This window comes from Duganella flavida, from assembly GCF_009857445.1.
GTDB classification, from domain to species: domain Bacteria; phylum Pseudomonadota; class Gammaproteobacteria; order Burkholderiales; family Burkholderiaceae_D; genus Rugamonas; species Rugamonas flavida.
Genome location: NZ_WWCN01000001.1, coordinates 458163 through 514488, shown reverse-complemented (window position 1 = coordinate 514488; position 56326 = coordinate 458163). Strand labels below are relative to the sequence as shown.

The 56326-nt window shown below is 62.2% G+C and carries 53 protein-coding genes and 1 riboswitch (2 of these 54 only partly in view); of the genes, 33 read left to right on the top strand and 20 right to left on the bottom strand.

Annotated features, from left to right (window positions below):
• The 3 genes in view from mscL to GTP46_RS02190 are tightly spaced (at most 36 nt apart) and all read left to right on the top strand, a layout consistent with a single transcriptional unit that may run on beyond the window.
• Nucleotides 1-8, top strand: the 3' portion of a protein-coding gene (gene mscL, locus GTP46_RS02200; RefSeq protein ID WP_161004972.1) for a large conductance mechanosensitive channel protein MscL. 430 nt of this gene lie to the left of the window's left edge; the window shows 8 of its 438 coding nt (coding positions 431-438); the start codon falls outside the window, past its left edge; its stop codon occupies nt 6-8.
• 36 nt (nt 9-44) lie between these two features.
• Nucleotides 45-1211: a Do family serine endopeptidase gene (locus tag GTP46_RS02195; protein ID WP_161004971.1), complete on the top strand. Its 1167-nt coding sequence runs from the start codon at nt 45-47 to the stop codon at nt 1209-1211.
• A gap of 8 nt (nt 1212-1219) precedes the next feature.
• A complete protein-coding gene (locus GTP46_RS02190; protein WP_161004970.1) occupies nt 1220-1909 on the top strand; it encodes a DUF2461 domain-containing protein in 690 nt (229 codons plus the stop codon).
• Nucleotides 1910-1983: 74 nt separating this feature from the next.
• Here GTP46_RS02190 and GTP46_RS02185 read toward each other — a convergent pair whose 3' ends face one another.
• The 5 genes from GTP46_RS02185 to GTP46_RS02165 all read right to left on the bottom strand — a co-directional run bounded on the left by GTP46_RS02185 (nt 1984) and on the right by GTP46_RS02165 (nt 4869).
• On the bottom strand, nt 1984-3006 hold the full coding sequence (locus GTP46_RS02185; protein WP_161004969.1) for an NAD(P)H-dependent glycerol-3-phosphate dehydrogenase: 1023 nt from the start codon (nt 3004-3006) through the stop codon (nt 1984-1986).
• Nucleotides 3007-3046: 40 nt separating this feature from the next.
• Nucleotides 3047-3490 (bottom strand): SH3 domain-containing protein, encoded by a 444-nt coding sequence (locus tag GTP46_RS02180; protein WP_161004968.1) that lies wholly within the window; start codon nt 3488-3490, stop codon nt 3047-3049.
• A 67-nt stretch (nt 3491-3557) separates the two neighbouring features.
• Nucleotides 3558-4031 carry a protein-export chaperone SecB gene (gene secB, locus GTP46_RS02175; RefSeq protein ID WP_092280307.1) on the bottom strand — a complete coding sequence of 158 codons (474 nt, stop codon included), beginning with the start codon at nt 4029-4031 and terminating at the stop codon, nt 3558-3560.
• 160 nt (nt 4032-4191) lie between these two features.
• Entirely contained in the window at nt 4192-4452 is a 261-nt protein-coding gene (gene grxC, locus GTP46_RS02170; protein WP_161004967.1) for a glutaredoxin 3, read from the bottom strand.
• 15 nt (nt 4453-4467) lie between these two features.
• Nucleotides 4468-4869 (bottom strand): rhodanese-like domain-containing protein, encoded by a 402-nt coding sequence (locus GTP46_RS02165; protein WP_161004966.1) that lies wholly within the window; start codon nt 4867-4869, stop codon nt 4468-4470.
• Between the two features lie 100 nt (nt 4870-4969).
• On the opposite strand from GTP46_RS02165, the gene gpmA reads away from it, so the two are divergent.
• The 18 genes from gpmA (at nt 4970) to GTP46_RS02075 (ending at nt 24909) form a co-directional block, all read left to right on the top strand.
• Nucleotides 4970-5716, top strand: a complete 747-nt coding sequence (gpmA, locus tag GTP46_RS02160; protein WP_161004965.1) for a 2,3-diphosphoglycerate-dependent phosphoglycerate mutase — start codon at nt 4970-4972, stop codon at nt 5714-5716.
• Between the two features lie 46 nt (nt 5717-5762).
• Entirely contained in the window at nt 5763-7259 is a 1497-nt protein-coding gene (locus GTP46_RS02155) for a murein hydrolase activator EnvC family protein (protein ID WP_202414105.1), read from the top strand.
• 14 nt (nt 7260-7273) lie between these two features.
• The gene (locus GTP46_RS02150; protein ID WP_161004964.1) at nt 7274-8659 is read left to right on the top strand and encodes a S41 family peptidase; all 1386 of its coding nucleotides are present in this window, start codon (nt 7274-7276) and stop codon (nt 8657-8659) included.
• Nucleotides 8660-8689: 30 nt separating this feature from the next.
• Nucleotides 8690-9445: a HesA/MoeB/ThiF family protein gene (locus GTP46_RS02145; RefSeq protein WP_161004963.1), complete on the top strand. Its 756-nt coding sequence runs from the start codon at nt 8690-8692 to the stop codon at nt 9443-9445.
• Nucleotides 9446-9458: 13 nt separating this feature from the next.
• Entirely contained in the window at nt 9459-11585 is a 2127-nt protein-coding gene (locus GTP46_RS02140; RefSeq protein WP_229258761.1) for an amidohydrolase family protein, read from the top strand.
• 140 nt (nt 11586-11725) lie between these two features.
• A complete protein-coding gene (gene gspG, locus GTP46_RS02135) occupies nt 11726-12163 on the top strand; it encodes a type II secretion system major pseudopilin GspG (RefSeq protein ID WP_161004962.1) in 438 nt (145 codons plus the stop codon).
• A gap of 9 nt (nt 12164-12172) precedes the next feature.
• Nucleotides 12173-12640 carry a GspH/FimT family pseudopilin gene (locus GTP46_RS02130; protein ID WP_161004961.1) on the top strand — a complete coding sequence of 156 codons (468 nt, stop codon included), beginning with the start codon at nt 12173-12175 and terminating at the stop codon, nt 12638-12640.
• 1 nt (nt 12641) lies between these two features.
• Complete coding sequence (gene gspI, locus GTP46_RS02125) at nt 12642-13016, top strand: type II secretion system minor pseudopilin GspI (protein WP_161004960.1); 375 nt, start codon at nt 12642-12644, stop codon at nt 13014-13016.
• Nucleotides 13013-13645: a PulJ/GspJ family protein gene (locus GTP46_RS02120; protein ID WP_229258760.1), complete on the top strand. Its 633-nt coding sequence runs from the start codon at nt 13013-13015 to the stop codon at nt 13643-13645. Before gspI ends, GTP46_RS02120 begins: the two co-directional genes overlap by 4 nt.
• A complete protein-coding gene (gene gspK, locus GTP46_RS02115; RefSeq protein WP_161004959.1) occupies nt 13642-14574 on the top strand; it encodes a type II secretion system minor pseudopilin GspK in 933 nt (310 codons plus the stop codon). The genes GTP46_RS02120 and gspK overlap by 4 nt, the downstream gene beginning before the upstream one ends.
• 27 nt (nt 14575-14601) lie before the next feature.
• Nucleotides 14602-15840 (top strand): type II secretion system protein GspL, encoded by a 1239-nt coding sequence (gspL, locus tag GTP46_RS02110; protein WP_161004958.1) that lies wholly within the window; start codon nt 14602-14604, stop codon nt 15838-15840.
• Nucleotides 15837-16346, top strand: coding sequence for a type II secretion system protein M (locus GTP46_RS02105; RefSeq protein WP_161004957.1), 510 nt, complete (start codon nt 15837-15839; stop codon nt 16344-16346). Before gspL ends, GTP46_RS02105 begins: the two co-directional genes overlap by 4 nt.
• On the top strand, nt 16343-17116 hold the full coding sequence (locus GTP46_RS02100; protein WP_161004956.1) for a type II secretion system protein N: 774 nt from the start codon (nt 16343-16345) through the stop codon (nt 17114-17116). The genes GTP46_RS02105 and GTP46_RS02100 overlap by 4 nt, the downstream gene beginning before the upstream one ends.
• 14 nt (nt 17117-17130) lie before the next feature.
• Nucleotides 17131-19359 carry a type II secretion system secretin GspD gene (gspD, locus tag GTP46_RS02095; RefSeq protein WP_161004955.1) on the top strand — a complete coding sequence of 743 codons (2229 nt, stop codon included), beginning with the start codon at nt 17131-17133 and terminating at the stop codon, nt 19357-19359.
• A gap of 1 nt (nt 19360) precedes the next feature.
• A complete protein-coding gene (gspE, locus tag GTP46_RS02090) occupies nt 19361-20782 on the top strand; it encodes a type II secretion system ATPase GspE (protein ID WP_161004954.1) in 1422 nt (473 codons plus the stop codon).
• Nucleotides 20783-20785: 3 nt separating this feature from the next.
• Complete coding sequence (gspF, locus tag GTP46_RS02085; RefSeq protein ID WP_161004953.1) at nt 20786-22009, top strand: type II secretion system inner membrane protein GspF; 1224 nt, start codon at nt 20786-20788, stop codon at nt 22007-22009.
• A gap of 11 nt (nt 22010-22020) precedes the next feature.
• A complete protein-coding gene (locus tag GTP46_RS02080) occupies nt 22021-22659 on the top strand; it encodes a type II secretion system protein N (RefSeq protein ID WP_161004952.1) in 639 nt (212 codons plus the stop codon).
• 9 nt (nt 22660-22668) lie between these two features.
• Complete coding sequence (locus tag GTP46_RS02075; RefSeq protein ID WP_161004951.1) at nt 22669-24909, top strand: patatin-like phospholipase family protein; 2241 nt, start codon at nt 22669-22671, stop codon at nt 24907-24909.
• Here the strand turns inward: GTP46_RS02075 and GTP46_RS02070 are convergent.
• Nucleotides 24899-25642, bottom strand: a complete 744-nt coding sequence (locus tag GTP46_RS02070; protein WP_161004950.1) for a helix-turn-helix domain-containing protein — start codon at nt 25640-25642, stop codon at nt 24899-24901. The genes GTP46_RS02075 and GTP46_RS02070 overlap by 11 nt on opposite strands.
• Before the next feature lie 134 nt (nt 25643-25776).
• On the opposite strand from GTP46_RS02070, the gene GTP46_RS02065 reads away from it, so the two are divergent.
• The gene (locus GTP46_RS02065; protein WP_161004949.1) at nt 25777-26349 is read left to right on the top strand and encodes an outer membrane beta-barrel protein; all 573 of its coding nucleotides are present in this window, start codon (nt 25777-25779) and stop codon (nt 26347-26349) included.
• A gap of 54 nt (nt 26350-26403) precedes the next feature.
• Here GTP46_RS02065 and hslU read toward each other — a convergent pair whose 3' ends face one another.
• The 8 genes from hslU to GTP46_RS02025 all read right to left on the bottom strand — a co-directional run bounded on the left by hslU (nt 26404) and on the right by GTP46_RS02025 (nt 34149).
• Entirely contained in the window at nt 26404-27738 is a 1335-nt protein-coding gene (gene hslU / locus GTP46_RS02060; RefSeq protein WP_161004948.1) for an ATP-dependent protease ATPase subunit HslU, read from the bottom strand.
• On the bottom strand, nt 27735-28277 hold the full coding sequence (gene hslV, locus GTP46_RS02055) for an ATP-dependent protease subunit HslV (RefSeq protein WP_161004947.1): 543 nt from the start codon (nt 28275-28277) through the stop codon (nt 27735-27737). The genes hslU and hslV overlap by 4 nt, the downstream gene beginning before the upstream one ends.
• A gap of 69 nt (nt 28278-28346) precedes the next feature.
• The gene (locus GTP46_RS02050; protein WP_161004946.1) at nt 28347-29645 is read right to left on the bottom strand and encodes an STAS domain-containing protein; all 1299 of its coding nucleotides are present in this window, start codon (nt 29643-29645) and stop codon (nt 28347-28349) included.
• Between the two features lie 69 nt (nt 29646-29714).
• Nucleotides 29715-30161, bottom strand: a complete 447-nt coding sequence (dksA, locus tag GTP46_RS02045) for an RNA polymerase-binding protein DksA (RefSeq protein ID WP_161004945.1) — start codon at nt 30159-30161, stop codon at nt 29715-29717.
• Between the two features lie 69 nt (nt 30162-30230).
• The gene (locus tag GTP46_RS02040; RefSeq protein WP_161004944.1) at nt 30231-31313 is read right to left on the bottom strand and encodes a CobW family GTP-binding protein; all 1083 of its coding nucleotides are present in this window, start codon (nt 31311-31313) and stop codon (nt 30231-30233) included.
• Nucleotides 31314-31362: 49 nt separating this feature from the next.
• On the bottom strand, nt 31363-32298 hold the full coding sequence (locus GTP46_RS02035; protein ID WP_161004943.1) for a tyrosine recombinase XerC: 936 nt from the start codon (nt 32296-32298) through the stop codon (nt 31363-31365).
• 11 nt (nt 32299-32309) lie between these two features.
• Nucleotides 32310-32978 carry a DUF484 family protein gene (locus GTP46_RS02030; protein WP_161004942.1) on the bottom strand — a complete coding sequence of 223 codons (669 nt, stop codon included), beginning with the start codon at nt 32976-32978 and terminating at the stop codon, nt 32310-32312.
• A 118-nt stretch (nt 32979-33096) separates the two neighbouring features.
• The gene (locus GTP46_RS02025; protein WP_161004941.1) at nt 33097-34149 is read right to left on the bottom strand and encodes a porin; all 1053 of its coding nucleotides are present in this window, start codon (nt 34147-34149) and stop codon (nt 33097-33099) included.
• 360 nt (nt 34150-34509) lie between these two features.
• Between GTP46_RS02025 and GTP46_RS02020 the strand changes: the two genes are divergently transcribed.
• Nucleotides 34510-35931, top strand: a complete 1422-nt coding sequence (locus GTP46_RS02020; RefSeq protein WP_161004940.1) for a tetratricopeptide repeat protein — start codon at nt 34510-34512, stop codon at nt 35929-35931.
• Here the strand turns inward: GTP46_RS02020 and dapF are convergent.
• Genes dapF through GTP46_RS02005 form a run of 3 tightly spaced genes read right to left on the bottom strand, consistent with a single transcriptional unit; the run spans nt 35928 to nt 38534 of the window.
• The gene (gene dapF, locus GTP46_RS02015; protein ID WP_161004939.1) at nt 35928-36791 is read right to left on the bottom strand and encodes a diaminopimelate epimerase; all 864 of its coding nucleotides are present in this window, start codon (nt 36789-36791) and stop codon (nt 35928-35930) included. The genes GTP46_RS02020 and dapF overlap by 4 nt on opposite strands.
• Before the next feature lie 7 nt (nt 36792-36798).
• Nucleotides 36799-37677 (bottom strand): LpxL/LpxP family acyltransferase, encoded by an 879-nt coding sequence (locus GTP46_RS02010; protein ID WP_161004938.1) that lies wholly within the window; start codon nt 37675-37677, stop codon nt 36799-36801.
• Nucleotides 37674-38534 carry a lysophospholipid acyltransferase family protein gene (locus GTP46_RS02005; RefSeq protein ID WP_161004937.1) on the bottom strand — a complete coding sequence of 287 codons (861 nt, stop codon included), beginning with the start codon at nt 38532-38534 and terminating at the stop codon, nt 37674-37676. Before GTP46_RS02005 ends, GTP46_RS02010 begins: the two co-directional genes overlap by 4 nt.
• Before the next feature lie 175 nt (nt 38535-38709).
• Between GTP46_RS02005 and metK the strand changes: the two genes are divergently transcribed.
• Nucleotides 38710-39876: a methionine adenosyltransferase gene (metK, locus tag GTP46_RS02000; RefSeq protein WP_161004936.1), complete on the top strand. Its 1167-nt coding sequence runs from the start codon at nt 38710-38712 to the stop codon at nt 39874-39876.
• A gap of 125 nt (nt 39877-40001) precedes the next feature.
• Here the strand turns inward: metK and GTP46_RS01995 are convergent, their stop codons facing one another.
• A complete protein-coding gene (locus tag GTP46_RS01995) occupies nt 40002-40529 on the bottom strand; it encodes a hypothetical protein (RefSeq protein ID WP_161004935.1) in 528 nt (175 codons plus the stop codon).
• A 112-nt stretch (nt 40530-40641) separates the two neighbouring features.
• A riboswitch (S-adenosyl-L-homocysteine riboswitch) is annotated at nt 40642-40709 on the top strand.
• A gap of 28 nt (nt 40710-40737) precedes the next feature.
• Between GTP46_RS01995 and ahcY the strand changes: the two genes are divergently transcribed.
• The 3 genes from ahcY (at nt 40738) to metF (ending at nt 43427) form a co-directional block, all read left to right on the top strand.
• Nucleotides 40738-42165 carry an adenosylhomocysteinase gene (gene ahcY, locus GTP46_RS01990; protein WP_161004934.1) on the top strand — a complete coding sequence of 476 codons (1428 nt, stop codon included), beginning with the start codon at nt 40738-40740 and terminating at the stop codon, nt 42163-42165.
• 91 nt (nt 42166-42256) lie between these two features.
• Nucleotides 42257-42613, top strand: coding sequence for a phage holin family protein (locus GTP46_RS01985; protein ID WP_161004933.1), 357 nt, complete (start codon nt 42257-42259; stop codon nt 42611-42613).
• On the top strand, nt 42600-43427 hold the full coding sequence (gene metF, locus GTP46_RS01980; RefSeq protein WP_161004932.1) for a methylenetetrahydrofolate reductase [NAD(P)H]: 828 nt from the start codon (nt 42600-42602) through the stop codon (nt 43425-43427). Before GTP46_RS01985 ends, metF begins: the two co-directional genes overlap by 14 nt.
• Here metF and GTP46_RS01975 read toward each other — a convergent pair.
• A complete protein-coding gene (locus tag GTP46_RS01975; protein WP_229258759.1) occupies nt 43424-43948 on the bottom strand; it encodes a 5-formyltetrahydrofolate cyclo-ligase in 525 nt (174 codons plus the stop codon). The genes metF and GTP46_RS01975 overlap by 4 nt on opposite strands.
• A 90-nt stretch (nt 43949-44038) precedes the next feature.
• Between GTP46_RS01975 and GTP46_RS01970 the strand changes: the two genes are divergently transcribed.
• From GTP46_RS01970 to GTP46_RS01955, 4 genes are read left to right on the top strand one after another with little or no spacing between them, the layout of a single operon-like run.
• Nucleotides 44039-46006, top strand: coding sequence for a lytic transglycosylase domain-containing protein (locus tag GTP46_RS01970; RefSeq protein ID WP_161004930.1), 1968 nt, complete (start codon nt 44039-44041; stop codon nt 46004-46006).
• Nucleotides 46007-46032: 26 nt separating this feature from the next.
• On the top strand, nt 46033-46752 hold the full coding sequence (locus GTP46_RS01965; RefSeq protein ID WP_161004929.1) for a glutathione S-transferase family protein: 720 nt from the start codon (nt 46033-46035) through the stop codon (nt 46750-46752).
• A 4-nt stretch (nt 46753-46756) separates the two neighbouring features.
• A complete protein-coding gene (locus GTP46_RS01960; RefSeq protein ID WP_161004928.1) occupies nt 46757-48001 on the top strand; it encodes a multifunctional CCA addition/repair protein in 1245 nt (414 codons plus the stop codon).
• On the top strand, nt 47998-48609 hold the full coding sequence (locus tag GTP46_RS01955; RefSeq protein WP_161004927.1) for a GNAT family N-acetyltransferase: 612 nt from the start codon (nt 47998-48000) through the stop codon (nt 48607-48609). The genes GTP46_RS01960 and GTP46_RS01955 overlap by 4 nt, the downstream gene beginning before the upstream one ends.
• Nucleotides 48610-48622: 13 nt before the next feature.
• On the opposite strand, the gene GTP46_RS01950 is transcribed toward GTP46_RS01955, so the two are convergent.
• Nucleotides 48623-49144, bottom strand: coding sequence for an Lrp/AsnC family transcriptional regulator (locus tag GTP46_RS01950; RefSeq protein WP_161004926.1), 522 nt, complete (start codon nt 49142-49144; stop codon nt 48623-48625).
• A gap of 158 nt (nt 49145-49302) precedes the next feature.
• Between GTP46_RS01950 and GTP46_RS01945 the strand changes: the two genes are divergently transcribed.
• Nucleotides 49303-52878: an indolepyruvate ferredoxin oxidoreductase family protein gene (locus GTP46_RS01945; protein ID WP_161004925.1), complete on the top strand. Its 3576-nt coding sequence runs from the start codon at nt 49303-49305 to the stop codon at nt 52876-52878.
• Between the two features lie 129 nt (nt 52879-53007).
• Nucleotides 53008-56326 carry the 5' portion of a M48 family metalloprotease gene (locus GTP46_RS01940; protein ID WP_161004924.1) on the top strand. Its footprint extends 482 nt past the window's final position, so only the first 3319 of its 3801 coding nucleotides appear in the window; it begins with the start codon at nt 53008-53010; its stop codon lies off the right edge, out of view.

Here is a 56326-nt window from a genome sequence, read left to right as displayed (position 1 = left end):
AAAAATAACTCAAGGCCGCCGTCCAGGCGGCAGGCTGGACTGCGATGCGACGACTCTGGTTATTGTTTGCGCAAACGGTGACCGTCGTATTGGCACTGTATTTCGTCTACACGGCGGTGGGCCGGCGCGAGCAGCCGGCGCCGGTGCGGGTCCAGCAAATGGGCAGCACCGAGCATCCGGCCGCCATGCTGGAAGCGGCGCCGGCCAAGCAGCCGCCAGTGTCGGCCGGCGGATCGTACCGGGCGGCGGCGGCGCGCGCCATGCCGGCCGTGGTCAACATCATCACCAGCAAGAAACCCAAGCGTGGCAAGCATCCGCTGCTGCGCGATCCCTTCTTTAAAAAATTCTTCGGCGACCGCGATGAGGATAGCGACGACGAGTCCAGCCTCGGCTCGGGCGTGATTGTCTCAGGGCAGGGCTACATCCTGACCAACAATCATGTGGTGGAAGCGGCTGATGAAATCGAGGTGGTGCTGGCTGATGGCCGCAAGGCTGCCGCCAAGCTGGTCGGCACCGATCCGGAAACCGACCTGGCCGTGGTCAAAATCACGCTGGAAAAATTGCCGGTGATCGTGCTGGGCCAGGCCGAGCAGGCGCAGGTGGGTGACGTGGTACTGGCCATCGGCAATCCGTTCGGCGTGGGGCAGACGGTGACCATGGGCATCATCTCCGCGCTGGGCCGCAACAACCTGCACATCAACCATTTCGAGAACTTCATCCAGACCGACGCGGCGATTAACTTTGGCAATTCGGGCGGGGCGCTGGTGGACGCCAGCGGCAACCTGCTGGGCATCAATTCGGCGATTTATTCGCAGACCGGCGGCTCGGTCGGCATCGGCTTTGCGATTCCGGTATCGACCGCCAAATCGGTGATGGAAGCCATCATCAAATCGGGCCATGTGGTACGCGGCTGGATCGGCGTTGAGAGCCAGGAAATCACGCCCGAGCTGGCGGCCAGCTTCGGCTTGCAGCGCCAGAGCGGCGCCATCATTGCCGGCGTGGTGCGCAACGGCCCGGCCGACAAGGGCGGCATCAAGCCGGGCGACATCCTGCTGTCGGTGGACGGCAAGCCGGTGGCCGACACCAACAGCATGCTGAATCTCATCGCCCAACTCGCTCCCGGCGGAAAAGCTAAAATGACGGTCCTGCGGAAAAACCGCGAGACCACGCTGGACGTCACCGTTGGCAAACGGCCGTCCAACGCCAAATAAGGAACACCATGCACCTGCGCGACCTGACCCAATACCTGCGAGAACTCGAAGCCAACAACAACCGCCCGTGGTTCATCATGAACAAGCCGCGCTACGACATCCTGCGCGAAGAATTCCTGCAAGTAGTGACGGAGATGATTGCCGAGTTGGGCAAGTTCGATGCGCAGGTCAAGTTCAGTAATCCGAAAAAGGCCATGTTCCGCATCAACCGCGACGTGCGCTTTGCGCATGACAAGAGTCCGTACAAGACGCGCTTTTCGGCCGCGGTGGCGCCGAATGATATGCGCCGCCCGAGCAAGGCCGGCGGTCCGACTTACTACATGCAGATCGACGGCACCGGCAAGCTGCTGTTCGGTGCCGGCGAATACATGCCGCCGCCGCACCGCTTGAAAGCGCTGCGCCAGCACATGGTGGATGATGCGGCAGGTTTCCGCAAAGTGTTGAAGAACAAGAAGCTGGTGGCGACCTATGGCGACATCCAGAACGAAGGCAAGCTGATGCGCCCGCCGAAAGGTTTTGATCCGGAGCACGAGCACATTGAGTACATCAAGCTGAAGAGCTTCTTTGTGTGGACCGAGATCGATCTGCAACTGAACAAGCCGGAGCTGCTGGTGCCGACGCTGGCGGCCGGCCTCAAGGACGCCTACCCACTGGTCACGTGGATGCGCGAAGCGAAGTCAGACGTCGAAGAGGAATAACAATCCACAATCCGGGGTCAGTTCTGCCATTGGTACATGAGCCCGTGTACGATTGGCAGAACTGACCCCGGTTTTTACTCGCCTTTGGGATCGCGCGACAGCAGGCGGGCTACCATGGCTTGCGGCTGGTCGCTGTCGAACAGCACGCCGGCCACGGCATTGGTGATCGGCATCTCGACGCCGAGCCTGGCCGACAGTTCGCGTACGGCCTTGGCGCATGGCACGCCTTCGGCCACGTGGCCTAGCTCCTGCACGATCACATCCAGCGCCTTGCCCTGCGCCAGCCCGAGGCCAACGCGGCGGTTGCGCGATAGGTCGCCGGTGCAGGTCAAAATCAAGTCGCCCATGCCGGTCAGGCCCATGAAGGTCTCGGTCTGGCCGCCCAGCGCTACGCCGAGGCGGGTGATTTCCGCCAGGCCGCGCGTGATCAGCGCCGCGCGCGCATTCAGGCCCAGGCCCAGACCGTCAGCCGCGCCGGTGGCAATCGCCAGAATGTTTTTCACCGCGCCGCCGACTTCCACGCCGACCAAATCCTCGCTCGAATAGACGCGCATATTGCCGCCGTGCGCGGTTTCCACCACGCTGGCGCGCAACGCCGCCGAGTCCGATGCAATGGTCAGTGCACATGGCAGGCCCTTGGCCACTTCCTGTGCAAACGATGGGCCGGACAGCGCGCCGCCCGGCACGCTATCGCCCAGCACTTCGCGCACGATCTGGTGCGGTAGCAGGCCGGTATCGTATTCAAAGCCCTTGCACAGCCACACCACGTTGGGAATCGAACGACCCTTGAGTGATTGCAGCAGCGGACGCAAACCAGCCACCGGGCAGGCCGCGATCAGCAAGCTGCCGGGCTCGGCCACGTGGGCCAGTGCCGCATCAAAGTCGCTGGCAACCTGCAAGCGTTCAGGGAAGGTGTAGCCGGGCAGGTAGCTGTTTTCGCGTGCGGCGGCCATCGCCTGCAGGGCAGCGGCGTTGCGGCCCCACAGCAGCACATCGTGACGCTGGGCCAATGCCATGGCCACGGCGGTGCCCCAGGCGCCTGCGCCGAGCACACTCACCTTGCGGACGATGCCCGCCTGTTTGTTCTTATCTTGCATGGGATCTCATTCGACGCGTGGGAGTGCGCCGCTACGGCAATTATATGCCCCAGACTTCGGAATTTTTGACGTAACCGGTCAGGCCGTCGCGGTGACGTACCTTGATCCAGCCGCCGGCGGCGTTTTCGCCCAGCTCCAGCAGCACGCCCTTGTCGGCGGTGAACACGGCCGTGGCCGCATCATCCGGGGTAGCGCGGATTTTCAGGTTGGCGGTTTTGACGATGACGTTGCGCTTGGCGCTCAGGCCTTTGGCCTCGGTCCACGCCAGTTCGCCGTTGACGTCGCGAACTTTCAGCCATTCGCCGTAGGCCAGCACCACTTCCAGCGGGGCGCCGCGCGGGACCACGAACAGCTTGCCGCCCTTGGTCGATGGCGCGTCGTACAGGATGACGGGCGCTGCGCCCACCGTTTTAAAATCGTAGGCCTGGCTAGCGGCAGCGGCCAGCGTCATGGTCAGGGCAGCGATCAAACGAGGGAATGTCATGGTGTACCTTGGGACGGGGTGAAACTGCCGCCGGACGAGCGCCCGGCGGCGGATGAAGCATTAATGCTTAGTGGGTCGCGTCAGCGGCTGGGGCAGCAGCTGCTGCTTCAGCGATCGCTTGTTGACGCTGCTGGTAGAACACTTCGAAGTTGATCTCAGCCAGGTGCACTGGTGGGAAACCGGCACGGGTGATGGTGTCGGCGATGTTGGCGCGCAGGTATGGATACACGATGTTCGGGCAACCGATGCCCAGCAGTGGATCCAGCTGTTCTGCAGGAATGTTGCGCGCTTCGAAGATACCGGCTTGTTTGCCTTCTACCAGGAACGCGACTTTGTCTTTGACTTTGGCGGTCACGGTGATGGTGACGGTCGATTCGAAGATGCCATCTGCCAGCGGCTCAGCGCCTACGTCCAGGGCTACTTCGATGGTCGGTGCTTCCTGTTCCAGGAAGATCGCCGGCGAGTTAGGTTGTTCCAGCGACAGGTCTTTCAGGTAGACGCGTTGGATTTGGAATACTGGTTGCAGATTTTCTTCAGACATGGAACGCTTTCGTTATAGTAAATCGAGCGGCACCGGCCGCCCGGATGATGTTTGCTTGGTATGGCTAGAAGACAGCTCAAATCAAACGCGAGGGCAATTGTATCAAAACCATTATGGTTTTAAAGGCTTTCCGCCCGGCGTACGTTGTATTTGAGGACCATTAGCCATTTAACAAGGGCGACAGGCCGCCCGCTTGATCCAGCGCATACAAATCATCGAAACCGCCGACATGGGTGTCGCCGATATAGATTTGCGGCACGGTGCGGCGGCCGGTCTTTTGCATCATCGAAATGCGTTGCTCAGGGTCAAGATCGACGCGGATCTTCTTCAGCCCGGTAACCCCCTTGGATTCCAGCAGGCGTTCGGCGCGGATGCAGTACGGGCACACGGCGGTGGTGTACATGATCACTTCGGCAGTCATTTTGCTTTCCTCCAATTACTTAGCCAGCGGCAGGCCGGCTTTTTGCCATGCAGCAACGCCACCTTCCAGATTGACCACGTCGCCGAAGCCGGCTTTGCCCAGCTTGGCGGCAGCCGCCGAACCACGGGCGTCGCTCTTGCCGATCACGATCAGGCAGCGGTTTTTGAACTTGTCCAGCTCCGACAGGCGCTGGTCCAGCTGGGCCAGGGGGATATTCTTGGCTTCAGGCAGGTGGCCTTCAGCGTAATCCTTGGCGTCGCGCACATCCAAGATGGTGGTCTTGCCGCGATTAATCAACATGGTAATGTCTTGCGGGCTGCCGCGCTTGCCACGTACCGTCAGGGACGGCCACAACAGGGCGCCGCCCGAAACCAGCACGATGGCGATCAGAAAAATATTGTCAATGAAGAATTTCACAGGAATCCAATGGTTGAACTTAATCTGCGCATTATAAAATAGAAGCTGTAACTGTTCTCAAAGCACCGGTTTTCCAACTTTTCTTGAAAAGATAGTCCACATGTACAAAATCGTTTTCATGCGCCACGGCGAATCCACCTGGAACCTGTCGAACCGCTTCACCGGCTGGACCGACGTTGACCTGACCGAAAAAGGCATCAATGAGGCCAAGCAGGCCGGCAAGCTGCTGAAGGACGGCGGCTTCACCTTCGACCTGGCTTACACCTCGGTGCTGAAGCGCGCAGTGCGTACGCTGTGGCTGGCGCTGGACGAAATGGATGCGATGTACCTGCCGATCAAGAACGACTGGCGCCTGAACGAGCGTCACTACGGCGCCCTGCAAGGCCTGGACAAGGGCGAGACCGCCGCCAAGTACGGCGACGAGCAAGTGCTCGTTTGGCGTCGTAGCTACGATACCCCGCCGCCAGCGCTGGAAGCGACCGATGACCGCGCTTCGTTCAACGACCCGCGCTACGCCGGCCTGTCGAAAGAACAAATCCCGCTGACCGAGTGCCTGAAAGACACCGTGGCCCGCGTGGTGCCGGTGTGGGACGAGGAAATCGCCCCGGCCATCAAAGCTGGCAAGAAAATCATTATCTCGGCCCACGGCAACAGCCTGCGTGCCCTGATCAAGATGCTGGACGGCATCAGCGACAGCGATATCGTTGGCCTGAACATTCCTAACGGTACCCCGCTGGTGTACGAGCTGGACGCAGATCTGAAACCCATCCGTCACTACTACCTCGGTGATGCCGACGCGATTGCTGCCGCTCAAGCTGCGGTAGCTAACCAAGGCAAGGCCAAGTAATTTGTCTCACTCTTCGTTCCGTAATGCGGCGGTCACGCTGCTGTTGATGATGTCGCTGGGCGCGCAAGCCGCTCCGTTCGGCAAGGCAACTGAGCGCAGCAAGCAAAAAGCTGCGGCCGAGGCTGAACGCGCCGGCGTGCAGCAGAAGCTGTCTGCGCTCAAGAAAGACATCAGCAAGACCGAATCGGCCAAGGACGACGCGGCCGACACGCTGGCCGAGTCCGAACAGGCGATTTCGGACGCCAACCGTTCGCTGCGCGACTTGCAGCAGGAGCAGGGCGACACCAACGTCAAGCTGCAAATGCTGTCGGCCGAGCACGACAAGCTGGCGGCCACGGTCGCGCACCAGAAACAGCAGCTGGCCAAGCTGCTGCGCGACCAGTACGTGGCGGGGAACGAAGACCGCATCAAGTTGCTGCTGTCGGGCGACAATCCCAACCGCATCAACCGCGATTTGCAAATGATGGCGTACGTCTCGCAGGCGCAGGCGCGCTTGCTGGACGCTTTGCGCGCCAACTTGAAGGCCGTCGAGGTCAACCAGGATGAGGCGCAGAACGCCAAGGACGAGCTGGAAGAAATCGCCCAGGAACAATTGCAGCAGAAATCCAAGCTGGAGCAGGAGAAGGCACGCCGCGCCGCCTTGCTGACCACTTTGTCGAAGAAACTGCTGGCCCAGCGCAAGGAAGCGGGCAACCTGGAGCGCGACGAGCAGCGCATGACCGGGCTGGTCGACAAGCTGAACAAGCTGATCGCCGAGCAAGCCATCGCCGCTGCCGCCGAGAAGAAACGCCAGGAACAACTGGCCGCTGCCAAAGCGGCCGCCAAGGCCAAGGCGGAAGCCGACGCGCGCGCGCTGGCGAAAGCCAGGGCCGCCGAGGCCGAGCGCCAGCGCCTGGCTAAAGCCAATAACAATACCAAGTCCGGCACCATCAAGCCGGCCACGCCTAACCCAGCCGATGCGATTGACGCCGACGAGCCGAAAGTGGCCGTGCGGCCGGGCGCCGGCACAAGCAGCGGTGCGGCGGGCACAGCCGGGCAGGGCGCAGCGACCGCATCGGGCGCCGCCGGAGCCGGTGCAGCCGCCTCGGTGGAAGACACGCCGCCCGCCAAAGCCGCCGACATCGCACTGGCCCCGGCCGCACCGGCCGGCGCTTTCGCCAGCTTGAAAGGCCAGTTGCGCGCACCGGTGGCGGGCAAGGTCGCTGCCAAGTTCGGCTCCAAGCGCGGCGACGGTCCGAGCTGGAAGGGCGTCTTCATCCGCGCCGGCGAGGGCGCCGACGTACACGCCATCGCCGGTGGGCGGGTGGTGTTTGCCGACTGGCTGCGCGGCTTCGGCAATCTGATCATTGTCGATCACGGCGGCCAATACATGAGCATTTACGGCAACAACCAGTCGCTGCTCAAACGAGCCGGCGACATCGTCAAAGCCGGAGACCCGATTGCCAGCGCAGGTAACAGCGGCGGTAACGAAGAATCGGGGCTATACTTTGAACTTCGCCATCAGGGCGCAGCATTCGACCCGGCTGGCTGGGTCAAGTTTTAAGGTTCGCGGGAAAAATGGGCAACAAAGTCAAGAGCATCGGCCTGATCGGCCTCGGTATGGTGGCTGGTGTTGCCGCCTCGTTCCAGTTTTCCGCCATCGCGCAAAAGACCACCGGCACTCCGCTGCCGCTGGAAGAGCTGCGCCAGCTATCCGACGTCTTCGGCTTGATCAAGACCGACTACGTCGAAAACGTCGACGACAAAAAGCTGCTGACCGAAGCTATTTCCGGCATGGTCGCCTCGCTCGATCCGCACTCGGTCTACCTCGATAAAAAAGCTTTCCGCGAAATGCGCGAGACCGTGGCCGGTAAATTTGTTGGCGTCGGCGTCGAAGTGGCGCTGGAAGACGGCTACATCAAAGTGGTCTCGCCGATTGAAGACACGCCTGCGTTCAAGGCTGGCGTCAAGGCGGGTGACGTCATCACCCGCATCGACGGCACGCTCATTAAAGGCATGTCGCTGGACGAATCGGTGAAGAAGATGCGCGGCGAACCGCGTTCCAAAGTCAGCATCACCATCAGCCGCAAGGACGAAGACAAGCCGCTGGTGTTCAACATGCTGCGTGAAGAAATCCGCGTGCAGAGCGTGAAAGCCAAGATCATCGAGCCGGGCTACGCGTGGGTGCGCATCTCGCAATTCCAGGAACCGACGGTGGAAGATATGGCGAAGAAGATCACCGCCCTGTACCAGCAGGATCCGAACATCAAAGGACTTGTGCTCGACTTGCGCAACGATCCGGGCGGCGTGGTGCCGGGCGCGATCGGCGTATCGGCTGCTTTCCTGCCTAAAGATTCGGTGATCGTCTCCACCAACGGCCAGCTGCAGTCGTCCAAGGAGACCTTCTACGGCCGCAAGGAATTCTATGCGCCGGCCGCCAAGAACGACCCGTTGGCCAAATTGCCGGCCGCACTGAAAGACGTGCCGATGGTGGTGCTGGTGAACGGTGGTTCCGCCTCCGCTTCCGAAATCGTGGCCGGCGCGCTGCAAGACTACAAGCGCGCCACCGTCATCGGCCAGCAGACCTTCGGCAAAGGCTCGGTACAAACGCTGCGCCAGCTGACCGCCGATACCGCCGTCAAGCTGACCACCGCCCGCTACTACACGCCGCAGAACCGCTCCATCCAGGCCCTTGGCATCAAGCCGGACTTGCTGGTCGATGAAACGGCAGAAGGCGATGGCCTGAACCGCCTGCGCGTGCGCGAAGCCGACCTGCAAAAACACCTCGGCAACGACAAGGACCCGCAAGCCGATGCGGTCAAGCGTGACGTGCCGGACGAAGAACAAGCACTGGCCGCACTGGCGAAGAAAACCAAGCCGGTGGAATTCGGCTCCAAGGATGACTTCCAGCTGGAGCAGGCGCTGAACCACTTCAAAGGCTTGCCGGTCAAACTGTCCAAATAAACCGCTGCGCGCCAACGCCGCAGAGAGACGATGAACGACTCACAATTGCTGCGCTACTCGCGCCACATCCTGCTTGACGAAATCGGCATCGAAGGCCAGCAAAAGCTGCTGGCCGCGCATGCGCTGGTGATCGGCGCTGGCGGTCTCGGTTCGCCGGCCGCCATGTATCTGGCGTCGGCCGGCGTCGGCCGCATCACCCTGGTCGATAACGACACGGTCGACCTGACCAACCTGCAGCGCCAGATCGCCCACACCACGGAGCGCGTGGGCCAGTCCAAGGCCGAATCGGCACGGCTCACGCTCCTGCAGATCAATCCCGACATCACCGTCACCGCGCTGAATGAGCGCGTGGACGACGCGCGCCTCGCCGCACTGGTGGCCGATGCCGACGTGGTGCTCGACTGCACCGACAACTTCGCCACCCGCCACGCCGTCAACCGTGCATGCGTGGCGGCGCGCAAGCCGCTGGTATCGGGCGCGGTGATCCGCTTCGATGGCCAGATCAGCGTATTTGATCCTCGCAGCGGCGAGCAGCCGTGCTATTCCTGCCTGTTCCCGCAAGATCAACAATTTGAAGACGTGGCTTGCTCCACGATGGGCGTGTTCGCGCCGCTGGTGGGCGTGGTCGGCGCCATGCAGGCGGCGGAAGCGCTCAAGCTATTGATGGAAGTGGGCGGCTCGCTGGCCGGGCGCCTGCTGATGCTGGATGGCCTGCGCATGGAATGGACCAGCATTGCTGTCGGCCGCAATGGCGCGTGCCCGGTCTGCGCGACTAAAACTAAATAAAAGGAGAATCAACTTGCTGACGAAACGCCTCGCTGTACTGCCGCTGGCCTTGGCCGCTGCCTTTGGTGCGCAAGCCGCCACCACCACCACCAAATACCTGATCATCTCCGAAAACGCCAACAAGCAAATTGGCCAGCAGATCGTTGAGCGTCTGGACGACGGCCTGACCAAGGTAAGCTTCAGCTACAAGGACAACGGCCGTGGCCCGGACTTGGAAGAGCAGTTCCGCGTTGGCGCGGATGGCACCATGACCGAGTACGCGGTCAAGGGCAACTCCACTTTCGGTTCGGTGGTGGACGAGAAGTTCAGCCGTAAGGGCGACCAGGCAGCGTGGAAGTCGACCTCCGAGCAGGGCGAGAAAACCGTCAGCGGCCCGGCCGCCTACCTGCCATTGAACTCGTCGTTTGAAGTCGCTTCGGTCGCCATCACCGCGCTGACGAAAGCACCGGACGGCAAACTGGCGCTGCTGCCATCGGGCACCCTGTCGCAGCGCGTGCTCGATAGCGTGGAAGTCACCAGCGCCACCGGCCAGAAACAAACCGTGAGCCTGCTGGCGCAAACCGGCGTTGGCCTGTCGCCGTCGTTCTACTGGGCCACCACCGGCGCGCAACCGCGCCTGTTCGGCGTCATCATGCCAGGCTTCGGCAATGCGCTGGAAGAGGGCTGGCAGTCGGCCGCGCCGGTGCTGGGCCAGCGCCAGAAAGCTGCCGAGCAGCAGATGCTGACCGATGCCGCCGCCAAGCTGCAGCATCCGCTCACCGGCCTGACCGTGGTGCGCAACGCCCGCATCTTCGACAGCGAAAAAGCTACCGTCGGCCAATCTTCCGACATTTACGTGCTGCGCGGCCGCATCACCTCGATCCAGCCAGCCGGTTCGCCGACGCGCGATGCCGACAACGTCATCGACGCCGCCGGCCGCATCGTGCTGCCTGGCCTATTCGATCTGCACGGCCACGTGGACCGCTGGTCTGGTGCGCTGAATATGTCGACCGGCGTGACCAGTGTGCGCGACATGGGCAATGACAACGCCCAGCTGCAAGCCATGCTGGATGAAACTGCGGCCGGCAAGCTGCTGGCGCCGCAGGTGGTGCCGGCCGGCTTCCTGGAAGGCGAGAGCCCATACAGCGCCAATAACGGTTTCGTGATCAAGGACCTGAAGGAAGCTAAGGACGCCATCGACTGGTACGCGCAGCGCGGCTACCCGCAGCTGAAGATTTATAACTCCTTCCCGAAAGCCATCCTGAAAGACACGGTGGCCTATGCGCACAGCCGTGGCATGCGCGTCTCGGGCCACATCCCGGCTGGCCTGCGCGCGCAGGAAGCGCTGGATGCGGGCTACGACGAGATCCAGCACATCAACCAGGTGCTGCTGAACTTCTTCGTCAAGCCGGATACCGAGACCCGTAACCTGAACCGTTTCGTGCTGCCAGCTGAAAAAGTGGCGGACCTCGATTTCAATTCCAAGCCGGTAAAGGACTTCGTCGCCTATCTGGCCAAGAAGCAGATTTCGATAGACCCGACCATGTCCGCCTTCGCCTTCCTCAAGCAGCGCGACGGCGACGTCAATGAACCCTACGTCGCGCTGGAATCGCATATGCCACCGGACGTCGCGCGCAGCTTCAAGGCCGGCACCATGAAGATCGATGGCGATGTTCAGCTCAAGCGCTACGAGAAATCCTACGCCAAGATGGTGCAATTCGTTGGCATCATGTACAAAGCCGGCGTGCCTATCGTGGCCGGCACCGATGATATTCCTGGCTTCACGCTGCACTCCGAGCTGGCGCTGCTGGTCAAAGCTGGCCTGACGCCGGCGCAGGCGCTGCAAGTGGCAACCCGTAACGGCGCGCGCTACACCCGCACCACCAATGACCGCGGCAGCATCTCTGCGGGCAAGCTGGCCGACATCGTGCTGGTGGACGGTGATCCGACCAAGAACATTGAAGACGTGCGCAAGGTGTCAGCAGTGATCACGCGTGGTTATGTGATCTACCCGACCGAGATCCACGCGGCGCTGGGTATCGCACCGTTCGTCGGCGAGGCGCCGAAGGTGATCAAGGCCGCGCCGGTGGCGGTGACTTATGGTGGCGGCAACGAGGGCGCCCGCGCCCGCATCGAGGCCAGCGCCAAGAAGCACGAGTAAGGCATGGACAAGTAAGTCCGTGTAAAGAAACTGTCATATTAAGGGCGGGTTAAGCGCTAAAACGGATAAATTAGGCTCAAAAGTCGCAGCGGCCTTAATTCCCCCTTATACTCTGCACTCATTTTTATTCGTTACCAATTATGAAAAAGTTTTCTACTCGCGCCCAGCGCGGTTTTACGCTGATCGAAATCATGGTGGTGGTTGTCATCATGGGCGTGCTGGCCGCGCTGGTGGTACCTAAACTGATTAGCCGCACCGGCGAATCGAAGGTCGCCGCTGCCAAAGTCGATATCGCGACCATCATGCAGGCGCTGAAACTGTACAAGCTGGATAACCAGCGTTACCCGACCACCGAACAAGGCCTGCAGGCGCTGATCGAAAAGCCAACCGGCGGCCCGGCCGCTAATGGCTGGAAGGCTGGCGGCTACGTCGAGAAAATGCCGAAAGACCCGTGGGGCAACCAGTACCAGTACCTGCAGCCGGGCATCAAGGGTGAGATCGACGTGTTCTCCTACGGCGCTGACGGCCAACCAGGCGGCACCGGCGATGACGCCGATATCGGCTCCTGGGAAAACTGATCCATCATCATGCGCGGCGAGCGTGGCTTCACGCTGATTGAACTGCTGGTCGTGATGGTCATCCTGGGCATCACGCTGGGACTGGTGTCGCTTAACGCGATACCGGGTCAGAAACAGGGCTTGCAGCAGGACGCCAAGCGCATCGCGCTGCTGCTGCAACTGGCGCGCGATGAAGCCATCGTGCGCAACCACCAGATCGCGTTTGAAGCGGGCACCGATAACTACCGCTTCATGGTCCGCAACGATAACAAGCAATGGGAGCAGGTGGTGCAAGACGACTTGCTGCGCGAGCGCGAATTCAAGCATGCGCCGGTCACGCTGATGCTGGACTCGCCGCCGTTATTGCCGGAAGCGACACTGCGCATCATCTTTGGCCGCGAACCGGTCGACAAACCCTTTGTGCTGACCCTGACCGGCAGCGATGGCGGCAGCGTCGCCATCCGCGCCGACGGCATCGGCCACTTTACGGTGGACTGAGATGCGCCGGCCTTCATCCCATCGCGGTTTCACCATGCTGGAAGTGCTGGTCGCACTGATGATCGTCGCCACCGCGTTGATCGCCTCGATGCGCGCGGTCGGCAGCCTGACCGCCAACAGCGACGGCCTTCGCGCCAATATGATGGCCACCTGGTCAGCCGAAAACCGCCTGGTGCAAATGCGCCTCTCCAAAGTCTTTCCTCCGGTCGGTAAGCAAACCTACGAATGCCCGCAGGGCGACCTGCAACTGATGTGCGACGAAGAAGTCATCGCCAGCCCGAACCCGCGCTTCCGCCGGGTGGAGGTCAGCGTGTATGAAGCGGCGCATCCGGAACGCCGCATCATCAAGCTGGTCCAACTGGTGTTGAACTCATGATGAAATCTGCACGCGGATTTACCTTGATCGAACTGCTGCTGGCGATCTCCATTCTTGCCATCATCGCGGTGTTGGGCTGGCGCGGGCTCGATAGCATCGTGCGTTCGCGCGAAACGCTTACCGTCAGCATGGAGCAGACGCGCGGCCTGCAACTGGCGTTCGCGCAGATGCAGAGCGATTGCGCAAACTTGCCGGATGCCGCGCTGCTGCGCGGCCGCGCCTTCCTGCAGGCGGAAGACAACCGCATCACGCTGGTGCGCATGGTGATGACTGAGAACCAGCCGACCCGCTTGCAGGTGGTGTCGTACCGCGTGGCGGGCGGTGTGCTGACGCGGCGCGAGTCGCTCGCCACGCGCGAGCTGACGCAGCTCGACAACCTGTGGCAGGCCGCGCTTGGCGATACCGATGCCAGCATGGCCGCCGTGGCGCTGCAATCGAGCATTCAAGGCATGGCGATGCGCATGTGGATGCCGAGTACTGCTGCCACGGCGGGCGGCTGGCGTCCGGCCGCCGGTATATCGACGGCTGCCGCTGCGGGCAACAGCCTGCCGACCGGGCTGGAAGTGTCGATGACGCAGCAAGGACAGGAAATCCCGATGGTGAAGTCATTCCTGCTGGGGGCCCTGTGAAGCTGAAGCGGCAACAAGGCGTGGCCGTGGTGACGGCGCTGTTGCTGACCACACTGGCGGTGACCATCGTCGCCAGTTTGTTCTGGCAGCAGCAGGTGCAAGTGCGCTCGATGGAGAACCAGCGCCTGCAACTGCAAACACGCTGGATCGTACGCGGCGCGCTGGACCTGAGCCGCTTGATCCTGACCCAGGACCTCAGCGACTCGCCCAATTACACCAAGCTGGATGGCATCTGGGCCACGCCGCTGGAAGAAACGCGGCTCGATGATTACGTGGAGCGTGAGCGCCTGCAGGGCGAGAACTTCGACGCCACGCTGTCCGGCCGCATGGTGGATGCGCAGGGACGCTACAATCTGGCCAACCTGGCGAGCGGCCAGCAGGTCAACACCGCCGAGGTGGAGGTGTTCGAGCGTTTGCTGAACAACTTGCGGCTCGATTCCGGCCTGGCGCAAGCCACGGCGCAGCTGGTGAAGAATGCCGCACCGGTGGTGGCAACTCAGCCTACGCAGACCAACCAGCCGATAGGCCTGGTGCGGGTAGAGGATTTGCTGGCGGTGAGCGGCTTTACGCCGCAGGCCATTGAACAGCTGCGCGACTATGTCATCATACTGCCGGTGGGCGGCACCTCGCTGAATGTGAACACGGCGCCGGCCGAGTTGTTGTCGGCGCTGGTGCCAGGCCTGTCGCTGTCGGATGCGGCGGCGATGGTCAGCGCCCGCAAGACGCTGTATTACCGCGACACGGCGGCCTTCAGGGCGTTGTCGCAAGTGACGGGCAAAACGATTACCGCAGCATGGGATGTGAGCAGCAACTACTTCCTGGCCTACAGCCGGGTGAAGCTGGACCGCGCCACGCTCGATACGCAAGCTCTGTTGAGGCGTCAGCGGCAACCACTTACCACCACGGTGGAATGGATACGGGAATACTAGAACAGCGATGAACGAAAGCGAGATCCTTTGACGACATTATTTATCCGCTATCCGGCCAAGGCCAGCGTCGACAGCGGCGCGGCCCAGACTTGCCCATTCGCGCTGGTGGGCGACGGCGGCAACCTGCTGCAGCAAGGCGCATCGCCGCTGGGGAATCTGTCCGACATGGTGGCCTCCGCGCGCCGTGTGGTACTGCTGCTGGCCGCCGCCGACGTGACGCTGGTGCGCGTGAAAGCGCCGCCGCTGTCGGCCTCCAAACTCAAGGCCGCGCTGCCTGCGTTGGTGGAAGAACACGTGCTGGGTGACCCGGCCGACTGCGTGCTGGCCGCCACCGTTGAAGACAGCGAAGGCTTGCGTACCGTGGCTGTGGTGCAGCGCGCATGGCTGGAAGTGCTGGTGAAAGCTTTGCTGGCGCAAGGTGCGCACGCCGTGTCGGCGGTGCCATCGCAATTGTGTTTGCCGTTCCAGCCGGGCGCCGTTTCGGCCACGCTGCTGCCGGGCGACGCCGGTTTCGACTTAGTCCTGCGCCATTCGCAGTTTGCCGGCATGGGCCTGACGCTGCCGGCGCAGCCGCAAGCCGCGCTGCACACGCTGCGCGCATTGGCCGGCGACCAGCCGGTCACGCTGTACTTGAACCAGTCGCAGATGGCGCAGTTTTCGCCGCTGGCCGCTGAAGTACCGCACCTGACGCTGGAGCAGGACCACTGGGAACACTGGGTAGCATCTTCGCGCAGTGCCGGTGTGGATCTGGCGCCGGCCTTGGGTACCAGCGGCGCCTCGGCGCGCGCATGGCAGCGCTGGCGCTGGCCGTTGCGTATCGCTGTGCTGGCGCTGCTGGTCAACGTGGTGGGCCTCAACATCGAATGGCTGCGCCTCAAGGGCGAAGCCAAGGTAGTGAGCCAGTCGATGGTGCAAACCTTTAAATCGGTGTATCCGAAAGAGCCGCTGATCACTGAACCGATCGGACAAATGGGCCGCAATATCCGCCTCGCCAAAGCTAATAGTGGCCAAACGGGCGCCGACGAATTCGTGACGCTGAGCGCAGGCTTTGGCGAAGCACTCAGCGTGCTGCCGCGGCGCGACATCATCGCCACGCTGGAATACAAGGATCACGCGCTGGTGGTCAAGGTCAAGCCGAATACGGTGGATGCGGCGCAGGTAGCGCAGCTGCGTTCCGCGCTGGCCGGCCGCAAGCTGGATATGCAGGAGCCGAATCCAGGTAGCTGGAAGATCGTTCCGGCCCCTGTCGCTGGAGGAAAGTCATGAGCAAGCCAAATCCAATGCAAGACCTGCGCGCGCGCGCCGACGCTTTCTGGCAAGTGCGCACCGAGCAGGAACGCAAGCTGCTGCGCATCGGCGGCATCGTGGTGGGACTGGGACTGTTTTACGGCCTGCTGGTCGATCCGGCATTGAGCGGCCGCGCCGCGCTGCATAAATCGCTGCCGGAACTGCACCAGCAAGCCGCCGAAATGCAATCGATGGCGCGCGAAGCGCAGGCGCTGCAAAGCCAGAACACCATCGCGCCGACGCCGATGACACGCGAGAATCTCAACGCCGGGTTGTCTGCACGCGGCCTGAATCCGCAATCGCTGAACGTCACCGGCGAATACGCCAAGCTGCAATTCACCGGCGCGCAGTACGCCGGCGTGGTGGCGTGGCTGGATGCGATCCGTATCGAAAGCCGCATCACTGTGGTGGATGCCAGCTTTACCGCGCAAGACGCGCCGGGCGTGGTCAACGCCAGCCTGACGTTGCGCCAGGGAGCCCGATGAAGCGCGCCATGCTATGGTTGCTGACCGTGGCGCTAACCGTGGTCATTACGCTGGCGGTGTTTTTCCCGGCTGCGTGGCTCGGTTCCATCGTTGAGCAGCGCACCGGCGGCCGTTTGACGCTGGGGGACGCGCAAGGTACGCTGTGGCGCGGTTCGGCGTTTATCGGCGGCGCGGCGGGCAATAACAGCCCGGTCACGCCGCTGCTGCCGGGACGCTTCAGCTGGAAGATTTCGCCGCTGGCGCTGGTCGGCATGGTCGACCTGCAGCTGGAGAATCCGGAAGCGCTGGCGCAGCCGGTGACCTTCCGCGGCAGCTGGTCGCATTGGCAACTGAGTCCGTCGGCATTGCTGCTGCCAGCGGAAGGCCTGGCCGGTTTGGGCGCGCCGCTCAATACGCTGGCGCCGAGCGGCACCATGCGCTTGTCGTGGACCGGTTTGGAGCTGACGCTGGTCAATCGCCAGGTCAGCGTCGAAGGCCGCACCACGCTGGAGATGAGCGACATGGCGTCGCGCCTGTCGTCGATCCGCCCGCTGGGCAGTTACGCCATGGCGCTGGACTGGCACGGCCAGCAGGCGCAGTTGAACCTGAGTTCCGTCAAAGGGCCGCTGCTGCTCAGCGGCCAGGGAAGTTTGAACAACGGCCGCTTGCAGTTTTCCGGGCAGGCCGAGGCAGCACAAGGATACGAGGAGACGTTGGCCAATCTATTGAATTTGCTGGGCCAGCGCAAGCCAGGTAGTGACCGCAATGTCATCGCATTAGAGTTTCATTGAGATAAAGCCCGACCATGAAAAAACAGTCCGTTAGCAAATCCCTTCCTGCGCTGCGCCGCCTGAGCGCGGGTGCGATGCTGTGCTGTGCGATCAGCGCTGCGCCGACCGCCGCGCTGTTGCTGCCTGCGCTGGCGCACGCCGCTGCCGATGACGCCGCGCTGAATTTCGTCGGCGCCGATATCGAGTCGGTGATCAAGGCCGTCGGCCACTACACCAACATCACCTTTGTGATCGACCCGCGCGTGAAAGGCACGCTGACCGTGGTGTCGGAAAAGCCAGTCACCAAGTCGCAGGCCTTCAGTCTCCTGACCTCCGCACTGCGCCTGCAAGGCTACGCGGTGGTGAGCGGCGACGGTTTTGCCAAGGTAGTGCCGGAAGCGGATGCGAAACTGCAGGCCGGTCCAACGCAAGTCGACGGCGCGCAGGCCAAGGGCGACCAGATCGTCAGCCAGATCTTCCGTCTGAATTATGAATCGGCGGCCAACGTGGTGACGGTTCTGCGTCCTTTGATCTCGCCGAATAACACCATCAACGCCAACCCGGGCAACAACAGCGTGGTGGTCACGGATTATGCGGACAACGTCAAGCGCCTGGCCAAGATCGTCGCCGCGCTGGATGCGCCGGCGGTGTCGGACCTCGACGTGATTCCGGTGCGCTACGCTATCGCCAGCGACCTGGCGACCATGATGAACAAGCTGCTGGACAACGCTGGCGGCGCCGGTGCCGGTGCGTCCGAAGGCAAGACCACCGTGCTGGCCGACCCGCGCACCAATTCACTGATCCTGCGCGCACCGTCGGTGGCACGTGCCAACCTGGCCAAGTCGCTGATCGCCAAACTCGATCAGCCGACGCAGGAACTGGGCAATGTGCACGTGGTTTATCTGAAGAACGCGGAAGCGACCAAGCTGGCGCAGACCCTGCGCGCGGTGGTGTCGGGCGAGGTATCGCAGCAGAATAGCAGCGGTGGCGCCAACACCCAGGGCGGCAACAACAGCGGCGGCTTTGGCAGCAATAACAGCAGCAATAGCAGCGGCAGTAGCAGCAGCTCATTCGGCAGCGGTAGCGGCGGCACCGGTCCAAGCAATCCGCTGCTGAGCGGCTCGAACAGCGGCCAGCAGCAGAATAGCGGCGCCAGCTCGGCAGGTTTCATCCAGGCCGACGCCAGCACCAATACCCTGATCATCACCGCGCCGGAATCGGTGTACCGCAACCTGCGCGCCGTGATCGACCAGCTGGACGTGCGCCGCGCGCAGGTCTACATCGAATCGCTGATCGTCGAAGTTACTTCCGACAAGGCTTCCGAATTCGGCGTGCAGTGGGTCGGCGCCACCGGCAATTCGAATAGCACCTACCGCGTGGGTGGCCTGCAATCGTTCACCACCAGCGGCTCTGACAGCTCGCTGGTGTCGATCTACGCCAATAAAGGTTCGACCATTCCAAACAACGGCCTGTCGATCGGTGTCTTCAAACAGATCGGCGGCGCGCTGGGACTGGGCGCGCTGGCGCACTCGCTGGAATCGGACGGCAACGCCAATATCCTGTCGACGCCGAACATGGTCACGCTGGATAACGAACTGGCTACCATCCGCGTCGGTCAGAACGTGCCTATCCTGACTGGCCAGTACACCACCACCTCCGGCACCAACAGCAATCCATTCCAGACCATCGACCGCAAGGACGTGGGCCTGACGCTGAAAGTACGCCCGCAGATTTCGGAAGGCGGCACCATTAAGATGGCGATTTATCACGAGACGTCGAGCGTGGATAAGTCGACTCTGACCGCTGCATCCGGCATCACGCTGAATAACCGCGTGATCGAAAATAACGTGATCGCCGACGATGGCCAGATCATCGTGCTGGGCGGCCTGATTGAAGACACGGAAGGCGACGGCACTGACAAGGTGCGCGGCCTCGGTGATATTCCAGTGCTGGGTAATCTGTTCAAATCGCAGTCGCGCACTCGCAAGAAAACCAACCTGATGGTGTTCCTGCGCCCTGTGGTCATCCGCAGCAAAGAGCAGAGCACCAGCCTGGCCACCGACCGTTACGACTACATGCGCAGCCAGCAGGAAGCCATCAAGCCGCCGGAGAGCATTCTGGTGGAAGACCTTGGCCAGCCGGTGCTGCCTAAGCTGCAGAACGGCGCGCCGGTGAGCGGCGGTGCAGTTGCCGCGCCGGTGCCTGCCGCGCCGTTCCCGATGCGTGTGCCGGGTGCCGCTGAAAACATCAAGCCACAGCAGTGATATGAGCAATCTTCTCCCATACGCCTTCGCCCGCGATTTCGTGGTGCTGGCCCAGTACAGCGAGGATGTCGAAAACACCGTCGATGTGCTGATGTGCGGCGCCACCGCGCCGGCAGCCATCGCTGAAGTGTCGCGCCGTTTCGGCCGCATCCAGTTGAAGCACATGACGCGCGCCGATCTGGAAACCGCTATCGCCAGCGCCTACGCCAGCTCGGGCGGCAATGCCTCGATGGTGGCGGAAGAATTTGACGCCGATCTGGATCTGACCAAGTTGCTGCAAGACGTGCCGGCGATTGAGGACCTGCTGGAATCGTCCGACGATGCGCCGGTGATCCGCATGATCAACGCGCTGCTGACGCAGGCGCTGCGCGACGGCGCCTCCGATATTCACATCGAACCGTTTGAGCAAACTTCGGTGGTGCGTTTCCGTGTCGACGGCACGCTGCGCGATATTGTCCGTCCGCGCAAGGCGATCCACGGTTCGCTGATTTCGCGTATCAAGATCATGGCGCAGCTAGACATCGCCGAGAAACGCCTGCCGCAGGACGGCCGCATCACGCTGCGCATCGGCGGCAAGCCGGTCGACGTGCGTGTCTCCACGCTGCCGACCGGTCACGGCGAACGCGCCGTACTGCGTTTGCTGGACAAGGAAGCGGGCCGCCTCGATTTGAATCACCTCGGCATGAGCGAGACCATGCTGCCGAAGTTTGATTCGCTGATCAACCAGCCGCACGGCATCGTGCTGGTGACCGGTCCTACCGGCTCCGGTAAAACCACCACGCTGTATGCCGCGCTGTCGCTGCTGAACGCCACCACCACCAACATCATGACGGTGGAAGACCCGATTGAATACGACCTGCCGGGCGTGGGCCAGACCCAAGTCAACCCGCGCATCGACATGACCTTCGCCAAAGCCTTGCGCGCCATCCTGCGCCAGGATCCGGACGTGATCATGATTGGTGAGATCCGCGACCTGGAAACGGCGCAGATTGCGGTGCAGGCGTCGCTGACCGGCCACTTGGTGTTGGCCACGCTGCACACCAACGACGCCGCCGCTGCGGTGACCCGTTTGCTGGACATGGGCATCGAACCATTCCTGCTGTCGTCCACTTTGCTGGGCGTGCTGGCGCAGCGCCTGGTGCGCAAGCTGTGCCCGAGCTGCAAAACCTACGACGGCAAGTTGTGGCACGCAGTCGGCTGCGAGCATTGCGGCCACACCGGCTATCAAGGCCGCGTGGGTGTCTACGAATTTTTGGAGACCACGGAGCAGATCCGCGCGCAAATCCACAACCGCGCTTCGGAAGCGGAAATCAAGGCTGTTGCTGTCGGCGACGGCATGCAGACCATGCGCGACGACGGCGAGCGTTGGCTGGCCAGCGGCACTACCACGCAGGCCGAGTTGATGCGCGTAACGAAGGATTAAGGCATGCCCGCATTCCGTTATGAAGCCGTCGATGCCGGCGGCGCCACCAAGAAAGGCGTCCTCAATTCGGACAGCGCCCGTTCGGCGCGTTCCGAGTTGCGCACGCAGGGACTGATACCGCTCAAGGTCGACCTGATCGCCGCGCAGGTGGATGCTGCCGGCGTGGCCAAGAGCCGTGGTGGCTTCGGTGAGCGTTTGAGCTCGACCGAGCTGGCGCTGTTCACGCGCCAGCTGGCCAGTTTGCTGGAAGCTGGCCTGCCACTGGAGCAGGCCTTTACCGCTTTGCTGGAACAAGCAGAACGCCCCTACCTGCGCGACTTGATCGCGTCGGTGCGTTCGGAAGTGATAGGCGGCGACTCGCTGTCCGCTGTGCTGGGCCGCCATCCGCGCGACTTCGCCGAAATCTACCGCGCACTGGTGGCCTCCGGTGAGCAGATCGGCCAGTTGTCGCGCGTGCTGTCGCGCCTTGCCGATTACATCGAGCGCCGCAATGCGCTGGTGCAGAAGGTGCGGCTGGCATTCACCTATCCGGCCATCGTGACGGTGGTGGCATTTTCCATCGTGATCTTCCTGCTGACGTATGTGGTGCCGCAGATCGTTTCGGTGTTCGCCAATACCAAACAGAAGCTGCCGTTCCTGACCGTCGTGATGCTGGCGGTGTCGGACTTCGTGCGCAGCTACGGCATCGTGGTCGGCATCCTGTTGGTTGGCGCGTGGTTTATGTGGCGGCGCGCGTTACAAAACACGGCGCTGAAACGGCGCTGGCATACGTGGCTGCTGACCGCACCGCTGTACGGAAAATTTGAACGCAGCCTGAATACGGCGCGTTTCGCCAGCACGCTGGCGATTACCACCGGCTCCGGCGTGCCGATCTTGCGCGCACTGGAAACCAGCCGCGATACGCTCAACAACCTCGCCATGCAGGAACTGGTGGAAGAGGCCAGCGACGCCGTGCGCGAAGGCGTGAGCCTGGCGCGCGCGCTGTCGGCACAGAAGCACTTTCCGCCGATGCTGGTGCACATGATACGCGCCGGTGAAATCACTGGCGAACTGCCGGCCATGCTGGACCGCGCCGCCGCCGCGCAGGAAGCCGATCTGGAACGCCGCACCCTGACTATCGCAGGCCTGCTGGAACCGGCGCTGATCCTGGCGATGGGCGTGGTGGTGCTGCTGATTGTGCTGGCGGTGCTGATGCCTATTATCGAAATCAATCAGCTGGTACGCTGATAAAGGACACCATGAAGCGTTTGCCCTTAATCGTAACTGTTCTCGCCGTGGTGCTGCTGTCCGCATCGCTGGCTTACTGGGGACTGCAGTTGTTCAAACCGCAGCAGCGCGCGATTGCCGCGCCGCCGCCAGCGCCGCCACTGGGTATCAACCTCGATGCGGCCAAAGGCCTGTTCGGCGGCCAAGTGAGCGTGGTCGCGGTCAGCAATTACCAGCTGAAAGGCGTGGTTGCTGCGCGCGGTGAGGACAGCGCGGCCATTATCTCGGTCGATAACAAACCGGCGGTGGCGCTGGCGGTCGGCAAGGAAGTGGTGCCTGGTGTGATCGTCAAAGAGGTGTATCCGAAGTATGTGGTGCTGTCCGAGGGCGGCGTGATGAAACGCATCGAGTTGCCGAGCGACGCAGGCGTGTCCAGCGGTCCAGCCACGCTGCCGGGCCAAATGGGCCCATTGCCTGCGACCGTGCCGCAGCCCGTGGTGCAGCCGCCGCAGCAAGCGGCGCCGATCTCGCCATCGTTCCCGGCGCCGTCTTCAATCCAGCAGACGCCGGGCCAGCCGCCCGTCATGCCGCAGCAGAATGCACAATCCGCGCCACAGCGTGGTATCGCGCCAATGGGCATACCGCCCATCCCCAGCAACGATCGCCAGTAGGTAGAACGCATGACTTACTTCCGTACCTTGGCCGCAGCTTTATGCTGCGGCTTTTTCTTGTCTACCGCGTTGGCGGCGCAGCAGCCTGGCGCCACCTCGGTCGCGCCGGATGCGACCATCAAGCCGCGTCCGAAAATTGCACTGGTGCTGTCGGGCGGCGGCGCGCGCGGCTTCGCCCACATTGGCGTGCTGCGCGCCTTGCAGGAATTGCGTATCCCGGTCGACATCGTGGTCGGCACCAGTATGGGCAGTGTGGTGGGCGGCGCGTATGCGGCCGGCAGTTCGGTCGATCAGCTGGAGCAGCTGGTGCGGCGCACCGACTGGAATGCCGTGGTGGCGGACCGCCCGCCGCGCGATGAACTGTTCTATCGCCGCCGCGAGGAAGATTTGCTGCTACCGTCGCGGATTGAATTCGGCGCGCATCTGGATGGCGTGTCGCTACCGCCTGCCGCCGCCGGCAACGAGGCGCTGGAACTGGCGCTGACGCGCGTGCTGCCGCCCGGCGCGCGCGACAAGCCGGCCAATCTCTTGCAGCTGCCGTTCCGTTCCATCGCTTCCGATCTGGTGACCGGTGAACTGGTGGAACTCAACGACACGCCGCTATTCCTCGCCATGCGCGCATCGCTGGCGGTGCCTGGCGTGTTTGCGCCGGTGCGCGTCAATCAGCGTTTGCTGGTGGACGGCGGTTTGGTGCGCAATTTGCCGGTTGATGTGGCGCGCGAGATGGGTGCTGACATCATCATCGCAGTCAACGTCGGCACGCCGCTGGCGCAGGAGAAGGAGTTGGTCAGCGCGGTCAGCGTAGCGCAGCAGATGCTGCAAATCCTGACCGAGCAAAACGTCCAGCGTTCGCTGAAAGAGTTAAAGCCAAACGACGTACTGCTGCAACCAGACCTTGGCGGCATTGGCTTCCTTGATTTTGCACGTCACGACCGCGCCATGAAAGAAGGCGAGGCGGCGGTGCGCGCCATGAGCGCCAAACTGGTGGCGCTGGCGCTGCCGGAAGCGCAGTATGCGGCGTATGAGCTGAAGCGTTCTTCAGCGCCGATAGCGATCGACCAGCCGGTGCAGCTGGCCAAGCTGGAAGTGGCGCCGAGTGGCCGCATCAATCCCAAGGAGCTGGAAGTGCAGACCGGCTTGAAGCTGGGACAGCAAGTGACCAGCGAGCAGGCCACGCTGGCCGGCAATCTGCTTTTCGGGCGCGGCGACTTGTCGCGCGTGGAGACCGAAGTGCGCGACGATGAAAGTGGCCGCAGCGTGCTGATTAAACCGACCGAAGCCGAGTGGGCGCATAGCCGTTTGCGCGTGGGCCTGGAGTTGAACAGTGACTTCAGCGACAACAGCGCCTTCCAGCTGAAGGCCATGCACGTGCTGTCGTCGCTCAACGACTGGGGCGCCGAGTTGCGCACGGTGGCCAGCGTCGGCACCACACGCGTCCTCGGCACGCAGTTCTGGCAGCCGCTGGGCGCTGGCTCGCAATGGTACGCGGCACCGGCGCTGGAATATACATCGGGTGCAACCGATGTGTTTAACGCCACCGGCTTCCGCCAGGCCCGTTATGCCTACGCATACACCGGCGCTTCGGTAGCGCTGGGGCGGCAGCTGGGACGCTGGGGCGATTTGCGCTACACGGTGTCGCGCCAGGTCGGCGACGCGCACTGGTCGATTCCGGAAGACCTGACCAAGCAGCGCGTATCGCAGACGGTGCAGGCGCTGGCCTTCAACGTCGATACGCTGGACTCGATCGCCTTCCCGACGCGCGGCACCTTGTTTAGCCTGGATTGGCAGCGTGCGCTGAACAAGAACCGCAGCGAGACTTCTTCAGTACCGGCGCAGCAGCAGGTGAAAGCCATGGAAGCCTTCCACACCGGGCGCTGGGCCGGCCATGTCTACACAGAGTGGGCGCGCAGCCAGGGCGGGGCGGAGAGCAACAATCTGGGCGGCTTCCTGCGCTTATCGGGCACCACACCGGATTCAGTGGTGGGCACCAGCACCTTGCTGGGACGGGTGGTGATGGCGCGCAGCATCGGCGCCATGCCGGCCGCGCTGGGCGGCGATGTGCGGCTGGGCTTCTCCCTGGAAGCAGGCGGCGCCTACAGCCCGAGCGACCCGCTGCGCTGGGGCTCGCTGAAACAAGCAGCCAGCGGCTTCTTCGCCGTCGACACGCGCTTCGGCCCACTGTACTTCGGCGCGGGCACCACCAAAGCCGGCAAGAGCAGCGCCTACCTGTTCCTCGGCCCTATTTGGTAGGGCTGCGGCGCAGCGCGGTAAAGGCGGCGAATTCCCAGGAGCGGAAGCCGATCAGCAGGGTGAAGCCGTCGCGCTCTTGTGGTGCCAGGCGGCGGTCGCCCTGGTGCAGGCGGGCCAGTTCGCCGGACAGTTGCTGGATGCGCCCGACCAGTTCCTGCGCACTGGGCGCGGACAGGCGCGCGGGCAGGCACAGCAGGGTTTCGCCAGCGCCGTCGAAGCTGCCGCCGAAGTAATCGTCCACCACATGGTCGCGGAAGAATTGCTGCACCGGGCCGTCTGGCAGCCAGCGGAAGGCGTTGGAGACGCGCAGGCGGTAGCGGTTCAGCGGCTTCAGTTCGATCAAGCCCAACCGGTCCAGCTCGGCCAGCAGCATGATGCATTCCGGCTCGGTCAGCTCGTAGGTTTCCAGCACTTGCTCCAGCGTCCAGTGGCCGAGGCAGCTGATTGCCATCAGCAGCAGCTTGGGATTGGCCAGCAGCGACTTTTCCTGCGTCAGCGTGAGGCGGTCCGCCTGCGGCGTGGCGTCGGCCGCGCCGCGCAGCACATCCTCCATCGGCACCCCCGCCGCCTTGCAGATTTGCGCCAGCCGCGACAGTGACATGTCCTGTTGCCCGAACATGCGCTTGACGCTGGACTCGCTCATCGCAATCCGTTCCGCCAGCATTTTGTAGGTCACGCCTGCGGCCCGCATCTGGGTCCGCAACACTTGCAGCAGCAATTCCGGTGAGCTCATATTGCGCCTTATTAAAAAGATAAAAGTATCGTAACACGATACTCTCTGTCGTGGAAACCTGGCTTTGGAATAATTGGGTAGTACATCCAACCGAAGTGGGGGATACTCATTCCGTTACCACGAACGGAGTAAAGATGTTGAACAAGATGAAGGCGTTGTGCGCCATGATGATCGCCGCAGCCTGCGGCAGTGTGTTCGGCGCCGACCAGTCGCCGGCCTATGTGGGCGCCGACGTCGGCACGCAATTCAGCAACAACAGCAGCCTGGTGCGCGCCTACGCCGGCTACAACTTCGGCAGCAATACGCTGTTCGGCCTGCCGCAAACGCATGCGTTGGAGTTGATGGTGTTCACGCTGGGGACGGAGACCAAGCTGGTCCGGATGAATGACTTTGGTTACTACGGCGGCGACGCGGTGCGCGCCAGCGGCGTGGGCCTGAACTGGACCACCGCGCTCAAGCTGGATGACAATTGGTCGCTGACCAGCCGGCTGGGCGCCAACTACGCTCGGGCCACCACCAGCTTCCGCTATGCCGCCCAGAGCCACCCCTACGATCACCCCGGCCTGACGGCAGGCGTGGGTGTGGCCTACAAGCTGAATCCGAATGTGTCGCTGACGGTCGACGTGAGCTATATGCCGATCAAGCTGAACCCATACGAAAAGAACACCAAGCCGACGCTGGGCACCGGCTTGCGTTACAACTTTTAACCGGAGAGCGGGCGCCACGACCGGCGCCCGCCGAAGGTTTTTTACAGCTCGCGGTTACAGCACGTAGCGTGACAGGTCTTCGTTGACCGCCAGCGCATCCAGGCGTGTATTCACATAGGCGGCATCGATCACGATGGTCTTGCCGCTTTCCTCGCTGGCCGTGAAGGACAGCTCTTCCAGCAGCTTCTCCATCACCGTGTACAAACGGCGGGCGCCGATGTTTTCAGTGCGTTCGTTGACCGAGTAGGCGATCTCCGCCAGGCGGTTGATGCCTTCCGGCGCAAATTCGATCTTCACATCCTCGGTCGACAGCAAGGCTTCGTACTGCTTGGTCAGGCAAGCGTCAGTGCTGGTCAGGATGCGTTCGAAATCGGCGATCGACAACGACTCCAGTTCGACGCGGATCGGGAAGCGGCCCTGCAGCTCGGGAATCAGGTCCGACGGCTTGGCCAGGTGGAACGCGCCCGAGGCAATGAACAGGATGTGGTCAGTCTTGATCATGCCGTACTTGGTGTTGACGGTGGTACCTTCCACCAGCGGCAGCAGGTCGCGCTGCACGCCGGCGCGCGAGACGTCGGCGCCGCCCACTTCCGAACGCGAGGCGATCTTGTCGATCTCGTCAAGGAACACAATGCCGTTCTGTTCAACGTTCTGGATGGCCTTCTGCTTCATCTCATCTTCGTTGACCAGCTTGGCGGCTTCTTCCTCCACCAGGAACTTCATGGCTTCCTTGATCTTGACCTTGCGCGCCTTCTTGCGCTGTGAGCCGATGCCGGAGAACATGGACTTGATCTGCTCGGTCATTTCTTCCATGCCGGGCGGCGCCATGATTTCCATTTGCGGACCAGCTTCGGCCAGTTCGATTTCGATTTCCTTGTCGTCCAACTCGCCTTGGCGCAGGCGCTTGCGGAAGGTCTGGCGGGTAGCGTCATCCTTCGGCGCTTCCGAGCCCGACGGCGTGAAGCCGAAATCGCGCGCCGGTGGCAGCAGGATATCGAGCACGCGGTCTTCGGCGGCTTCTTCGGCGCGGGTGCGTACCTTGGCCATTTCGGCCTGGCGGGTCTGCTTGACGCCGATATCAACCAGGTCGCGGATGATGGTGTCCACATCGCGGCCGACATAGCCGACTTCGGTGAACTTGGTGGCTTCAATCTTGATGAACGGCGCACCAGCCAGCTTGGCCAGACGGCGCGCGATCTCGGTCTTGCCGACACCGGTTGGCCCGATCATCAGGATGTTCTTCGGCGTGATTTCATGGCGCAGCGGTTCTTCCACCTGCTGGCGGCGCCAGCGGTTGCGCAGCGCGATGGCGACCGCCTTCTTGGCCTTGCCCTGGCCAACCACGTGCTTGTCGAGTTCACCGACGATTTCTTGTGGGGTCATATTCATGCTGGATCCAGTGTCTCAATGATGTGGTTCATATTGGTGTAGATGCACAGCTCCCCGGCAATGGTCAGCGATTTTTTGACCACCTCCGACGGCGACAGTTCCGTGTTCTCTACCAGCGCCTTGGCGGCCGACTGGGCGTAGCTGCCGCCCGAGCCGATGGCGCCGACGCCGTCTTCTGGCTCCAGCACGTCGCCGTTGCCGGTGATCACCAGCGTGGACTCGGCATCCGCCACCAGCAGCATCGCTTCCAGGCGGCGCAGCACGCGGTCGGTGCGCCAGTCCTTGGCCAGTTCGACCGAAGCGCGCAGCAGGTTGCCCTGGTGTTTTTCCAGCTTGCCTTCGAAGCGGTCGAGCAGGGTAAAGGCGTCGGCGGTGCCGCCGGCGAAACCGACCAGGACTTTGCCCTGGTAGACCTTGCGCACCTTGCGGGCCGTGCCCTTCATGACGATATTGCCCAGCGTTACCTGGCCGTCGCCGCCCAGCGCGACTTGCTTGCCGCGGCGCACGCACAGGATGGTGGTGCCGTGAAATTGTTCCATAGTGACCTCAAAGTAATGATGCAGACTGCCTCAAGACTGAAAAGTGGGGCTGGAAACTAAAAATGCAAGTCAGTACTTGTGGGGATAGATTCTTGCCAGGTTGGCGTAGCCCAGCAATCGCAGCAGCGCGGTGACCAGATGATTGACGTCGCGGAAGGCAATCTTGCGGCCCTCTGTGCCGGCGGCCAGTTCCTGCAATGCAGAGTGTAGCTGAATGGCGCAAGCATAGTCGATGCGCGTCAGGCGCGAGCAGTCGAACACCAGCGCTGGATACTGCCCAGCATACTGCTGGATGGCCGGCAGTAAAGCGCCAAGTTGATGTTCTATGATCGGCGGCAACATGAAGCGGTCGGGCGCGGCTGGCAGGTGTTGCGCCGGTGCCATGGCCACCTTGTGCGGCGGCGTGAACGAGGGCGGCGACACTTCAAACGTCACGCAGTAATCCATGCTGAGCTGCTCGAATTCCTTCTCGCGGTTTTGCAGCTGCAGCAGTTCCAGCAACAGCAGCCAGACCGCCTCGCCCTCGTCGCGGCGGCCGATGGTCAGGCTGCTGCGGATTTGCGCCGTCAGCGCGGCGGCGCCCACCAGGATCAGCTCGCGCTGCTGTTGTTGCAGCTGGCGCAGCGTGTCCAGCAGCAGCACCGCACCGTCGGCGCTCACCGCCGCCACCCGGGTGAATTCCAGCCGCAGCACGGGATTGTCGCCGGCCAGCTGGCGCAGGCGCTCCAGCTGCGGCGCGATGTGCGGGCCCAGCACGCCGCTGAAGGATTCGGTCGGAGTCAGGCCGGCCCAGCTCGATGTGGCGGCCGAGGGCGCGTGCCATGGCGGCGGCGAGGTTTCGAACGTGCTGGCGTAGTCGATCGACAGGTTGTCGAAAGCGTCCTGCTGGCCGCTGACTTGATACAAGTCGAACAGCATCCACCAGGCGCTGCGGTCGCCGTTGCTACCGCTGGTAGCGGCGACGGCCTCGGCCAGCATCTGCTGCGCCACCGCGCTTTGGCCATTGGCGTACAGGATGGCGATTTCTTCCACTGCCGGGGCGTTGTCGTCGGCGCTGGCCAGCGGCAGCGCTTCGTCGGCCAGCAGCAGGGTGGTGGCGATGTCGCCGAGGTCATCGTCATTGCCGGCTTCTCGCTGCGGGCGCGGCGGCCGCTGGCTGCCCCAGGCTGGTTCCGGCAAATTGAAAATGTCAGCCGCCATGGCCGATTCGATGGCGTCTATTTTCATCGCCGTGGCACGGGCGATCTCGCGTTGGCGCGCGGCCTGGCTCTGGCGCTCGGCTTCGCTATTGGCGGCCAGCCGCGCCTGCTCATCGTCGGTGAGCGGCGGCAGCGTGTCGGCTTTCTTGAAGATAGAAAACAATCCCATAGCAGCATAGTGTAGCCGTAAAAAAAGCACGCGGGGTCAGGCGCGTGCTTTTTTGTGGAACCGGCGGGATTAGTCGCCGTACAGCTTTTGCTTCAGTTCGCGGCGCTGCTGGGCTTCCAGCGACAGGGTCGCGGTCGGACGGGCGATCAGGCGTGGAATGCCGATCGGCTCGCCGGTTTCTTCGCACCAGCCGTAGTCGTTGTTGTCGATTGCCACGATCGACTGCTGAACTTTTTTCAGCAGCTTGCGCTCGCGGTCACGGGTGCGCAGTTCCAGCGCGTGCTCTTCTTCGATGGTGGCGCGGTCGGCCGGATCCGGCACCAGCACGGTTTCGCGCAGGTGTTCGGTGGTTTCGCCGGCGTTTTTCAGCAGCTCTTTTTCCAGCAACTGCAGCTTCGCCTTGAAGAAAGCCATCTGTGCAGGATTCATGTAATCCTTGTCGTCCATCTTCAGAATTTCTTCTTCGGTCAGGATGCGCTCAGCGGCTGCGGGGGTCGATTTATTAGTTTTGGTCATAACTTCGCTTACCTTCGATACGACAGAGTGGGAACATTAATCAGCCCGGATTTGTAAAACCCGGATAGTTTATACCAGACATTGTTCTAAACCGCTAATAAAGATGTCTTTGGGCAGATTTTTGCCAATAAATACCATTTTGCTGCCACGAACGTCGTTTTCTCCCCATTTGGCGCCGAGGTCGCTGCCCATGATCTGGTGCACACCCTGGAATACTACCTTGCGATCAGCGTCCTGCATGAACAATACGCCTTTGTAGCGCAGCATGCGAGGACCGTAGACATTGACCAGGCCGCCGAGGAACTCGTCCAGCTTGGCGGTGTCGAACGGGCGGTTGCTCTTGAACACAAAGGCGGCGATGTCGTCGCTGTGGTGGCCGTGGTGGTGGTCGTGATGGTCGCAGTGCTCACCATGCTCATGTTCGTGGTCATGCTGGTGATGGTGCTCGTGGCCGCAGTGCTCGTCATGCACATGGCCTTCCTCGTGCGTCTGCTCGGTCAGCAGGAAGTCTGGATCGAGCTCCAGCTTGTCGTTGAGGTTGAAGCCTTTCAGGTCCAGCACTTCGCTGATCGGGGCACGGCCGAAATCGGATTTGCTGATCGGTGCGCGCGGGTTGATGCGGCTCAGGCGGGCGGTCAGCACGGCCAGTTGTTCCGGCGTCACCAGGTCGGTCTTGGACAGCAGCAGCTTGTCGGCGAAACCGACCTGGCGCTGGGCTTCCTCGTTCTGGTCCAGCTGGTCCATGGCGTGGCGGGCATCGACTACGGTAACCACGGCGTCAAGCATGTAGTGAGTGCCCACTTCCTCGTCGACGAAGAAGGTCTGCGCCACCGGGCCTGGATTGGCCAGACCGGTGGTTTCGATCACCACGCGGTCGAACTGGATTTCGCCGGCTTCGCGCTTTTGCGCCAGGTTGCCCAGCGCTACGATCAAATCGCCACGCACGGTGCAGCAGATGCAGCCGTTGTTCATTTCCACGATTTGCTCGCCGGTGTCCTGCACCAGGATTTCATTGTCGATATTTTCCTGGCCGAATTCGTTTTCGATCACAGCAATGCGCATGCCGTGATCTTCCTGCAGGATGCGGTTGAGCAGGGTGGTCTTGCCGGCGCCGAGGAAGCCGGTGAGGATGGTGGTGGGAATCATGGCCATGTGGTTCTTTTCAAAATGCGTGAATACAAGCGGCTGATTATGCCGGAATTTACTTTAGTTTAGCGCGTGGATGGGCTTTGTCGTAGACCTCGGCCAAGTGCTGGAAGTCCAGCGCGGTGTAGACCTGCGTCGAGCTGATGCTGGAATGGCCCAGCATTTCCTGCACCGCCCGTAAATCGCCCGAGGATTGCAGCACGTGCGAGGCAAACGAGTGGCGCAGCATGTGCGGATGCACGTGCACCGGCGCGCCATTGGCCACGCCGTGGGTCTGCAGCCGCTGCTGGATCACGCGCGGCGACACGCGGGTCCCGCGCGCGCTCAGGAACAGGGCGTTGCTGCCGTCGGCCGGCGCCGGGCGCACCGCCAGCCAGGCTTGCAGGGCTTCCAGTGCGGCCGTGCCGACTGGCACCGTGCGGCGTTTGTTGCCTTTGCCGGTCACCGTGACTTCGTGGTTGCCGGCTTCCACCCAGCCGAGGCTGTCCTTGGCCGGCGTGACATCGAGACCGGCCAGTTCCGATACCCGCAAGCCGCTCGAATACAGCAGCTCGAACATGGCGCGGTTGCACAGCTCGGCCGGTTCGGGCGAGTTGCCGGCGCTGGGACGGGACGGTGCGACCAGTTGCACGGCGTCGTCCACCGACAGCGCGCGCGGCAAGGTCTTGGCGCGCTTGGGCGCACGCACGCCTTGTACCGGGTTGGCCGCCAGCGGCGTCTGCTCGCTGAGCCAGTTGAAAAAGCCGCGCCAGCTGGACAGCTTGCGGGCAATCGAACGGGGATCGAGTTCTTGCGCGTGCAGCTTGGCGGTCAGGCGGCGGATGGCGTGCTGGTCGATGCTGACCCAGTCGACCGCGCCGGACAGCGTCGCAAGCGCCTGCAAATCACGCGCGTAGGCTGCGGTGGTGTGCGCCGACAGCTGGCGCACGCCTTTCAGGTGGGCCAGGTAAGCGTCGATCCAGGCCAGCTTGCTGTCTGGAGCGTCGCTCATGGTGTCAGGCCTCAGGCCAGCAGCCAGGCCAGCGCGGTGCTGGAGGTTTCGCCGATGTGGACCAGGAAGTCGGTGGCCATCAGCGAGGTGAAGCGGTTGGCGTCTTGCGAGCCCATGATCAGCAGGCCGAAGGCTTGCTTGTCGCCCGCCTTGCGCAGCGGGATGATGACGGTCGACACCACGGCCGACGGATCGTCCAGCCAGCGCACCGCTTCGAAGTCCTTGTTGGCGCCGCAGTACGGGGCCAGCAGGCTATTGGCGAAGATGCGCGCATCTTCCGACACGCCTTTGACGAACCATTCATCCTGGTAGTCAGGCGCGGTGTTCCAGATGCGCAGCGTGGCTTGCGGCACGTCGAACGCGGTTTTCAGGCCGCCGGCGACGGCGTGCGGCATCGAGCCGATGTCTTCCGATTGCAGCAGGACCTGGGTCCAGCGGTGGAACTTGTTGGCGATGGCTTCGTTTTCCGAGGCCAGGCGCATCAGGTTGCTCATGCGCAGTTCCAGCGTTTTGTATTTGTCGCGCAACACTTCCATCTGGCGTTCTTGCAGCGAGACGGCGCGGCCGGTCAGGGGACTGGACAGTTTGATTTCCCCCAGCAAGTCAGCATGCTCTTCAAAGAACTGCGGATTGTCGGTCAGGAATTGTGCGACGAGTGTGGAATCCAGAGGAGCGGTCATCGAGGTACTTTAGCTATGGCAGGGTTGGTGTGCAATTCTAAACGAAAAAAAACGGGCATGGTGGACCCATGCCCGTCATTCCCCAACTCACGCTGGCAGTTCTTGCCGACTGCGCCGTTTAGAAGTTGTGGTGAATCCCCACGCTGTAGTAATTGAAGGTGGCGGCAGGCGTAATTTTCTTGCGCACGCCGTCCACGTACAGGTAGGTGCGCGGCGACAGGTTGTAGTCGTAGCCGAGCGAGAATTGCTTGGTCTTGGCAATGGTAGCCAGGTTCAGTACATTGTCCGGCGTTTTCTGGCCGAAGCCGGCGCGGATCATGCCCAGGCCAACGTTGTAGTTGGCGCCGATCAGCCATGCCTTGGTGATCGGATTGATCGGCACGCTGTAGTCCTGGTCCTGGCGCTGGTAGGAGCCCATCAGTTTCAGGTCGGGAATCGGCTTGAAGTAGGCACCGATCGACCACAGCTTGGTCGACACGCCATTGCGCTCATAGGCGGCGTAGGCCGAGACCGGGCCCTGGCCGATGGTGGCGCTGACCGAGTACGGGTTCACCGGCGCCATCGAGTTGGCCGGGAATTGCGGCGCGGCGGCGGTGCCGCGGCCGATGATCAGCGGGTTGTTGTTGGCTTCCTTGGTGGCCACCGTGACGTTCAGCTGGAAGATGCCGCCGATGACAGGCGTGTTGTAGAACACGGCGTTGGAGAAGCGGTTCAGCGAGTTACCGGCCACGCTCAGCGGGTCGGAGGTGTAGCCGGCCACTTGCAGGTCGGTCTGGTAGCCGGCCACGGCGGGCATGCCCGACCACGGTTCGTAGAAGGTGCTGGTTTCCTGGAAGGCGGTCAGGCCACGGCCCAGGCGGACGGTGCCGAAGTCACCCTGCAGGCCCACCCGGCTCTGGCCCTGGAACAGCGGGCGCACGGTATTTTCGATCACGCCGGTGTCCGGCTCGTAGCGGATTTCCAGTTGGAACAGGGCTTTCAGGCCGCTGCCCAGGTCTTCCACGCCACGGAAGCCCAGTTTGTTGTTGTCGCGTTTACCGACAGCGGTCACATCGGTATCCGTGCGCCGTGAAACACCCGCATCCACCGTGCCATAAATGGTCACGGACGATTGCGCCTGGACGACGGAAACTGCGCCCATGAGTGCCAGAGCCAACAAAGATTTCTTCATTTGTTATTCCTTTATAAGTGTATTTCTCATCCCCGCCGCTGCGTGACCGCCGGTTGCTAGAACCTTAATTGCTCGTCGGTTCAATTGCGCTGGAATGGTCGATTGTGACCTTGTGTTTTGGTCGAAAGCCGCAGAACCCCGGCTTCTTGTTGTATTTTTGAAACGCTTGTCAGGCGCGTTATATCTGCCGGTTTCAGCATGAATTGCTTTCATCCGGGCACTAAAACAGCTCTAGCGTACAGGCGAGGGAGGGGGGCAGCGCTTGTGCCAGATCAAAGCGGCGTGCATATATGTCTAGGGTGTGGCGCAGATGGCACGCTACACTAGAATACAAACAGGTCCGCACATAACACAGAGACGATGGCTAATCGAGAAGAGTTAGGGATCATACGGGGCGCCCGCGCGGGAGACGCGGACTGCCAGCTGGCGCTGGGCAAGTTGTACTTGTTCGGCGGTGCTGGCTTGCCGCGCAATATGCCGACCGCGCTGCACTGGCTCAGCCGTGCCGCCCAGCAAGAGCTGGACGAAGCCTGGCGCCTGATCGGCAGTCACATCCCCTCGGAAATTGCCCAATACAGCTTGCCGGACGTGCTGCGCTGGTATGAACGCGCCCATGACGCCGGCATCGAAGAAGCCGGGATGGTGCTGGCGCAACTGGCGCTGGAGCCGTCGTTGCCGGTAGCGCAGTCGGCGTCCGCGCCACGCAGCGCGCGGCCTGCGGCGCGGCCACTGCCGCAGCCGCTGCGGCATGCCGACAATCTCATTCCTACGCATGAATATGCACGGCTGGAACAGCTGTGGCAGCAGGATCACGCCGTCTTTCTGGCGCAAACCCGTCCGGCGCTGCGCCACCTGCTCGCCGCAGCGCCGGCCGACGCCGAAGCGGCGCGTCTCGGAGACTGGCTTCCCGGTCCGTCGCAATTGCTGTTGCTGGCGCGCTGCGCCGAGCTGCTGGCGCCATCCGATACCGACGCTGATTTGCAACAATGCCGCGAACTGGCGGCCTACGGTGGCGACCGCAACGCCCAGCTGGCGCTGGGCTTGTGGTTTGCGCGCATGGATGGCGACGGCAAGCGCCAGAGTGTGGGCATCGCCGCCGTCAACTTCAAGCGCGCCATCCGCTGGCTGACGCTGGCCGGCGAGCAGGGGCTGGCCGAAGCGTGGTTTGCGCTGTCGCGGATTTATTTGAAACCGGAGTTTTCGCAGCGCTGCGTGGCTGAGGCGCAAAGCTACCTGGACCGCGCGGCCGAGATGGGCCACTGCGGCGCCCAGCTGGAATGCGGCATGTACGCCTGGCGCAACCGCCGCACCGACGAGCACAGCGACGTGCGCGCCGCCTACTGGCTGCAAAAGGCGGCGGCGCAAGGCTGCGATGACGCGGAAGCGGCGCTGGCGCGGGTGGCGGCCGAGCCCAAGGAAGCCGGCTGGATTGCCAGCATCGTCGCTTGCCTGACGCGGGAATTATTGGAAAGCCAGCCCTTGCTGGCGGCGCGGCTGGAGCTGGCCGCGCTGTTCGGCCTGAGCCGGGCGGAAGCCTTGCTGCTGGATGTGAAAGCGGCCGATCAAGGCCATTGCCTGGTGGTGGATATCCGCGCCAGCTACGGCCGCAGCAAGCGCCGGCTGGTGCTGCTGCGCACGGCGCGCGAGCGGCAGGCGCTGGACCGCATCGTGCGGCTGTTTGAATCGATAGACAGCGGCCCCGATGGGCTGGAAGGCAATTATCGCCAGCGCCTCTACCGGCTCAAGACCTGGTTGCCGGACGAGCTGCTGGCTGCTGCTTAAATCTCCATCTCGCCTTCAAATACCGTCACTGCCGGGCCGGTCAGCAAGACTGGCTGGCCTTCGCCTTCCCACGTAATCGACAGCTGGCCGCCGCGCGCATCGACGCGCACCGGGCTGTCCAGCAAGCCGCGGCGGATGCCGGCCACGGCGGCCGCGCAAGCGCCGGTGCCGCACGCCAGCGTTTCGCCGACGCCGCGCTCGAACACGCGCAGCTTCACGTGCTGGCGGTTGAGGACTTGCATGAAGCCGGCGTTGACGCGGTTCGGGAAGCGCGCGTGATGCTCGATCAGCGGCCCGGTCAGCTCAACCGGCGCGGTCTCGACATCATCCACCACCTGCACCGCATGTGGGTTGCCCATCGACACGGCCGACACCAGCACGCTCTCGCGCGCGCCGCCCAGTTCCAGCACCAGCGGCCACAGCGTGTCGCGGCCTTGCTGCTCGCCGTGCAAGCCTTCCGCATCGAACGGCACGCGGCCCGGTTCCAGGATGGGGGCGCCCATATCGACCGTGATGCTGCCGTTAGCTTCCAGGCGCGGCGCAATCACGCCGGCCTTGGTTTGCACGGTAATGCTGCGCTTTTCGGTCAGGCCTTTCTCAGAAACGAATTTCACGAACGCACGCGAACCGTTGCCGCACTGTTCCACTTCGCCGCCGTCGGCGTTGAAGATGCGATAGCGGAAATCGCAGCCTTCTTCGGTAGGCTTTTCCACCAGCAGGATCTGGTCGGCGCCAACGCCGAAGCGGCGGTCGCCCAGCAGCTTCCACTGCGCTGGCGTGAAGTCGATGTGCTGGTTGACGCCGTCGATCACAACGAAGTCATTGCCGGCGCCGTGCATTTTGGTGAATTTCAGTTTCATGGGCGGTTTAGTGTTTGCTGTACAGCGAAGGCTCGCCATTCGGGCGCGTCTTGAAGCGTTTGTGAGTCCAGAAATATTCGGCCGGCGCTTCGCGCACGCGTTCCTCGATGAACTGGTTCATGCGGCGGGTGGCGGCCACCATGTCCTCACCTGGGTAATTGTCCCACACTGGGTAGAATTTCACACGCCATCCCTGGTAATTCGGCAGGAAGGTGGCGATCACCGGCATCACTTGCGCGCCGGTGGTGGCAGCGATGCGGGCGGTGGCGGTCAGCGTGGCGGCCTGGATGCCAAAGAAGGGAACGAACTCGGCATCCTTCTCGCCGAAATCCATATCCGGCAGCATGAAGTAAGGCAGCTTGTCACGCAGCGCGCGCAGGATGGGCTTGATGCCGTCCTGGCGGGTGAACAATTTCACCGGCTTGAAGCGTGCGCGGCCGGCGCGCAGTACCTGGTCAAAGGCGGCGTTTTTCTGGGTCACATACATCGAGGAAGCGCTGGCTTCCATGGCGATGGCGGCGCCGGCCACGTCGAGGCAGACGAAGTGCGGGCACAGCAGGATGGTCGGTTTCTCGGTCATTGCTGCCACCGGGATGACGCCGTCCGGATCGATGGTGATCAGGCGTTTCAGTCGCGCTTCCGAGGCCCACCACAGCACCGCGCGTTCCCACACACTGCGCGAGTACGACTGGAAATGGCGGCGTGCGATATCGACGCGCTCAGCCTCGGTCAGTTCCGGCATGCACAGGCGCAGATTGGTCAGCGCGATGTGGCGGCGCGACCGCAGCAATACAAACAACAAGCTGCCGACGGCATCGCCGAAGCGGCCCAGCAGCGGTAGTGGCAGCCAGTGCAGCAGCCACATCAATCCCAACATCAGTTTCATGCGTGATCCTTCGCTTGGGCCGCCGCTGGTGCTTCAATGCCATGCGGCACCTTGTAGCGGTTATAGCTCCAGTAATATTGCGACGGGCTGCGCACGATCAGGCGCTCCATGGCGTGGTTGATCGCTTGCGCCTGGGCGGCGCTGTCGCCGTCCAGCGTCCCGTCAAAGGGCACGAAGCGTACCACATAGCCGCGTCCGTTCGGCAGACGCTCGGCGTAGGTGATGATGACGGTGGCGTCGCCCAACTGGGCCAGCTTGGCCGGCAGCGTCATGGTGTAGGCGGCGCGGCCGAAGAAGGTGGCCCATACGCCTTCGCCTTCCTGCGGCACCTGGTCCGGCAGCACGCCGACTGGCTGGCCTTTCTTGAGGAACTTGGCCAGCATGCGCACGCCCGACATGGTGGCCGGCGCCAGCAGCAGGTTCTTGCGCGCGCGCGCGCCTTCGATCAGCGGCTTCAGCGCTTCTTTTTTCGGCGGGCGGTACATCACCATCAGCTCGGTGCGCAGGGCGATTTCCTGTGCTACGATTTCAAAGCAGCCCAGGTGTGGTGTCATGAAGACGATGCCGCGTCCTGCGTCCAGCTCGGATTGCACCAGCTCCCAGTTTTCCAGCGTGGCGTGGCGCGACACGCGGGCCGGATCGGCGCACCAGATGAAAGGCAGCTCGATGATGCTCTTGCCGGCTTCGGCCACGGCCGCATTCAAGTGCTCAGCGACGCCGGCCTGGCGCATATTGTCGCGCATGCGGCGGCGATAGGAGGGCGAGGCCCAGTACACAATCCAGCCCAGCGCAGCGCCGGCGGCATGCAGGAGTGGCAGAGGGAAAATCGACAAAAAACGGAAAATCGGTACCAGCATGGGTGGGTTCTGCCTGTATTGGAAGCAAGTTTTTTTAAAAAAGCGTAAAATACCACGTTAAGTAGTAGCCGCTGAGTTAATGACAACTTGCGTCGCGGGATATAAATGTCGCTAAAGCGTCGCAAGCCGTGTTGGTATGCGACCGTATTTTTTCAAACCATATCAGGAGCTTGCGATGTCTAATGATTATCTTTTCACCTCTGAATCCGTCTCGGAAGGTCACCCAGACAAGGTAGCTGACCAAATTTCCGACGCTATCCTCGATGCGATTCTGGCCCAGGATCCGAAAGCCCGTGTAGCCGCTGAAACGCTGTGCAACACCGGTCTGGTCGTGCTGGCCGGTGAAATCACCACCCACGCCAACGTCGATTATATTCAAGTTGCGCGCGAAACCATCAAGCGTATCGGTTACGACAACACCGACTACGGTATCGACTACCGTGGTTGCGCGGTACTGGTCGCCTACGACAAGCAGTCGCCGGACATCGCCCAGGGCGTGGACGAAGGCGCCGGTATCGATCTGGACCAGGGCGCTGGCGACCAAGGCCTGATGTTCGGCTACGCTTGCGACGAGACCGCCGAGCTGATGCCAGCCGCCATCCACTACGCGCACCGCCTGGTCGAGCGCCAGTCGCAGCTGCGCAAGGATGGCCGTCTGCCATGGCTGCGTCCGGATGCGAAATCGCAGGTCACCCTGCGCTACGTGAACGGCCGTCCGGTCGCGGTGGACACCGTGGTGCTGTCGACCCAGCACGCGCCGGAGATGCAGCACAAGGCGATTGAAGAAGCCGTCATCGAAGAAATCATCAAGCCGGTGCTGCCGAAGGAATGGCTGCAAGACACCAAATACCTGGTCAACCCGACCGGCCGTTTCGTTATCGGCGGTCCACAGGGCGACTGCGGCCTGACCGGCCGCAAGATCATCGTTGACACCTACGGCGGTGCCTCGCCGCACGGTGGCGGCGCGTTCTCGGGCAAGGATCCATCGAAGGTTGACCGTTCGGCTGCCTACGCTGCGCGTTACGTCGCCAAGAACGTGGTGGCCGCTGGCCTGGCGCGCCAGTGCCAGGTGCAAGTGTCGTACGCGATTGGCGTGGCACGTCCGATCAACATCACCGTCTATACCGAAGGTACCGGCGTGATCCCGGACGAGAAAATCGCCCAGTTGGTGATGGAACACTTCGACCTGCGTCCGAAAGGCATCGTGCTGATGCTGGACCTGCTGCGTCCGATCTACGCCAAGACCGCAGCGTATGGCCACTTCGGCCGCGAAGAGCCAGAGTTCACCTGGGAACGCACCGACAAAGCCGCGATTCTGCGCGCCGCCGCCGGCCTGAAGTAATCAAGCTCTGCCGTAGTTAAAAACACCAACGCCCCGGATTCCGGGGCGTTGTCATTTAGGCCGTGCTGGCGGCTTTGGGATGGGGTTGGGGGGCATATACCTGCGTTCCAGATCGTCTTTAAAAATCATGATTCTTCCTTTGCTTGTGGGCCAAGCGCCCGGTTCACGGCCATCTGCGTCCTGACACGCAAGCCTTGTGTCAGCAGCAGGTCAAATGGAAACTTGCTCACTTCTATGCCGTATTTTCCTCGGAAGCCTAGCAGTTTTTTTTCGAACTCCGCGATTGAAAAGTCGGCGTTAATTTTCATTCTGACGATCAGTGACTCAATATCGATGGTCAGAGCGCTCAAGCTGCCCGCAGACGTCGCGTGTGCCTGAAGTTTCTCTGCGACGGATAATTGCTTCGAGATGATGGCGAGCAGAGCGCTAGCTGACGTGAACATCGGCCATAGAAAAGTATAGTCGCTATTTTTCCAGAATACGAGTCCTGCCAACGCTGCGCCGCCGGAGGAAATGGCGACAGTGATCTTGGTGATGCTGTCCAGCCATACCCAGCGTATCAACAGGGCGGCTTTGAGTTCCAGGGCGTAGGAGGCGAGGTATAGCAGGTTGTGGGTTTCGTTCCAGATCGCATCGCGTGGATCGATGGCCATGATGGTCTCGCGGACAAAAATCTCAATATAGGCCGATACCGCCGGCGACCGTCTGCGCTGGCGCAAACGGGCGGAATTTGTCGCTATCCGAACTTAACGATGCTAAAATGCGCGTTCCGAGGAGCGCTGCGACGGACTTGATTCGCCAGGCTCGGAGATCCCCAACCGCGCTCACGTTACTTTTTTCAACACATGAAAGGAGGGCGTGATGAACGCCGTACTCAAAACCGCTCAAGACTACCTGGTCGCCGATATCTCGCTGGCGCCATGGGGTAACAAAGAAATCAAGATTGCCGAAACCGAAATGCCTGGCCTGATGGCCATCCGCGAAGAATTCGCCGCGGCCCAGCCGCTGAAAGGCGCGCGCATTACCGGTTCGCTGCACATGACCATCCAGACCGCAGTGCTGATCCAGACGCTGGAAGCGCTGGGCGCCGACGTGCGCTGGGCTTCGTGCAATATCTACTCGACCCAGGACCACGCGGCAGCCGCCATCGCCGCCGCTGGTACCCCGGTGTTCGCGATCAAAGGCGAAACCCTGGATGAATACTGGGACTACACCCACCGCATCTTCGAATGGCCAGCCGACGCATCGGGCAACCCGGTCTACTCGAACATGATCCTGGACGACGGCGGCGACGCAACCCTGCTGCTGCACCTGGGCGCCCGCGCTGAAAAAGATATCTCGGTCCTGGCCGCCCCTGGCTCGGAAGAAGAAATCTGCCTGTTCAACGCCATCAAGACCCACCTGGCCAAAGACCCATTGTGGTACTCGAAGCGCCTGCCGCACATCCTGGGCGTGACCGAAGAAACCACCACCGGCGTGCACCGCCTGTACCAGATGCACAAAGAAGGCAAGCTGGCCTTCCCGGCAATTAACGTCAACGACTCCGTCACCAAATCGAAATTCGACAACCTGTATGGCTGCCGCGAATCGCTGGTCGACGGCATCAAGCGCGCTACCGACGTGATGATCGCCGGTAAGATCGCCGTGATTGCTGGTTATGGTGACGTCGGCAAGGGCTCGGCCCAAGCCATGCGCGCCCTGTCGGCACAAGTATGGGTCACCGAGATCGATCCGATCTGCGCCCTGCAAGCTGCGATGGAAGGCTACCGCGTGGTGACCATGGATTACGCCGCAGAACACGGCGACATCTTCGTCACCTGCACCGGCAACTATCACATCCTGACCGAAGAGCACATCCTGAAGATGAAGGACCAGGCCATCGTCTGCAACATCGGCCACTTCGACAACGAGATCGATGTCGCCGCGTTGAAGAAGTACACCTGGGAGAACATCAAGCCACAGGTTGACCACGTGATCTTCCCATCGGGTAAGCGCATCATCCTGCTGGCTGAAGGCCGTCTGGTGAACCTGGGTTGCGGCACTGGCCACCCTTCGTACGTGATGTCGTCGTCGTTCGCTAACCAGACCATCGCCCAGATCGAACTGTACGCCAACACCGACAAGTATCCAGTCGGCGTGTACGTACTGCCTAAGCATCTGGACGAAAAAGTCGCGCGCCTGCAGTTGAAAAAACTGAACGCGCAACTGACCGTGCTGACCGAAGAGCAAGCGGCCTACATCGGCGTGACGCAAGCAGGTCCGTACAAGCCAGACCACTACCGTTACTAAAACCACCGTCGCTCCCGCGCAAGCGGGAGTCCATGCTCCGTATGGATTCCCGCCTGCGCGGGAATGACTACTATTGCAGCGAGTCTCTTATATGCGTTTGGTCCTTACCTGGTTAATCAATGCAGTTGCCTTGCTGGCAGTGCCTTACCTGATGCATTCCGTCGATGTCACAAGCATAGGCGCAGCCCTCGTCGCGGCTCTTGTACTGGGCCTGGTCAATACGCTGATACGTCCCGTCCTGCTCCTGCTGACCTTACCGGTGACGCTGGTGTCACTGGGCCTGTTCATCTTCATCGTCAACGGCTTCATGTTCTGGCTGGTGGCGCAATGGGTGGATGGCTTCCATGTCGACAGCTTCCTGTCGGCCGTCGGCGGCGCATTGTTGTACAGCGTGATTTCCTGGGCTTTGTCGACCTTACTTTTGAAGAACCCAGATGGACAATCCTAACTTCAGTATCGAATTCTTTCCGCCGAAAACGGCGGAAGGCGCGGAGAAGCTGCGCGTCACGCGCGCCAAGCTGTCCGAGCTCAAACCAAAATATTTTTCCGTGACCTTCGGCGCCGGCGGCACCACGCAGCGCGGCACGCTGGACACCGTAGTTGAAATCCTCGCCGCCGGCGAAGACGCCGCACCGCACCTGTCCTGTGTGGGCGGTACGCGCGATTCGATCCGCGAGATTCTCACCGAGTTCAAGGCGCACAACATCAAGCGCATTGTCGCGCTGCGTGGCGACCTGCCGAGCGGCTACGGCGCAGCGGGCGAGTTCCGTTATGCGAATGAGCTGGTGGAATTCATCCGCCAGGAGACCGGCGACTGGTTCCACATCGAAGTGGCGGCCTATCCGGAAGTGCACCCGCAAGCCAAGTCGCCGCAAGACGACCTGCTGGCGTTTGAGCGTAAAGTGAAGGCCGGCGCCAATGCGGCGATCACCCAGTACTTCTACAATGCCGATGCCTACTTCCAGTTCGTCGAGCAGACCACCAAGATGGGCATCAACGTGCCTATCGTAGCCGGCATTATGCCGATCACGAACTACACGCAGCTGATGCGCTTCTCGGATATGTGCGGCGCCGAGATTCCGCGCTGGGTGCGACTGAAGCTGGCCAGCTTCGGCGACGACAGCGCCTCGATCAAGGCCTTTGGCCTCGACGTGGTCACCGGCTTGTGCGAACGCCTGCTGCAAGGCGGCGCACCTGGCCTGCACTTCTACAGCATGAACCAGGCCGCGGCAACCACCGCGCTGTGGCAACGCCTGGTCTAAGCTTCGGTGATGATGCGGTCCAACGCCACATCATGATCATCGTTGTCGAACGGCGCCTGCAAGCACTGGTAAGCAATGCCCAGTGTTTGCGGGCGCGGTTCGTAGCGCGCCAAGGTGCGGTCGTAGAAACCGCCGCCATAGCCAAGACGGTAGCCTAGCGGATTAAAACCCAAACACGGCACCAGCAGCGCCGGCGGATACGCGGCCTGCAAGCGCAATTCGGCCGGCACGGCCACCCCCATTGCATCCTTCACCATCTCTTCGCCGATGCGCCAGTCGGCAAACTCCAGTGCCGTATCTTTTTGCACTACCACCGGCAGCAGCAGGCGCGCGCCGAGGCGCTCCAGTTCAGCGTAGGCTGAGTGCAGATCTGGTTCATCGCGCAGCGGCCAGTAGACGCCCAGCGCTGACGGCTGCTCCGCCTTCCACCATTCAATCACCTGCATGCCGATGGCGCGGTCCCACGCTGCGCGCGTATCGCTGCTGATGGTGCGGCGCGCCGCCAGCAACTGCTTCCGCAAATCCGCCTTCCGGACTGGTGATTCGGCATCGCTGCGTGGTATTCTTGGGATGCTGGTCATAATTGATTCAAGTCTTAAGAGAGTTGCACATTGATTTCTGCTTCGAAATGGATAGCCGGCGCCTTCGTCGTTGCCTTAACCTCGTTTGCCCACGCCGATGATGCCGATAGCCGCAGGGACGATGACTCCTTCCTGCTGCTGCGCGACGCTGTACGCCAGGACGATGCGTCCAAAGCGGATTTCTACGCCGCGCGCCTGCCCAACTATTCCATCCCGTCCTACGTTGATTATTATCGGCTGAAATCGCACCTGAAGGATGTCTCGCCGCTGGAAATCCGCGACTTCTTCAAACGCTACGAAGGTCAGGCCATAGTCGACCGCCTGCGCAACGACTGGCTGCTGGACCTCGGCCGCAAACGCGACTGGGCCACATTCGATGAGCAGCTGCCGCAGTTTGTCCTCAACGATGACACGCAAGTCAAATGCTACGCGCTGACTTCACGCGCGCTGAAAGGCCAGAAAGTCGCCGACGAAGCGCGCGCCTTGCTGACCGCACCGAACGGCTACGGCGAGCCATGCGCCAACCTGATCGCCACGCTGTACCAGAACAACCAGTTCAATATCGAAGACCTGTACGCGCAACTGCGCTTGTCCGGCGAGTACAACGCCACCGGCCAGGCACGCCGCATTGTCACGCTGCTGGACGGTCCGGAAAAGAAAGCCGTGCAAGCGGTTGATTTGCCCACCGTGGCGGTAGCCAAAGGTATGGGCGCTAGCAAAGTCGAACACCAGATCTACATCGTCGCGTTGGGCCGGCTGGCCAAGACCAGCATCAATCTGGCCACGCTGGCGCTGAACAAAGCCACGCCGAAAATGACGGCGCAAGAGCAGCAGCAGGCCTGGGCTGCGATTGCGCTGCAATCGTCGTACACGCTGGCGCCGGAAACCACCGACTATTGGAAGCGCTCCAGCGGCGCGCCGCTGTCGATCGACCAGGCGCAGTGGAAGGCGCGCATCGCGCTGCGTAACGGCGACTGGAAACTGGTGGAGAGCACCATCCGCGCCATGCCGCAATCGCTGCGCAGCGAACCGACGTGGACTTATTGGCTGGGCCGCTCGCTGATGGCGCGCGACGGCGTTACCAGCCAGCCGACTGGCGAAGCGCTGCAGCTGTTCCGCAGTATCTCCGATCAGTCGAACTACTACGGCCAGCTGGCGCTGGAAGAAACTGGCAAGCTGATTACCATCCCGCCGCCGGGCATGCCGCTCGGTCAATCGGAAATCGCGCCGATGGCGAACAACCCGAACTTCCAGCGCGCGCTGAAATTCTTCAGCATGCGCCTGCGCTTTGAAGGCACGCGCGAATGGAACTGGGGCTTGCGTGGCCTGAGCGAACGCGAACATTTGGCCGCTGCCGAATTCGCGCGCCAGAACAATATCCTCGACCGCATGGTCAACACCTCGGAGCGTACCCGCATCCAGGTCGATTACACGCAGCGCTTCCCATCGCCGCATAATGACGTGATGCATCCGGCCACGCAAACGCTGGGCCTCGACAAGGCCTGGGTGTATGGCCTGATACGGCAAGAGTCGCGCTTCATCATGGACGCGCAATCGCACGCCGGCGCATCAGGCCTGATGCAGGTGATGCCGTCCACCGGCCGCTGGATCGCCAAAAAAATTGGTTTGACCGACTTCGCGCAAGACATGTTGAGCGACGTTCGCACCAACATCCTGCTCGGTACTAACTACCTGAACATGGTATTGGGGAATATGGACGGCTCGCAGGTGCTGGCCACGGCAGCCTACAACGCCGGGCCGGGACGCCTGCGCACCTGGCGCTCGACGCTGACCAAGCCGATGGACAGCACCGTCTTTATAGAATCGATTCCGTACGTCGAGACGCGCACCTACGTCAAGAACGTGATGTCGAATACCGCTTACTATGCGGCGTTGTTTGAAGGGCGGCCGCAATCGCTGAAAGCACGTTTGGGCAGTGTCGCGCCCAAGGGCTATACCGAACAGGAAGAGCAGGAAAGCAGCTTCATTCCGCGCTGATACCAACCATACAGGACGTACGCATCATGCAAACTACCCAACTTGATCCTAGCCTGTCGCAAACGCTGGCCGCCGCGCGCGAGCCGGGCCTGACGCTCGTCATCGGCAACAAGAACTATTCGTCGTGGTCGATGCGTCCATGGGTGGCGATGGTCGCTTTCGGCATTCCGTTCCAGGAAGTGCGCGTGCTGCTCGACCAGGACGATACTGCCAACCGCATTTGCAGCTACTCGGCCTCGGGCCGCGTGCCGGTGCTGCTGGCCGGTGAAGAGATGACCATCTGGGACAGCCTGGCGATTTGCGAATACCTCGCCGAGCAGTTCCCCGAACTGCATCTGTGGCCGCAGGACGTGGCGGCGCGCGCGATTGCGCGTTCGGTATGCGCCGAGATGCATGCTGGCTTCAGCGACCTGCGTAGCTCGATGTCGATGAATATCCGCGGCAGCTATCCGGGCAAAGGCCGTACGCCGGGCACGCAGGCCGACATTGGCCGCATCAGTGAAATCTGGGAAGAATGCCTGTCGCGCTTCGGCCATCACCAGTTCTTGTTCGGCGAGTTCTCGATTGCCGACGCTTACTACGCACCGGTAGTGTGCCGCTTCCGCACCTACGGCGTGGCGCTGGCGCCGGCGCTGGACGCCTACTGTCAGCGCGTGCTGGCCCATCCTGCTGTGGCGCGCTGGATCGAGGAAGCGCTGGACGAAACCGAAATGGCGCCCAAGCACGACGCAGAAATGCCGGACTAGCATCATGCAAACATACGTAGTTGGCGGCGCGGTGCGTGATGCGCTGCTTGGATTGCCGGTCAAGGATCACGATCACGTGGTAGTCGGCGCCACGCCGGACGACATGATCGCCAAGGGTTTCCGTCCGGTGGGCAAGGACTTCCCTGTGTTTCTGCATCCGAAAACGCAGGAAGAATATGCGCTGGCCCGCACCGAACGCAAAACCGCGCCCGGCTACAAAGGCTTTGTGTTCCACACCTCGGCCGACGTAACGCTGGAAGAGGATTTGATCCGCCGCGACCTGACCATCAACGCCATCGCCCGCGCCGAAGACGGCACGCTGACCGACCCATACGGCGGCCGGCGCGATCTTGAGCAGCGCATCTTCCGCCACGTCTCGGATGCCTTCGCGGAAGACCCGGTACGCATCCTGCGCCTGGCCCGCTTTGCCGCGCGTTTCGCTGATTTCCGCGTCGCGCCCGAAACCAATGTGTTGATGAAGCAGATGGTGGAGCAGGGCGAAGTCGATGCACTGGTGCCGGAGCGCGTGTGGCAGGAGCTGTCGCGCGGACTGATGGAACAGAAGCCGTCGCGCATGCTGGAAGTGCTGCGCGATTGCGGCGCACTGGCGCGCATCCTGCCGGAGCTGGAAGCGCTGTGGGGCGTGCCGCAGCCGGAGAAATGGCATCCCGAAATCGACACCGGCATCCACGTGCTGCAAGTGATCGACTGCGCTGCGCAACTGGATCGCGACCTGCCGACGCGCTTCGCCTGCCTGATGCACGACCTGGGCAAAGCCGCCACGCCGCCGGAAAACTGGCCCGCACATCACGGCCACGAAGACCTTGGCGTCAAGCTGGTGGAACAGGTGAGCAAGCGCCTCAGGGTGCCGACCGAATGCCGCGACCTCGCCATAATGACCACGCGCGAACATGGCAATGTAGGCCGCGCCTTGCAGCTGCGCGCCAACACCATCGTGAAGCTGTTCGAGCGCTGCGACGCTTTCCGCAAACCAGCGCGTTTCTCGCAAATGCTGCTGGCGACCGAATGCGATTCCAAAGGCCGCATCGGTCCGAGTGCCAGCTATGCCGACACGCCGTTCCCGCAACTGGCGCATCTGGAAGCGGCACTGGCCGCAGCACGCGGCGTCAACGCCGGCGAAATCGCGCAGGCCTGCGCCGACAATCCGCAACGCATCCCGGAGCGCGTGCATGCCGCGCGCGTGCGCGCCGTCAAAGACGTGTTGAAGGAAGAAGAGGACGCGGAATGAGCAGGATCGTGCTGGTGAAGGAGCTGCGTGAGCGCGACCGTCGCCGCATGCTCAAGCACTTCCTCGATCTTGAAGACAGCGACCGTTTGCTGCGCTTCGGCTCCGTGCTGCCGGACGAGCAGGTCACCAACTACGTCAACGGCATCACCTTCTCGCGCGATATGGTGTTCGGCGTGTACAACCGCTTGTTCAAGCTGGTGGCGGTAGGCCACCTGGCGTTTGCGCCGCGCGATGAAAAAAAAAGCGCCACTGAAAAGGAGCGGGTAGCGGAATTCGGCGTCTCAGTCAGCAAATCGGCGCGCGGCCTGGGTGTCGGCTCCAAACTGTTCGAGCGCGCCGCCATCCACTGCCGCAACAACGACGTAGACACGCTGTATATGCACTGCCTGTCGTCCAACAAGACCATGATGCACATCGCGAAAAAAGCCGGCATGGAAATCCACCGCGACTACGGCGAGGCCGATGCCTACCTCAAGCTGCCGCCGGCCAATCCGGCCAGCGTGCTGCAAGAAGCGCTGGACGAACAGTTCGCGGTGCTGGACTACACCTACAAAGCCAACAAGCGCATCGCCAGCAAATGGCTGGGCCGCCTGTTCGGCCGCAAGTAGTTACACTTTCAAATCACACCAGCGGCAGGGCTGTGGTGTCCTTGACGCGCTGCAGGGCGAACGAGGATTTCACGTCCAGCACTGCCGGATGGCGCAGCAGCGTCGCCATCATGAAGCGCGAGAAGTGGTCCATGTCTTCCACGTGCACGCGCAGCAGGTAGTCCATCTCTCCGGTCATGGCGTAGCAGGCTACTACTTCGGGCCACTGCGCCACCGACTCCGCGAAATCGGCGCGTGGCGACGGCGGGGCGTTGGCTGCGCCCAGCGCGCGCGCGTTGCTATGCGCCGCCGCTTCGCTGTGCTTTTCCAGCCGCACGTTCACATAGGCCAGCAGGCCAAGGCCGATTTTGTCCGGGTCCAGCAGCGCCACGTATTGGCGGATCACGCCCGCTTCTTCCAGCCGCTTGATGCGGCGCAGGCAGGGTGACGGCGACAGGGCGACCTGCTCGGCCACGTCTTGGTTCGACAGCCGGCCGTCGGCCTGCAAGATGGACAGAATCTTGCGATCGGTTTTATCCAATGCGATTTTGGTCATAAATACCTCGGGAATTCGGTGTTGAGGGCAATATTATTGCTCAAATTGCGCACGCACGCGAATTGTTTGCAATTTTCTGCCGACGCCGCAGGTCTATACTGTGCGCTACTGGTAGCAAAGCACTTAGACCAAGCACCGGACAGAATATTGGAGACAACATGAATGCACCTCACAAGGGTACGCAGCTAGATCCGGCTACGCAGTTGACCACTGAGCCGAATGACATCACGCTCGACGACAAATGGACGCTGGAACGCGGCCGCGCTTTTATGACCGGCACCCAGGCGCTGATCCGCCTGCCGATGATGCAGCGTGAACGCGACCTCAAAGCAGGCCTCAACACCGCAGGCTATATCACTGGCTATCGCGGTTCGCCGGTCACCAGCGTTGACATGACGGCCATGAAGGCCAAGAAGTACCTCGACCAACACCACGTCAAATTCCATCCAGGGATGAACGAAGACCTCGCGGCGACCGCCGTCTGGGGCACGCAGCAAACGAACTTGTTCCAGGACGCCAAATACGACGGCGTATTCTCCATGTGGTACGGCAAAGGCCCCGGCGTTGACCGCTGCGGCGACGTGTTCAAACACGCCAACAACGCCGGCTCTGCGAAGAACGGCGGCGTACTGGTACTGGCCGGCGACGACCACGCGGCCAAGTCCTCGTCCACCGCGCACCAGTCAGACCACATCCTGAACGCCTGCGGCATTCCGGTGCTGTATCCATCCTCGGTGCAGGAATACATCGATTATGGTCTGCACGCATGGGCCATGAGCCGCTACACCGGCCTGTGGGTGTCGATGAAGTGCGTGACCGATATCATCGAATCGGGCGCGGTGGTGGACTTCGATCCAGACCGCGTGCAGATCGAACTGCCAACCGACTTTGAGCTGCCGGAAGGCGGTCTGAATATCCGCTGGCCGGACACGGTGCTGGACATGGAAGTCCGCATGAACAGCTACAAGTGGTACGCCGCGCTGGCCTACTGCCGCGCGAATAAGCTGAACAAAATTATTTGGGATTCGCCGAAGCCGAAGATCGGCATCATCACCGCCGGTAAATCGTATCTGGACACGCGCCAGGCGCTGGCCGACCTGGGCATCGACGAGCAAGCCGCTGCCGATATCGGCATCCGCCTGTACAAGATCGGCATGACCTGGCCGCTGGAAGCGGACGGCGTGCACGAATTTGCTAAGGGTCTCGATGAGATCCTGGTGGTGGAAGAGAAGCGCCAGATTCTCGAATACGCGCTGAAGGAAGAGCTGTACAACCTGCCGGACGGCGAACGTCCACGCGTGGTCGGCAAGTTCGACGACACCGGCGAGTGGAGCAACAAGGGCAAGACCGGTCACGGTGACTGGCTGCTGCCGGCAACCTACGAACTGAATCCAGCGCAGATCGCGCGCGCCATCGCATCGCGCATTGCGCACTACTGCGCCGGCCATCCTGTCGCCAAGCGCGTGCAGGAACGTGTGGCGTATCTGGAAGCGAAAGAAGCGGCGCTGAAAACGCTGCCGACCAAAGGCAATCCGCAGACCGACCGCACGCCGTTCTTCTGCTCCGGCTGCCCGCACAATTCGTCGACCAAAGTACCGGAAGGTTCGCGCGCACTGGCCGGCATCGGCTGCCACTACATGGTGCTGTGGATGGACCGCGAGACCTCGACCTTCACCCACATGGGCGCGGAAGGCGTGACGTGGGTAGGCCAGGCGCCGTTCACCAACGAGAAGCACGTGTTCACCAATCTTGGCGACGGCACTTACTTCCACTCGGGGATACTGGCGATCCGCGCCGCCGTGGCGGCCAAGGTCAATATCACCTACAAGATTCTGTTCAACGACGCAGTGGCGATGACCGGCGGCCAGCAGTTCGATGGTCCGCTCGATCCAGGCATGATCTCGCGCCAGATCGCGGCGGAAGGCGTGACGCCGATTATTGTGGTCACCGACGAACCGGAGAAATATCCATCGGATTACAACTGGGCGCCGGGCGTCACCGTGCGCCATCGCAGCGAATTGATGGACGTGCAGCGCGAACTGCGCGACAAGCCGGGCGTGTCGGCCATGATCTACGACCAGACCTGTGCCTCCGAAAAACGCCGCCGCCGGAAACGTAACGAATACCCTGATCCAGCCAAACGCGCTGTGATCAACGAAGCCGTGTGCGAAGGTTGCGGCGACTGCTCGGTGCAGTCCAATTGCCTTTCGGTGGAGCCGTTGGAAACTGATTTGGGCCGCAAGCGTCAGATCAACCAATCCTCGTGCAACAAGGACTTCTCCTGCACCACCGGTTTCTGCCCGAGCTTTGTGACGGTGGAAGGCGGCGCGTTGAAGAAACCGAAGAAAGCTACTGTCGGCGATGGCCCGCAAGCAGTGCTGCCGACACCTGTGCTGCCTTCGACTGCGCAGCCGTACGGCATCCTGATCACCGGCATCGGCGGCACCGGCGTGGTAACCGTCGGCCAGATCCTGGCAATGGCGGCCCACGTCGAGAACAAAGGCGCCATCGTGCTGGATATGAGCGGCCTGGCGCAGAAGGGCGGCCCGGTGATGTCGCACGTGCGCCTGGCGGACAAGCAGGCCGATTTGCATTCGACCCGCGTCGGCACCGGTAGTGCCGATCTGGTGGTCGGCTGCGATTTGATCGTCACCGCCTCGCGCGACGCCTTGTCGCGCATGGGCGAAGGCCGCACGCATGCGATGATCAACTCGACCGGCTCTTCGACCGCGGCGTTTGTGAAGAACCCTGACTGGCAGTTCCCGGACGCCGGCTCGCGCAGTGAAATCATCCGCGCCTGCGGCAACGACAACGTGGACTTCGTCGACGCTGGCCAGATCGCCACCGCGCTGATGGGTGACTCCATCGCCACCAATATGTTCATGCTGGGCTACGCCTTCCAGAAAGGCCACGTGCCGCTGACGGAAGCCTCGCTGATCAAGGCGATTGAGCTGAACGGCGTGTCGGTGGCCTTCAACAAGGCTGCCTTCAACTGGGGCCGTACTGCGGCGCATGACTTGGGCTCCGTGACCAAGTTGACCACGCCGGCTAAGGTAATCGAGTTCAAACGCATCCAGACGCTGGATGACCTGATCGCCAAGCGCGTGGAGCTGCTGACCGCGTATCAGGACGCGAATTATGCTAAACAGTATAAATCGTTTGTTGAACAGATCCGCGCGGAAGAGGGCAAGCTGGGTAAGAGCACCCGCCTGACCGAAGCCGTCGCGCGCTACTACTACAAGCTGATGGCCTACAAGGACGAATACGAAGTCGCACGCCTGTACAGCGACGGCGCGTTCCAGCAGAAAATCGCCGGCATGTTCGACGGCGACATCAAGCTGAAATTCCACCTCGCGCCGCCGCTGATGGCCAAGCATGACGCGCAAGGCCATTTGATCAAGAAGGAATACGGTCCATGGATGCTGAAAGCCTTCGGCATGCTGGCCAAGTTCAAAGGCCTGCGCGGCACGGCGCTGGATGTCTTCGGCTACACGGAAGAACGCAAGATGGAGCGCGCCCTGATCGGCGAGTACCGCCAGACCGTGACCGGCCTGCTGCCTAAGCTAACGGCGGATAACCTGTCGCAAGCGGTGGCTATCGCCAGCATCCCTGAAGACATCCGCGGCTACGGCCACGTGAAGGAACGCCACTTGAAAGCGGCTAAGCAGAAGGAAGCCACGCTGCTGGCGGCGTTCGGCAAGCCAGTCGAAGCGACCGCTCCGCACGCCGCCTAAGCTTCAAAGCCCTTTTGCAAGGCGCCTTCGGTTCACACCGGGGGCGCCTTTTTTATTTATCAAAAACGAAACAAACGTGTTGCACTAAGGTATTATTTGTTTTTCTAATAATTACCGGGAGTTGCATCAGTGGGCACCGCCAATCACAATCCATCCGCCGAATTACTGGCCAAATTGGCCCAGCCGTCGGCGTCGTACAAGAACAGCGCGCGGCTGGCGGTTGCCGGGCTGCTGGCGTTTGTGCTGCTGTATTTTGCCCTGGCGGGATGGTTCCTGCTGACCGCGTACCGGCTGGTGTTCCAGGCCGACCCGGACGGCCGGAACGTGGGCTGGGGCTACCTGATCGCCGCTTGCGCGTTGTTCTTCGCCTTCGTCATGCTGAAGGGGATATTCGCAGTCCGCAACGCCAATGTGGACGGACTGGTGGAACTGAAGCGCGAGGAGCAACCGCGCCTGTTTGAATTCCTGAACGAGCTGGCAGATGCCGCCGGTGCGCCGCGTCCGCACAAGGTGTTTTTATCGGAGCGGGTGAATGCCGCCGTGTTCTACGACCTGTCGCTGTTTAACCTGATCGTGCCGTCGAAGAAAAACCTGGAGATCGGGCTGGCGCTGGTGAACGTGCTGAATCGCGGCGAACTGCGCGCCGTGCTGGCGCACGAATTCGGCCACTTTGCGCAACGCTCGATGGCGGTGGGGCGCTGGGTCTATGTGGCGCAGCAAATCACCGGTGACCTGGTGTCGCGCCGCGACAAGATCGACGGCTTCCTCAACGGCCTGGCGCGCATCGACCTGCGCGTGCGTGCCGGCGTGATGGTGCTGCAGTTGATCGTCTGGTCAATACGTTCGCTGGTGGAGTCGGCGTTCCGCGTGGTGGTCATCATGCAGCGCGCCCTGTCGCGCGAGATGGAAATGCAGGCCGACCTGGTGGCGGTGTCGCTCACCGGCAGCGACGCGCTGATACACGCGCTGCACCGCCTGCAATCGGCTGACGATGCGTGGGACCGCGCGGCGCAATTTGCTTTCAGCGAGAAGGCCGCAGGCCGTCCGCCGCGCGACGTGTTTGCGCTGCAGTCGCTGGTGTTGCAGCGCATGGCTGACATCCTGGATGACGCCAGCTACGGCCAGGTACCTTCGCTGCCGCAGGAAAATCCGTCGGAGCACCGCGTCTTCAAGGCGGAGCTGGCGCAGCCGCCACGCATGTGGCAAACGCACCCGCTGAACCACGAACGTGAAGCCAATGCCAAACGCATTTACGTGCAGGCGGAGATCGATCCCGCCAGCGCGTGGTCCTTGTTCGACCAGCCGCTCAAGCTGCGCGAAGACATGACCCGCCACCTGCTGACGGGCGAAGAACATGAGCCAGCGCCGCTGGAGGATTCGCTGCACAAGCTGGGCAAGGTATTTCGCCGCGAGCATTACAAGCAGCGCTATTGCGGTGTGTATTTCGGCCGCGCACTGGCACGCCACGTCGATAAAGTTGAACAATTGCGCGAGCCGTCGCGCAGCGCGCCGCTGGAGGTGCTGGCGCGGATGTATCCGGAGTCGCTGAAGGAACTGGTGCAGCGCCGCCGCGCGCTGGAGGGGGAAGCCGGGCAATTGCAGGCGCTGATCGCTGGCGTGATGACGGCGCGTGATGGCGTGGTGCGCTTGCGTGGCGAAGAATACACGCTGCCGCAGTTGCCTGCGGCGCTGGAGAAAGTGAAAGCAGAACTGGAGGAAGTTCATGCGCAGCTGCACGCGCATGACCTGCAATGCCGTAGCTGGCACCGGAGCGCAGCTGCGCAAATGGGCGGCGGCTGGGCAGAATATCTGGATGGTTTGCTGGCGCTGATCCACTACGCAGAGCACAGCGAGGCCGACCTGCTCGACTTGCAAGGGCTGATGCGCAACACCATCGCCGTCGCCACGGCCACCGGCAAGTCCACCGACAGCCAGGTCGCCGATGTGGTCATCGACGCCAACTATGTGCACGCGCTGATGGAGAAGATCTACAAAGATAGCCCGACGCTGGTGATCGACGCCAAGCTGAAAAAGCGCCTGGGCGTAGACCAGGGCTGGGTCTTCATGCTGGGTGAATTCGGCTTGCCACTGTGCTCGCGCGAGACGGTCAACGAGTGGCTCGGCGCGGTGGACAGCTGGGTGCAGCACTACGCCAATAGCTTGTCGGCCTTGCGTAGCGCCGCGCTGGAGCAGCTACTGATCACCGAAGCGCTGATCGCCAAGCACGCCCGCATGCGCAAGCCGGTGCAGCCTGCGCCGGAGCCTTCGCGCGCGCCATCGTCCTACGCCTTGCTGCCGCCGGGCGGCGAGCGTCAACGCCGCACCAAGCTGAGTTGGTGGGCGCGCTTCCAGCGTGCCGACGGCTGGTTGCCTGGCTTCGCGCGGCTGGCCGCAGCGGGTGGCATCGTGGCGGTGGTGCTGGGCGTTGGCTCGGTGAGCAGCAAGGCCACGCTGATCGTGTACAACGGCCTCGCGCACCAGCTGGACATCACCATCGACGGTGAGCGGCTGCGCATTGCGCCGCTCGACCATCACCAGCAAGACGTGGTGTCGCAGCGCAGCCTGCACATCGAGACGCGCACCATGGAGGGCGAGCTGGTTGAAGCCTTCGACAGCGACGCGCTGGACACCGGCGCCAATGGCGTCTACAACGTGGCCGCAGCCGCGCCGCTGGTGGAGTGGACCAACACCTATGGTTCGGCGCAAGCCGTACCCGAACGCCGCCTGAACGCGCCGCGCTGGCTGCAAAGCCATGCCGATGTTTTGTTCGCCAAACCGCCGGAGAGCATCTCGACCAAATCCGGCGGCGGCACGCGCACCGTGCTGGAAGGGCTGGCGAAATACAGTCCGTCGCAGCAGTTGTCGATACTGGAGCAGGACAAGGAGCGCGATCGCCTGATCACGCTGCATGCGCGCTGGGACGACACCATGCAGGAGCACACGGACGATTGGCTGATGCTGGCCGTCCGCAACGGCCATGCCGACATCCTGGCCGAACGCCTGAAGCGCACTCCGGAAGACGTCAACCTGCTGCGCGCCGAACAGGAAGCGCAGCCTGACCGCACGCCGGCCTTCTGCGCCAAATATGACGCCATGTCGGCCAGCAAACCGGAAAGCGCCGACCTGAAATACATCGCACTGCGCTGCCAGAAAGACAGCATCGCCGCCGACCAGCAAATGCTGGCTGCGCACAAACGCTGGCCCTACAATCCGTGGCTGGCGTATTCCGCCGCCTATATCTACATGCAGGGACTGAATCCGCAACAGGCGATCCAGGAGCTGAAAGTGGTGCGCGTGCAGCTGCCGCCGCTGGCGCCGGCCGCCAGCCTGGAACTGGCGCGCCTGCACCGGCTGGCGGCCGACGGCGAGAACGTCATCCGCCTGGCAAACAAATCGCCGGAGCTGGAGCGGCTGCTGATGTACGAGCGCGGCGAAGGCAAGCCGGACG

What these genes read in the sequence shown, in the direction of transcription:
- GTP46_RS02040 (WP_161004944.1), bottom strand. Translation starts at nt 31,313, where the DNA reads ATGGCCATGATTCCCACCACCATCCTCACCGGCTTCCTCGGCGCCGGC.
- gpmA (WP_161004965.1), top strand. Translation starts at nt 4,970, where the DNA reads ATGTACAAAATCGTTTTCATGCGCCACGGCGAATCCACCTGGAACCTG.
- GTP46_RS01965 (WP_161004929.1), top strand. Translation starts at nt 46,033, where the DNA reads ATGCAAACTACCCAACTTGATCCTAGCCTGTCGCAAACGCTGGCCGCC.
- GTP46_RS02050 (WP_161004946.1), bottom strand. Translation starts at nt 29,645, where the DNA reads ATGGGATTGTTTTCTATCTTCAAGAAAGCCGACACGCTGCCGCCGCTC.
- GTP46_RS02070 (WP_161004950.1), bottom strand. Translation starts at nt 25,642, where the DNA reads ATGAGCTCACCGGAATTGCTGCTGCAAGTGTTGCGGACCCAGATGCGG.
- GTP46_RS02030 (WP_161004942.1), bottom strand. Translation starts at nt 32,978, where the DNA reads ATGACCGCTCCTCTGGATTCCACACTCGTCGCACAATTCCTGACCGAC.
- GTP46_RS02005 (WP_161004937.1), bottom strand. Translation starts at nt 38,534, where the DNA reads ATGCTGGTACCGATTTTCCGTTTTTTGTCGATTTTCCCTCTGCCACTC.
- GTP46_RS02130 (WP_161004961.1), top strand. Translation starts at nt 12,173, where the DNA reads ATGCGCGGCGAGCGTGGCTTCACGCTGATTGAACTGCTGGTCGTGATG.
- GTP46_RS02065 (WP_161004949.1), top strand. Translation starts at nt 25,777, where the DNA reads ATGTTGAACAAGATGAAGGCGTTGTGCGCCATGATGATCGCCGCAGCC.
- grxC (WP_161004967.1), bottom strand. Translation starts at nt 4,452, where the DNA reads ATGACTGCCGAAGTGATCATGTACACCACCGCCGTGTGCCCGTACTGC.
- GTP46_RS02145 (WP_161004963.1), top strand. Translation starts at nt 8,690, where the DNA reads ATGAACGACTCACAATTGCTGCGCTACTCGCGCCACATCCTGCTTGAC.
- metK (WP_161004936.1), top strand. Translation starts at nt 38,710, where the DNA reads ATGTCTAATGATTATCTTTTCACCTCTGAATCCGTCTCGGAAGGTCAC.
- GTP46_RS01995 (WP_161004935.1), bottom strand. Translation starts at nt 40,529, where the DNA reads ATGGCCATCGATCCACGCGATGCGATCTGGAACGAAACCCACAACCTG.
- GTP46_RS02075 (WP_161004951.1), top strand. Translation starts at nt 22,669, where the DNA reads ATGACTTACTTCCGTACCTTGGCCGCAGCTTTATGCTGCGGCTTTTTC.
- GTP46_RS02185 (WP_161004969.1), bottom strand. Translation starts at nt 3,006, where the DNA reads ATGCAAGATAAGAACAAACAGGCGGGCATCGTCCGCAAGGTGAGTGTG.
- gspG (WP_161004962.1), top strand. Translation starts at nt 11,726, where the DNA reads ATGAAAAAGTTTTCTACTCGCGCCCAGCGCGGTTTTACGCTGATCGAA.
- GTP46_RS02105 (WP_161004957.1), top strand. Translation starts at nt 15,837, where the DNA reads ATGAGCAAGCCAAATCCAATGCAAGACCTGCGCGCGCGCGCCGACGCT.
- gspD (WP_161004955.1), top strand. Translation starts at nt 17,131, where the DNA reads ATGAAAAAACAGTCCGTTAGCAAATCCCTTCCTGCGCTGCGCCGCCTG.
- dksA (WP_161004945.1), bottom strand. Translation starts at nt 30,161, where the DNA reads ATGACCAAAACTAATAAATCGACCCCCGCAGCCGCTGAGCGCATCCTG.
- GTP46_RS02195 (WP_161004971.1), top strand. Translation starts at nt 45, where the DNA reads ATGCGACGACTCTGGTTATTGTTTGCGCAAACGGTGACCGTCGTATTG.
- GTP46_RS02025 (WP_161004941.1), bottom strand. Translation starts at nt 34,149, where the DNA reads ATGAAGAAATCTTTGTTGGCTCTGGCACTCATGGGCGCAGTTTCCGTC.
- GTP46_RS02155 (WP_202414105.1), top strand. Translation starts at nt 5,763, where the DNA reads ATGATGTCGCTGGGCGCGCAAGCCGCTCCGTTCGGCAAGGCAACTGAG.
- GTP46_RS02180 (WP_161004968.1), bottom strand. Translation starts at nt 3,490, where the DNA reads ATGACATTCCCTCGTTTGATCGCTGCCCTGACCATGACGCTGGCCGCT.
- GTP46_RS02035 (WP_161004943.1), bottom strand. Translation starts at nt 32,298, where the DNA reads ATGAGCGACGCTCCAGACAGCAAGCTGGCCTGGATCGACGCTTACCTG.
- GTP46_RS02120 (WP_229258760.1), top strand. Translation starts at nt 13,013, where the DNA reads ATGATGAAATCTGCACGCGGATTTACCTTGATCGAACTGCTGCTGGCG.
- GTP46_RS01945 (WP_161004925.1), top strand. Translation starts at nt 49,303, where the DNA reads ATGAATGCACCTCACAAGGGTACGCAGCTAGATCCGGCTACGCAGTTG.
- GTP46_RS02010 (WP_161004938.1), bottom strand. Translation starts at nt 37,677, where the DNA reads ATGAAACTGATGTTGGGATTGATGTGGCTGCTGCACTGGCTGCCACTA.
- GTP46_RS02100 (WP_161004956.1), top strand. Translation starts at nt 16,343, where the DNA reads ATGAAGCGCGCCATGCTATGGTTGCTGACCGTGGCGCTAACCGTGGTC.
- gspI (WP_161004960.1), top strand. Translation starts at nt 12,642, where the DNA reads ATGCGCCGGCCTTCATCCCATCGCGGTTTCACCATGCTGGAAGTGCTG.
- hslV (WP_161004947.1), bottom strand. Translation starts at nt 28,277, where the DNA reads ATGGAACAATTTCACGGCACCACCATCCTGTGCGTGCGCCGCGGCAAG.
- hslU (WP_161004948.1), bottom strand. Translation starts at nt 27,738, where the DNA reads ATGAATATGACCCCACAAGAAATCGTCGGTGAACTCGACAAGCACGTG.
- GTP46_RS01985 (WP_161004933.1), top strand. Translation starts at nt 42,257, where the DNA reads ATGCGTTTGGTCCTTACCTGGTTAATCAATGCAGTTGCCTTGCTGGCA.
- gspE (WP_161004954.1), top strand. Translation starts at nt 19,361, where the DNA reads ATGAGCAATCTTCTCCCATACGCCTTCGCCCGCGATTTCGTGGTGCTG.
- GTP46_RS02150 (WP_161004964.1), top strand. Translation starts at nt 7,274, where the DNA reads ATGGGCAACAAAGTCAAGAGCATCGGCCTGATCGGCCTCGGTATGGTG.
- GTP46_RS01950 (WP_161004926.1), bottom strand. Translation starts at nt 49,144, where the DNA reads ATGACCAAAATCGCATTGGATAAAACCGATCGCAAGATTCTGTCCATC.
- dapF (WP_161004939.1), bottom strand. Translation starts at nt 36,791, where the DNA reads ATGAAACTGAAATTCACCAAAATGCACGGCGCCGGCAATGACTTCGTT.
- metF (WP_161004932.1), top strand. Translation starts at nt 42,600, where the DNA reads ATGGACAATCCTAACTTCAGTATCGAATTCTTTCCGCCGAAAACGGCG.
- GTP46_RS01960 (WP_161004928.1), top strand. Translation starts at nt 46,757, where the DNA reads ATGCAAACATACGTAGTTGGCGGCGCGGTGCGTGATGCGCTGCTTGGA.
- GTP46_RS02190 (WP_161004970.1), top strand. Translation starts at nt 1,220, where the DNA reads ATGCACCTGCGCGACCTGACCCAATACCTGCGAGAACTCGAAGCCAAC.
- ahcY (WP_161004934.1), top strand. Translation starts at nt 40,738, where the DNA reads ATGAACGCCGTACTCAAAACCGCTCAAGACTACCTGGTCGCCGATATC.
- gspF (WP_161004953.1), top strand. Translation starts at nt 20,786, where the DNA reads ATGCCCGCATTCCGTTATGAAGCCGTCGATGCCGGCGGCGCCACCAAG.
- GTP46_RS02020 (WP_161004940.1), top strand. Translation starts at nt 34,510, where the DNA reads ATGGCTAATCGAGAAGAGTTAGGGATCATACGGGGCGCCCGCGCGGGA.
- secB (WP_092280307.1), bottom strand. Translation starts at nt 4,031, where the DNA reads ATGTCTGAAGAAAATCTGCAACCAGTATTCCAAATCCAACGCGTCTAC.
- GTP46_RS02080 (WP_161004952.1), top strand. Translation starts at nt 22,021, where the DNA reads ATGAAGCGTTTGCCCTTAATCGTAACTGTTCTCGCCGTGGTGCTGCTG.
- GTP46_RS01955 (WP_161004927.1), top strand. Translation starts at nt 47,998, where the DNA reads ATGAGCAGGATCGTGCTGGTGAAGGAGCTGCGTGAGCGCGACCGTCGC.